The sequence below is a fragment of the Carboxydothermus pertinax genome (assembly GCF_001950255.1).
Taxonomy (GTDB): domain Bacteria; phylum Bacillota; class Z-2901; order Carboxydothermales; family Carboxydothermaceae; genus Carboxydothermus; species Carboxydothermus pertinax.
On sequence record NZ_BDJK01000006.1, the window covers coordinates 57,672 to 115,342 of the forward strand.

The 57,671-nt window shown below is 39.7% G+C and carries 55 protein-coding genes (1 of these 55 only partly in view); 39 read left to right on the forward strand and 16 right to left on the reverse strand.

Going from position 1 to position 57,671, the window contains the following annotated elements; genetic code table 11:
• Nucleotides 1-146: 146 nt before the first annotated feature.
• Both cpu_RS01680 and cpu_RS01685 read right to left on the reverse strand, forming a co-directional pair.
• The gene (locus cpu_RS01680) at nucleotides 147-2,819 is read right to left on the reverse strand and encodes an FAD-binding and (Fe-S)-binding domain-containing protein (protein ID WP_075858264.1); all 2,673 of its coding nucleotides are present in this window, start codon (nucleotides 2,817-2,819) and stop codon (nucleotides 147-149) included.
• A 162-nt stretch (nucleotides 2,820-2,981) separates the two neighbouring features.
• A complete protein-coding gene (locus cpu_RS01685; RefSeq protein ID WP_075858265.1) occupies nucleotides 2,982-3,563 on the reverse strand; it encodes a TetR/AcrR family transcriptional regulator in 582 nt (193 codons plus the stop codon).
• Between the two features lie 130 nt (nucleotides 3,564-3,693).
• Here cpu_RS01685 and cpu_RS01690 point away from each other — a divergent pair, with 130 nt between their 5' ends.
• Nucleotides 3,694-5,046, forward strand: coding sequence for an RsmB/NOP family class I SAM-dependent RNA methyltransferase (locus cpu_RS01690; RefSeq protein WP_075858266.1), 1,353 nt, complete (start codon nucleotides 3,694-3,696; stop codon nucleotides 5,044-5,046).
• Here cpu_RS01690 and cpu_RS01695 read toward each other — a convergent pair.
• Nucleotides 5,014-6,663, reverse strand: a complete 1,650-nt coding sequence (locus cpu_RS01695) for a diguanylate cyclase (protein WP_075858267.1) — start codon at nucleotides 6,661-6,663, stop codon at nucleotides 5,014-5,016. The genes cpu_RS01690 and cpu_RS01695 overlap by 33 nt on opposite strands.
• Nucleotides 6,664-6,858: 195 nt before the next feature.
• Between cpu_RS01695 and cpu_RS01700 the strand changes: the two genes are divergently transcribed.
• From cpu_RS01700 to cpu_RS01710, 3 genes are all read left to right on the forward strand, one after another.
• Nucleotides 6,859-7,371 (forward strand): adenine phosphoribosyltransferase, encoded by a 513-nt coding sequence (locus cpu_RS01700; protein ID WP_075858268.1) that lies wholly within the window; start codon nucleotides 6,859-6,861, stop codon nucleotides 7,369-7,371.
• Between the two features lie 91 nt (nucleotides 7,372-7,462).
• Nucleotides 7,463-8,401, forward strand: coding sequence for an NAD(P)H-dependent flavin oxidoreductase (locus cpu_RS01705; RefSeq protein ID WP_075858269.1), 939 nt, complete (start codon nucleotides 7,463-7,465; stop codon nucleotides 8,399-8,401).
• A gap of 74 nt (nucleotides 8,402-8,475) precedes the next feature.
• Entirely contained in the window at nucleotides 8,476-8,694 is a 219-nt protein-coding gene (locus cpu_RS01710; protein ID WP_075858270.1) for a hypothetical protein, read from the forward strand.
• Nucleotides 8,695-8,936: 242 nt separating this feature from the next.
• On the opposite strand, the gene cpu_RS01715 is transcribed toward cpu_RS01710, so the two are convergent.
• On the reverse strand, nucleotides 8,937-9,443 hold the full coding sequence (locus tag cpu_RS01715; protein WP_075858271.1) for a DUF6125 family protein: 507 nt from the start codon (nucleotides 9,441-9,443) through the stop codon (nucleotides 8,937-8,939).
• Between the two features lie 142 nt (nucleotides 9,444-9,585).
• On the opposite strand from cpu_RS01715, the gene cpu_RS01720 reads away from it, so the two are divergent.
• Nucleotides 9,586-11,526, forward strand: a complete 1,941-nt coding sequence (locus cpu_RS01720; protein ID WP_075858272.1) for a transporter substrate-binding domain-containing protein — start codon at nucleotides 9,586-9,588, stop codon at nucleotides 11,524-11,526.
• On the opposite strand, the gene cpu_RS01725 is transcribed toward cpu_RS01720, so the two are convergent.
• The 3 genes from cpu_RS01725 to cpu_RS01735 all read right to left on the reverse strand — a co-directional run bounded on the left by cpu_RS01725 (nucleotide 11,477) and on the right by cpu_RS01735 (nucleotide 15,091).
• The gene (locus cpu_RS01725; protein ID WP_075858273.1) at nucleotides 11,477-12,406 is read right to left on the reverse strand and encodes an ADP-ribosylglycohydrolase family protein; all 930 of its coding nucleotides are present in this window, start codon (nucleotides 12,404-12,406) and stop codon (nucleotides 11,477-11,479) included. The two genes, cpu_RS01720 and cpu_RS01725, sit on opposite strands and share 50 nt — an antisense overlap.
• Nucleotides 12,407-12,418: 12 nt before the next feature.
• Complete coding sequence (locus tag cpu_RS01730; RefSeq protein WP_075858274.1) at nucleotides 12,419-13,690, reverse strand: ArsB/NhaD family transporter; 1,272 nt, start codon at nucleotides 13,688-13,690, stop codon at nucleotides 12,419-12,421.
• A gap of 123 nt (nucleotides 13,691-13,813) precedes the next feature.
• Nucleotides 13,814-15,091: an ArsB/NhaD family transporter gene (locus tag cpu_RS01735; protein ID WP_088775879.1), complete on the reverse strand. Its 1,278-nt coding sequence runs from the start codon at nucleotides 15,089-15,091 to the stop codon at nucleotides 13,814-13,816.
• A 202-nt stretch (nucleotides 15,092-15,293) separates the two neighbouring features.
• On the opposite strand from cpu_RS01735, the gene cpu_RS01740 reads away from it, so the two are divergent.
• From cpu_RS01740 to cpu_RS01800, 12 genes are all read left to right on the forward strand, one after another.
• A complete protein-coding gene (locus cpu_RS01740; protein WP_075858276.1) occupies nucleotides 15,294-16,004 on the forward strand; it encodes an XdhC family protein in 711 nt (236 codons plus the stop codon).
• Nucleotide 16,005: 1 nt separating this feature from the next.
• Nucleotides 16,006-16,347, forward strand: a complete 342-nt coding sequence (locus tag cpu_RS01745; RefSeq protein WP_077177111.1) for an XdhC family protein — start codon at nucleotides 16,006-16,008, stop codon at nucleotides 16,345-16,347.
• A gap of 65 nt (nucleotides 16,348-16,412) precedes the next feature.
• Nucleotides 16,413-17,840: an acyl-CoA carboxylase subunit beta gene (locus tag cpu_RS01750; RefSeq protein ID WP_077177112.1), complete on the forward strand. Its 1,428-nt coding sequence runs from the start codon at nucleotides 16,413-16,415 to the stop codon at nucleotides 17,838-17,840.
• A 99-nt stretch (nucleotides 17,841-17,939) separates the two neighbouring features.
• Nucleotides 17,940-19,256 (forward strand): uracil permease, encoded by a 1,317-nt coding sequence (gene uraA / locus cpu_RS01755; RefSeq protein WP_075858277.1) that lies wholly within the window; start codon nucleotides 17,940-17,942, stop codon nucleotides 19,254-19,256.
• Between the two features lie 80 nt (nucleotides 19,257-19,336).
• Entirely contained in the window at nucleotides 19,337-20,134 is a 798-nt protein-coding gene (gene cdaA / locus cpu_RS01760) for a diadenylate cyclase CdaA (protein ID WP_075858278.1), read from the forward strand.
• Nucleotides 20,135-20,137: 3 nt separating this feature from the next.
• Nucleotides 20,138-20,503, forward strand: coding sequence for a CdaR family protein (locus cpu_RS01765; RefSeq protein ID WP_075858279.1), 366 nt, complete (start codon nucleotides 20,138-20,140; stop codon nucleotides 20,501-20,503).
• A 45-nt stretch (nucleotides 20,504-20,548) separates the two neighbouring features.
• Nucleotides 20,549-22,147: an NAD(P)/FAD-dependent oxidoreductase gene (locus cpu_RS01770; RefSeq protein ID WP_075858280.1), complete on the forward strand. Its 1,599-nt coding sequence runs from the start codon at nucleotides 20,549-20,551 to the stop codon at nucleotides 22,145-22,147.
• 2 nt (nucleotides 22,148-22,149) lie between these two features.
• On the forward strand, nucleotides 22,150-23,481 hold the full coding sequence (gene glmM, locus cpu_RS01775; RefSeq protein ID WP_075858281.1) for a phosphoglucosamine mutase: 1,332 nt from the start codon (nucleotides 22,150-22,152) through the stop codon (nucleotides 23,479-23,481).
• A 455-nt stretch (nucleotides 23,482-23,936) separates the two neighbouring features.
• Entirely contained in the window at nucleotides 23,937-25,766 is a 1,830-nt protein-coding gene (gene glmS, locus cpu_RS01780) for a glutamine--fructose-6-phosphate transaminase (isomerizing) (protein WP_075858282.1), read from the forward strand.
• A 1,139-nt stretch (nucleotides 25,767-26,905) separates the two neighbouring features.
• The gene (locus tag cpu_RS01790; protein ID WP_075858283.1) at nucleotides 26,906-27,901 is read left to right on the forward strand and encodes a DUF2971 domain-containing protein; all 996 of its coding nucleotides are present in this window, start codon (nucleotides 26,906-26,908) and stop codon (nucleotides 27,899-27,901) included.
• A gap of 110 nt (nucleotides 27,902-28,011) precedes the next feature.
• Complete coding sequence (locus tag cpu_RS01795; protein WP_075858284.1) at nucleotides 28,012-28,587, forward strand: hypothetical protein; 576 nt, start codon at nucleotides 28,012-28,014, stop codon at nucleotides 28,585-28,587.
• 235 nt (nucleotides 28,588-28,822) lie between these two features.
• On the forward strand, nucleotides 28,823-29,656 hold the full coding sequence (locus cpu_RS01800; protein WP_075858285.1) for a hypothetical protein: 834 nt from the start codon (nucleotides 28,823-28,825) through the stop codon (nucleotides 29,654-29,656).
• On the opposite strand, the gene cpu_RS13750 is transcribed toward cpu_RS01800, so the two are convergent.
• Nucleotides 29,639-29,848, reverse strand: a complete 210-nt coding sequence (locus cpu_RS13750; protein WP_075858286.1) for a hypothetical protein — start codon at nucleotides 29,846-29,848, stop codon at nucleotides 29,639-29,641. The genes cpu_RS01800 and cpu_RS13750 overlap by 18 nt on opposite strands.
• Nucleotides 29,849-30,273: 425 nt before the next feature.
• Nucleotides 30,274-30,963 (reverse strand): hypothetical protein, encoded by a 690-nt coding sequence (locus cpu_RS01815; protein WP_088775880.1) that lies wholly within the window; start codon nucleotides 30,961-30,963, stop codon nucleotides 30,274-30,276.
• A 255-nt stretch (nucleotides 30,964-31,218) separates the two neighbouring features.
• On the opposite strand from cpu_RS01815, the gene cpu_RS01820 reads away from it, so the two are divergent.
• From cpu_RS01820 to cpu_RS01840, 5 genes are all read left to right on the forward strand, one after another.
• Entirely contained in the window at nucleotides 31,219-31,509 is a 291-nt protein-coding gene (locus cpu_RS01820; RefSeq protein WP_077177113.1) for an SHOCT domain-containing protein, read from the forward strand.
• 51 nt (nucleotides 31,510-31,560) lie between these two features.
• Complete coding sequence (locus tag cpu_RS01825) at nucleotides 31,561-31,752, forward strand: SHOCT domain-containing protein (protein WP_075858288.1); 192 nt, start codon at nucleotides 31,561-31,563, stop codon at nucleotides 31,750-31,752.
• 443 nt (nucleotides 31,753-32,195) lie between these two features.
• Nucleotides 32,196-32,618 (forward strand): MarR family winged helix-turn-helix transcriptional regulator, encoded by a 423-nt coding sequence (locus cpu_RS01830; protein ID WP_075858289.1) that lies wholly within the window; start codon nucleotides 32,196-32,198, stop codon nucleotides 32,616-32,618.
• A gap of 207 nt (nucleotides 32,619-32,825) precedes the next feature.
• Nucleotides 32,826-33,404, forward strand: a complete 579-nt coding sequence (locus cpu_RS01835) for an NAD(P)H-dependent oxidoreductase (RefSeq protein ID WP_075858290.1) — start codon at nucleotides 32,826-32,828, stop codon at nucleotides 33,402-33,404.
• Between the two features lie 158 nt (nucleotides 33,405-33,562).
• A complete protein-coding gene (locus tag cpu_RS01840; RefSeq protein ID WP_075858291.1) occupies nucleotides 33,563-34,144 on the forward strand; it encodes an HDIG domain-containing metalloprotein in 582 nt (193 codons plus the stop codon).
• Between the two features lie 205 nt (nucleotides 34,145-34,349).
• Here cpu_RS01840 and cpu_RS01845 read toward each other — a convergent pair whose 3' ends face one another.
• Together cpu_RS01845 and cpu_RS01850 are read right to left on the reverse strand one after the other, a co-directional pair.
• Nucleotides 34,350-35,231, reverse strand: a complete 882-nt coding sequence (locus tag cpu_RS01845) for a hypothetical protein (RefSeq protein ID WP_200800620.1) — start codon at nucleotides 35,229-35,231, stop codon at nucleotides 34,350-34,352.
• A gap of 11 nt (nucleotides 35,232-35,242) precedes the next feature.
• Nucleotides 35,243-36,514 carry a multiheme c-type cytochrome gene (locus cpu_RS01850; protein WP_075858292.1) on the reverse strand — a complete coding sequence of 424 codons (1,272 nt, stop codon included), beginning with the start codon at nucleotides 36,512-36,514 and terminating at the stop codon, nucleotides 35,243-35,245.
• Nucleotides 36,515-36,863: 349 nt separating this feature from the next.
• Here cpu_RS01850 and cpu_RS01855 point away from each other — a divergent pair, with 349 nt between their 5' ends.
• Entirely contained in the window at nucleotides 36,864-37,436 is a 573-nt protein-coding gene (locus tag cpu_RS01855; protein ID WP_075858293.1) for a TetR/AcrR family transcriptional regulator, read from the forward strand.
• A 27-nt stretch (nucleotides 37,437-37,463) separates the two neighbouring features.
• On the forward strand, nucleotides 37,464-37,970 hold the full coding sequence (locus cpu_RS01860; RefSeq protein ID WP_077177114.1) for a TipAS antibiotic-recognition domain-containing protein: 507 nt from the start codon (nucleotides 37,464-37,466) through the stop codon (nucleotides 37,968-37,970).
• 200 nt (nucleotides 37,971-38,170) lie between these two features.
• Here the strand turns inward: cpu_RS01860 and cpu_RS01865 are convergent, their stop codons facing one another.
• Nucleotides 38,171-38,758, reverse strand: a complete 588-nt coding sequence (locus tag cpu_RS01865) for a DUF421 domain-containing protein (protein WP_234970166.1) — start codon at nucleotides 38,756-38,758, stop codon at nucleotides 38,171-38,173.
• Nucleotides 38,759-38,809: 51 nt separating this feature from the next.
• Between cpu_RS01865 and cpu_RS01870 the strand changes: the two genes are divergently transcribed.
• On the forward strand, nucleotides 38,810-39,493 hold the full coding sequence (locus cpu_RS01870; protein WP_075858294.1) for a class I SAM-dependent methyltransferase: 684 nt from the start codon (nucleotides 38,810-38,812) through the stop codon (nucleotides 39,491-39,493).
• 129 nt (nucleotides 39,494-39,622) lie between these two features.
• Here the strand turns inward: cpu_RS01870 and cpu_RS01880 are convergent, their stop codons facing one another.
• Nucleotides 39,623-40,393, reverse strand: coding sequence for an ImmA/IrrE family metallo-endopeptidase (locus cpu_RS01880; RefSeq protein ID WP_075858295.1), 771 nt, complete (start codon nucleotides 40,391-40,393; stop codon nucleotides 39,623-39,625).
• Nucleotides 40,394-40,398: 5 nt separating this feature from the next.
• Nucleotides 40,399-40,743: a helix-turn-helix domain-containing protein gene (locus tag cpu_RS01885; RefSeq protein WP_075858296.1), complete on the reverse strand. Its 345-nt coding sequence runs from the start codon at nucleotides 40,741-40,743 to the stop codon at nucleotides 40,399-40,401.
• A gap of 217 nt (nucleotides 40,744-40,960) precedes the next feature.
• Here cpu_RS01885 and cpu_RS01890 point away from each other — a divergent pair, with 217 nt between their 5' ends.
• From cpu_RS01890 to cpu_RS01945, 13 genes are all read left to right on the forward strand, one after another.
• Complete coding sequence (locus tag cpu_RS01890; RefSeq protein ID WP_075858297.1) at nucleotides 40,961-42,505, forward strand: class I SAM-dependent DNA methyltransferase; 1,545 nt, start codon at nucleotides 40,961-40,963, stop codon at nucleotides 42,503-42,505.
• The gene (locus cpu_RS01895) at nucleotides 42,495-43,703 is read left to right on the forward strand and encodes a restriction endonuclease subunit S (RefSeq protein ID WP_077177115.1); all 1,209 of its coding nucleotides are present in this window, start codon (nucleotides 42,495-42,497) and stop codon (nucleotides 43,701-43,703) included. The genes cpu_RS01890 and cpu_RS01895 overlap by 11 nt, the downstream gene beginning before the upstream one ends.
• Before the next feature lie 41 nt (nucleotides 43,704-43,744).
• Nucleotides 43,745-46,846, forward strand: coding sequence for a type I restriction endonuclease subunit R (locus tag cpu_RS01900; protein WP_075858298.1), 3,102 nt, complete (start codon nucleotides 43,745-43,747; stop codon nucleotides 46,844-46,846).
• A 34-nt stretch (nucleotides 46,847-46,880) separates the two neighbouring features.
• Nucleotides 46,881-47,036: a hypothetical protein gene (locus cpu_RS13575; RefSeq protein WP_159433963.1), complete on the forward strand. Its 156-nt coding sequence runs from the start codon at nucleotides 46,881-46,883 to the stop codon at nucleotides 47,034-47,036.
• A gap of 276 nt (nucleotides 47,037-47,312) precedes the next feature.
• On the forward strand, nucleotides 47,313-48,110 hold the full coding sequence (locus cpu_RS01905; protein ID WP_075858299.1) for an ATP-binding protein: 798 nt from the start codon (nucleotides 47,313-47,315) through the stop codon (nucleotides 48,108-48,110).
• Between the two features lie 71 nt (nucleotides 48,111-48,181).
• On the forward strand, nucleotides 48,182-52,006 hold the full coding sequence (locus cpu_RS01910; RefSeq protein ID WP_075858300.1) for a proton-conducting transporter transmembrane domain-containing protein: 3,825 nt from the start codon (nucleotides 48,182-48,184) through the stop codon (nucleotides 52,004-52,006).
• A gap of 2 nt (nucleotides 52,007-52,008) precedes the next feature.
• Nucleotides 52,009-52,974 carry a respiratory chain complex I subunit 1 family protein gene (locus tag cpu_RS01915; RefSeq protein WP_075858301.1) on the forward strand — a complete coding sequence of 322 codons (966 nt, stop codon included), beginning with the start codon at nucleotides 52,009-52,011 and terminating at the stop codon, nucleotides 52,972-52,974.
• Nucleotides 52,975-52,986: 12 nt separating this feature from the next.
• Nucleotides 52,987-53,418, forward strand: coding sequence for an NADH-quinone oxidoreductase subunit B family protein (locus tag cpu_RS01920; protein WP_075858302.1), 432 nt, complete (start codon nucleotides 52,987-52,989; stop codon nucleotides 53,416-53,418).
• Nucleotides 53,419-53,431: 13 nt separating this feature from the next.
• Complete coding sequence (locus tag cpu_RS01925) at nucleotides 53,432-53,929, forward strand: 4Fe-4S dicluster domain-containing protein (protein ID WP_075858303.1); 498 nt, start codon at nucleotides 53,432-53,434, stop codon at nucleotides 53,927-53,929.
• 17 nt (nucleotides 53,930-53,946) lie between these two features.
• Nucleotides 53,947-54,489: an NADH-quinone oxidoreductase subunit C gene (locus cpu_RS01930; RefSeq protein ID WP_075858304.1), complete on the forward strand. Its 543-nt coding sequence runs from the start codon at nucleotides 53,947-53,949 to the stop codon at nucleotides 54,487-54,489.
• Nucleotides 54,486-55,568, forward strand: coding sequence for a hydrogenase large subunit (locus tag cpu_RS01935; RefSeq protein WP_075858305.1), 1,083 nt, complete (start codon nucleotides 54,486-54,488; stop codon nucleotides 55,566-55,568). Before cpu_RS01930 ends, cpu_RS01935 begins: the two co-directional genes overlap by 4 nt.
• Before the next feature lie 21 nt (nucleotides 55,569-55,589).
• Entirely contained in the window at nucleotides 55,590-55,934 is a 345-nt protein-coding gene (gene hypA / locus cpu_RS01940) for a hydrogenase maturation nickel metallochaperone HypA (protein ID WP_075858306.1), read from the forward strand.
• Nucleotides 55,935-56,000: 66 nt separating this feature from the next.
• Nucleotides 56,001-56,564: a 4Fe-4S dicluster domain-containing protein gene (locus cpu_RS01945; RefSeq protein ID WP_075858307.1), complete on the forward strand. Its 564-nt coding sequence runs from the start codon at nucleotides 56,001-56,003 to the stop codon at nucleotides 56,562-56,564.
• A gap of 109 nt (nucleotides 56,565-56,673) precedes the next feature.
• On the opposite strand, the gene cpu_RS01950 is transcribed toward cpu_RS01945, so the two are convergent.
• Complete coding sequence (locus cpu_RS01950) at nucleotides 56,674-57,069, reverse strand: helix-turn-helix domain-containing protein (protein WP_075858308.1); 396 nt, start codon at nucleotides 57,067-57,069, stop codon at nucleotides 56,674-56,676.
• 149 nt (nucleotides 57,070-57,218) lie between these two features.
• On the opposite strand from cpu_RS01950, the gene cpu_RS01955 reads away from it, so the two are divergent.
• Nucleotides 57,219-57,365, forward strand: a complete 147-nt coding sequence (locus tag cpu_RS01955) for an aspartyl-phosphate phosphatase Spo0E family protein (RefSeq protein ID WP_075858309.1) — start codon at nucleotides 57,219-57,221, stop codon at nucleotides 57,363-57,365.
• A 76-nt stretch (nucleotides 57,366-57,441) separates the two neighbouring features.
• On the opposite strand, the gene cpu_RS01960 is transcribed toward cpu_RS01955, so the two are convergent.
• Nucleotides 57,442-57,671, reverse strand: partial view of a hypothetical protein gene (locus tag cpu_RS01960; RefSeq protein WP_075858310.1) — the 3' end only. 316 nt of this gene lie beyond the right edge of the window; 230 of the gene's 546 nt are visible here — the last part of the coding sequence; its start codon lies off the right edge, out of view; it ends in the stop codon at nucleotides 57,442-57,444.

Consider the following 57,671-nt stretch of genomic DNA (forward strand, 5'->3'; position numbering starts at 1 on the left):
CCGGCATGGGGAGAGACTCATAGGTGAAAGTCCCGAATGGCAGTCGTTAGCTTAAAGCAAGGGGGTCCACTGTGAGAAGGAATCTATCGGTGGCCGGTGGATACGTACGGTGGGGTGAGAGGAGGGGGGGTAATTACCCCCTCCTACTATTTTTTTAACATTACACAAGAAGGCGCTAAGAGTTTAACAGCAGCTTCCATATAGTTTTTAATTGGCTCGGTTGGGTCAAAAATATCATTTATTCCAAGAGCCATGCAAACCAGGTCGGTTATATCTTTTTGCTGAACTTTAGCGTTTAAAGCGTTGGCAGTATAATTCATTTGCGAACCACAGCCGGCACAGTTGGTAACGATATAATCAGCCTGAGTTTCTTCCGCCTCATTAATCCGCTTTTGCCCTGAATAAGCAACGGTTGGCATGGAGTGAAACGATGCTACCAAACCGCAGCAGAGTCCTTTTTCCCGGTTATGCTGCATTTCCACTAATTCTACTCCTGGCAATGCTTTTAACACCTTTCTCGGCTCATCGTAAATGTTAAACCAGCGTCCGACATGGCAGGAATCGTGGTAGGTTACCTTAACATTAAGGGGTTCTGTGAATTTTAGTTTTCCTTGTTCAATGAGACGGCTTAAAAATACGGTGACATGTTCGGTTTCGATATCCCAGTTAATCCCCAGATGGTGGGCCATTTCCGGGTAGTTTTCGTTAAAGGTAGCAAAACAACCAGGACAGGAGAGAATTAACTTTTTAATGCCCCGAGCTTTAAAGTTTTTGTAGTTTTCCCGGACTTTTTCGGCAAACTGTTCTTGATAACCGCCGAGAACGTGATACAAACCGCAGCAACCTTCCGCTTCTCCCAGATACACAAAGGGTACTCCCGCTTTGTTCATTATCCGGGCAATGTTTTGCGGCATATTTTTCATTATGATACTTGCCCAGCAGCCCGGCCAGTAGGCAATTTCGCCCTCCTCCACATATTCAATATCCGGAAGCATCCAGTTTTTAGCCTCTTTTGGTACTCCCCAGAAGTTTCCAGTATTAATTACATTATCTTTAACTAAATCCAATCCGGTATTTACATACCCTTTTTCGTTAACCACCGGTCTTAAACCAATCCAACGTTCGGCGTTGGGTAAATTGGTTTGACATACCACGTCGCACTTTTTGCAGGTAGTACACAGTATTAGAGAACTTACCAGTTCTTCATTTAGTTCTATTTCTCCTCTGACATACTGGTTTAGCAAATACCATTTACCTCTTGGGGAATTGGACTCCCAGGGATCGGGCATAAAGACGGTACAATTGGTTCGGCAAAAACCGCACTGGGCGCAAATATAACTTTCTTCCACCATTTCTGCCGGTAACCCCTTAATGGCTTTACCGTGGTCATTTTCTTCCTTGCTGCCACCTAACAGTTTACCGAGACCGCCTAAAAGAGATTTACTGAAATTGGCGCTCTTCATAGCGGCGTTTAAAGCTTTCAAGGGAGAGTTTTTGTCCAGAGATGGGGGAAGAAGCTTGCCTGGGTTTAAAATTCCGCTTGGGTCGGTTTTTTGTTTAAAGCCTAAAATTTTTGTTACTAAATCTTTACCTAAAAACTCTTCCGCATAGTCGGTAAAATACATGCCAAGGGCAAATATGCGCCCCTGCATCTTAAAAGCCATATCGTTTACCACTAACGAGTTAGCATAAAGGAGAGGGAAATTAAGCTTGCGTTCATCGGCCAGAAGGAAGCCTAAAAAGGTAATTTGGTCTTTGGCGGCAAAAGTGCCTTCAAAAGCAAATTCGCCTTTAAACTTATTTTTTGTTTCGCTTAAAAAGCGCCAGGTTTGATTTTTTGGCAATAAAACTTCGGAAGCTACAATTGATGGACCAAGACGTTTCAAACGCATGGGATAAAAACGGTTGTTCCATTCCTCTTGAGCAATAGCGGATGGCATTAGTTGTCCGCCAAACCGGTTTAGGGTTGCAGTAAGACTATCTAAATCTTTCTGGGTTGGAGATAGCAGGACAAAATTAAGAAAATATTTATCTTCAGGAAGAATATAGTGATTTTGGGCTTTTTGCTGCAATTTGACAAATTCCGGAGACATTAAATTTACGGACCACAAGGGAAGATTTGCATTTTCTAAACTATCCATTAATGCACTTAAACTTTCAAGATTAGGAAAAGCTACCAGTACGGGGATTTCTTCCTTTTTGGGCATAATTTTTAGCGTAATTTCGTAAATTAAGCCGGTGATACCTTCTAATCCGTAAATTAATTTAAGCTCTTCGCCCGCAAAAGTTTTTTCCGTTCCATCCCCGAGAATAGCCTTAACCGCTACGATATTTTCTAAAAAACTTCCAAACATATAACTACCAATACCCGTACCGCCCTGGGCAACCCAGCCCCCAACGGTGGAACCGGGATAGCTGGTAGGATAGAGCCTTAAAGTGTAACCATAACGGTTTAAATATTCATCTAATTCTTGCCAAACAAGCCCTGGCTCAACGGTGACGGTTTGCTTTTCCGGGTCTAGGGAAATAATTTTTTTCATCCTGATAAAATCTACCACAATTCCACCTTTAGTAGGAACAGCTCCACCAAAGCCAGCAGTAGCAGCGCCCCGGGGAACAATAGGGGTTTTTGCCGTTTGCGCATATATTACTAACTGTTTAATTTCTTCTTTGTTTACAGGCTGAACTACAGCATCAGGCAGGGAGTTAAAAGTCTTTTTAACGGCACTCGGGATAACCCCCATGTCATGGCTGTAAAGAATTCTTTCGAGGTAATTATCCCGAAAACGTTCCTGAAAAACTTCCTTTAATTTTTCCATTTTTAAAACCTCCTGTAAAAATTATTTTGAGAAACTTGTAACAAAAAATTATAAGAATAGAAGAGCCTTTACCTTGTTTCACCTCCTTAAAAGAAAGAATATTCTTTCACTAATATTTATATAAAAAAGAAAATTCTTTCTGTTGCATTTAAAAAAATAAAATTACTTTTTTAAGGCATCAAAAATAAGTTGGGTAGTGGTATCGATGATACTGGACAAAGGCTGGGTGATAATACCGTCAGTTTTTAATTCTATTAAGCGCATGACGGGGCCGGAAATAAAAGCAGCTAAAAGTATCTGGTCTGCATCTTTAAAAGTACCTTCCTTTTGGCCAAACTCAACAATTTTTTTCACGGCTTCTAAGCCTTCAGCGGTGCAAATAGTAAAGTTGCAATCTAAAATTTCTTTGGGACGGGCGTGTAAAAGATAGTTCACGGTGATTAAATCTTCATCAGCCCAACTTAACATCAATTCTACAAAACCTCGAATCTTCCCCAATGCGGTCCTTTGGGAATCAACGTACAATTGATAACGGCTTAAAAAGCTTTCCACCGCATCTTCGTGAATGACGCGGGCCAATTCCTCTTTAGAAGAGAAGTGGTGATAAATTGCGCCAATACTTACGCCGGCATCCTTTACAATATCCGGGATACTGGTTCGGTGGTAACCTTTTTCAACAAAGAGTTTACGGGCAGACAGGTAAATTTTTTGCTTTATCTCTGTCTCTGGAGTTTTTTTTGCCAAATCCGCACCCCCACAGAAAGAACATTCTGTTTATATTCTGTTTATATTATATATCTTAATTTAAAATTTTGGCAAGAAGAAAATTTTTATGTTATTGTGTAAGTAGGAAAGATTTTGGAGGGCTTATACGATGCTGGAGAGATTTTATGCTAAATACGAAAAATTATTAGGCGAAGAAGGAAAAGAATTTAAAGAAGCTTTAAAAAGGCCCCCTTTTAGGGGATTAAGGATAAATCCCGGGAAGATTTGTGTTAAGGAATTATTTAACCGTTATGGTTTTTTAGAAAAAGTACCGTGGTGCAGTGAAGGCTTTTATCTTCCCGAAGGCTTGTTTTTAGGTCGTGACCCCTGGCATCTGGCGGGTGCTTTTTATCTCCAGGAACCTTCAGCGATGCTGCCGGTAGAAGTATTAGACCCCAAACCTGGGGAAGTGATCTTGGATTTAGCGGCAGCGCCGGGAGGAAAAGCCACGCAAATCTTAAGTAAATTAGGCGGGAAAGGGCTTTTAGTTGCTAATGAAATAAATCCCGGACGGGCTAAAATCCTTGTCGAAAATTTAGAACGCTGGGGGTATGGCAATTATATTGTAGTAAATGAAAAACCGAATCATTTGGAAGAAAAGTTTTTTGGTTATTTTGACCGGGTGCTGGTGGATGCGCCATGTTCCGGGGAAGGAATGTTTCGTAAAAATTCTGACGCCCTTAAAGAATGGTCCGAGGAACATGTCCTTGGTTGTAGTGCCCGGCAGGAAAAACTTTTAGCCACTGCAGCAAAGCTTTTAAAAGAAGGTGGGGTGCTGGTTTACTCCACTTGTACCTTTAATCCAGAAGAAAATGAAAAAGTAATTGTAGCTTTTTTGCGGCAAAATCCTAATTTCGTTCTGGATGAATTTAAGTTAACCGGGATATCTCCGGGAATCCCCGAGTGGGCAGATAACTTTCAGGAACTTAGAAAAACTTACCGGATTTGGCCTCACCGTCACAAGGGCGAAGGCCATTTTGTGGCTCGAATGGTTAAATTAGCTGGAAGTATCGCTGCCAGGGTTAAAACAAAATCAGGGAAAAATCGAGGAAAAAGAGAAAGTTTAAAGGAGTTTCAGGATTTCTGGCAGGAGTATTTAAACCTGCCGGTGCCAGAGGTCTTTGTAAAAGGTGAAAAAGTTTTTCTTTTACCGGAAGAATTTCCAGAATTAACGGGAGTCCGGGTAATAAAAGCGGGCTTACAAATAGGGGAAGTAAAAAAAGGACGGTTTTTACCGTCCCAGGAGCTTGCTTTTAGCATTCTTGGAAAAAATTTTAAACGGCAAATTGAAATGCCCCAAGCCCTTCGGGCAGCGTATTTAAGGGGGGAAAGTATTCCGGTTTCCTGGGAAGAAGGTTGGTATTTGGTAACATTAGATGGAGTTGGAATTGGGTTTGGTTATGTTAAAAAGGGCATTTTTAAAAATCAATTAGCAAAATATCTCAGAGGTTTGGCTTTGTAACTGTTTAATAGTCATAATAAATACCTCAACTAAATCCGGATCGAAATGGCTACCGCTACACCTTTTTATTTCCTCCAAAGCCTCCTGGTAATTAAAAGGTTCCCGGTAAGTACGGGTTGAGGTCATAGCGTCAAAACTATCGGCTAAAGTAATGATTCGTGCTAATAAAGGAATATCCCTTCCCGAAAGACCATCGGGGTAACCACTACCGTCATATTTTTCGTGGTGATGGTAGATAATAGGAATTAATGGCTTTAAAAAGGGTATTGGTTGTAAAATCTCAGCGCCGATCACTGGATGTTTTTGGACTGCTTTCCTTTCTATTAGGGTGAGCGTCCCGGGTTTATTAATGATTGCTTCATCAATCCAAATCTTACCCACATCATGTAAAAGAGCAGCCAAATAAACATTTTTTAAATCTTTCGGGCCAAGGGTAAGATTTTTGGCGATTTGATAAGATAAGATACTTACCTGGCGGGAATGCTCTAAAGTATAATGGTCTTTAAAATCAATGAGTGATAACAAAACTTTTAACGTCTTTAATAATGTTTTTTCTGCTGGGGTAAAATCAATTAAAATTTCATCTTCTAAGGAAACGTGATTTAAAAGGTTAAAACGGCTTCTTTTAATCTGATACATTGCCCGGTCGGCTAATTCCAGTGCCAGCTGCGGGGTGGGGGCAAGGCCTAAAGTTGAGGCGCCAACGGAAGCTTTTAAAAAGCCGCGAAAGCGGTTTTTACCAATAACAAAGGTGTGATGTTTTATTTTTTCGGAAATCCTTTGAGCAATTTTTAAAGCTGTTTGATAATCGGTAGCAGGGAGGAGAACAGCAAATTCATCGCCACCATAGCGAAAAACCAGATCGTTTTTTCTAACGGTATTTTTTATGATTTTGGCAGTGGTTTTAATGATTTGGTCACCGGCGTGATGGCCAAACATATCGTTAAATTTTTTAAAATTATCAAGGTCAATCATAATGACCGAAAGGGGAAGTTTAGTCGGATCTTCGGCACAGTTTAAAAGACATTCCTGTAAATAGCGATAATTATAAACACTGGTTAAGAAATCTTGATAGACCCCTTTTTCCAGACGGTAAAAGAGCTGTAGGTTTTCAATGACATAAGCTGTATGGTTGGCAAAAAAAGTTAGAAGTTCAAGGTCTTCTTCGGTGAAGAAATTTTTTTCTTGATGAAAGACAATGATTACCCCTAAAATTTTGGATTTTCCTAACATAGGGGCAGCAATACTACTTTTATGCCCGTAATAAGTAACTATTTCTTTATTGGTTAGAGGAGAAGTGGTTGTATCATTAATTAAGACAGGTATTCTTTCCTTAAAAACATAAAGGCTAAGCCCTTCATTTTCGGTTAAATTTTCAGGAATGGGTTTATTGGCGGAAGAATATTTGGATTTTAGATTAAATTCATATTTAGGGTTTTTTGGAATAACAATATTACAGCCTAAGGCCTGCCATAAATCTTTGAGGTAGAAACATACTTCTCTTAAGATATCTTCAGGGTTTTTGAATTTTGCAAGTAGTTGATGAAATTCATTTATTTTTTTGAGCGGATTATTAAGATTATTAACCCTAAGATACGCAGGTTTGGAATTTAACATATTGACCTCCTGATAGGCTTTCTATTCTTTATTTCTGCAATCAAGTGGGAAAATCCTTTTTTATATACAAAAAATGTGAAAATGTATACATTGATTTTTATTGAAAAAGTAAGAAAACTATCTTGTAAAACAATTAAAGATATCCTAATATACAAGAGGTGCTTTTTTTATCTTTATCTAGGCGGAGGTTTAAATATGGATTTGAAAAAACACATTTTCGACATACCTGATTTTCCAAGCCCGGGGATTATCTTTCGCGATATTACACCGCTCTTACAAAACCGGGAAACTTTTAGTTACACGGTGGACCTTTTAGCGGAAAAAATAAAAGATTTAAATCCCACCCATGTGGTAGCCATTGAGTCCCGGGGATTTATGTTTGGAGCACCTTTAGCCTATAAGCTTGGGCTTGGTTTTGTCCCAGTGCGTAAAGAAGGTAAGCTTCCCCGGGAGAGTATAAGTGCATCGTACGACTTAGAGTACGGTAGCAATACTTTAGAAATTCACACCGACGCTCTAAAACCTGGGGATAAGGTGGTAATTGTCGATGACGTTTTAGCCACCGGAGGGACCATGAAGGCGACGGTGGAGCTTTGCGAAAAACTAGGAGCTAAAGTAGAAGCCCTTTTGTTTGTGATAGAACTTTTAGCTTTAGAAGGTCGGGAAAAACTTGCTGGGAAAAAGGTTATCTCTCTTGTTCAATACTAAACCACGGCCCTTCCAGTAGCTGGAAGGGTCTTTATTATTTTCTTTAGGTGAAAATAATGTTATAATGACAGAAAAAGTGAGGTTAATTTAAATGAGCTTTCCTATTCTTAATTTTAAAGGTAAAACAACCCGTTATCCTATTATCCAAGGAGGTATGGCGGTAAAAATATCTACTGCCAGCCTTGCTTCCGCAGTTGCCAATGCTGGAGGAATTGGCTTAATTGCAGCTTCAGGTTTGACTTCGGAGGAATTGGTTGCTGAAATTAAAAGAGCCAGAAAGTTAACTTCCGGTATTATAGGCATTAACATCATGTTTGCGGTAACCCGTTTTAGGGAACTGGTTTTAACTGCCTTAAAGGAAGGAATCGATTTAGTTGTTACCGGTGCGGGGTTTTCCAGAGATGTTTTTTCCTTAGGTAGAGAATTTAATACCCCGGTGGTATCAATTGTTTCCTCAGCTAAACTTGCTAAAATTGCTGAAAGTTATGGGGCAGCGGCAGTGGTGGTGGAGGGAAAGGAAGCCGGCGGACACCTGGGGACGGATAAGTCAATATGGCAAATCCTCCCGGAAGTGGTGAAAGCGGTGAAAATACCGGTTATTGCCGCTGGGGGGATACTGACCAGGGTAGATATTAAAAAAGCTTTTAAAATTGGAGCAGCTGGCGTGCAAATGGCCACCCGTTTTGTTCTGACCCGTGAGTGTGAGGTTCATGAAAACTATAAAAATCTATATTTAAAAGCCAATAGGGAAGAAGTAGTGATAATTGAAAGCCCTGTTGGGCTTTTGGGGCGGGCTCTTAAAAACCGTTTTGTGGAAAGACTTTTTGCCGGGGAGGACTTAACGCCTAAGCGGTGTGAAAATTGTCTTAAAAAATGCCGGCGGAATTTTTGTATTATGGAAGCGCTAGAGCGAGCCCGTTTGGGGGATATGGAAAATGGCCTGGTGTTTTCTGGGGAAAGGGTCGGGGAAATTAAAGAAATAAAGAGTGTGCCGGAAATAATTAGGGAACTCTTTTTGGGGGTGGAGTAATGAACATTACAGTTTATGGAACTAGAAAAAGGGAATGTTCCAGCTGAGGGACTCTTCCAACTCAGGAAGAGTTGGTGAAGTTTTTAAAGCCAAGTTTAGAACGCCGCTTTGGTGGGAGGGTAAGTATTCGGTTTGTGGATATAGAAGGAGAGTTACCCAATGAGATAAGAGAAAAAATAAAGGAAAATCCCTTGCCCCTGGTATACTTTGAAGACAAGTTTAAATTTGCCGGTACGTTAAATTATTCGGTCCTGGCCAGACATTTAGCAGAAGTAGGGATAAAGGAAGAATAAAACCGGGCCTAAAAGGTGCCCGGTTTTACAGTAGGGGTATTTTTCATAACTTTTGTAAACTTTATATTAACTATGTTATAAAAATGTAAAAACATCGGATAAAATCTTGAAGTAATTATTCAAAATATTAAAATATAAAAACGGAGGTGACAATGTTATGAAAAAAGAGGCAGTAAAAGGTTTATTCTGGTATGAAACCTACGTTAAATTGATCACCGGTAACAAAAATAAGGAACGGAATACTAATCTTCAATCCAAAACTCCCAGGCGCAGTAAAAATCATCGGGATGTTCATCCGGCGGACAGGCCAGGCACCGGGTTTTAATCCGGGGATCGATAGTTTTCGCAAAGCCGGAATATTCGGTTATACCCACCGGTTTACAGGGAAAATCCGGAAGGTTTTTTCGCTTGCGCGCTTCTTGGACCCGACAGGTTTTCATCTTATAAATTAATTTATTTCCTTCCATTACCATTTCTTGCTGGTTTAAAAAGCCATACAGACGAAACCGAAGGGCTACTTTTAAAGCGTCAAGTCCCCCCTTTTCCGGAAGCTTTAAAAATTCTTTAATTCTTTTAGCCTCGATAACTGTAAACTGGGCCCAGGCAGCTTCATCGAGTTTTATGGCATTATCCATGCCAAAATGTTTTTCCACTTCTAAAAACCAGAGGCCGTCATGAGCAAGCCACCTCTTGGCAAAGTCCTCTAAAAGAAGTAGTGCCTGCTCTTTGGTTAAATCCTGCGGTTGCACAAAGCTCCCTCCTTTAAAAATAAAAAATATTCAAAAAATTTTTCTTTTTTAGTATTCGCTTTCTTTTTTTAAAATCCTTTTTTAAGGTTTAAAAGGATTTTTGTTAATCTTTGTCGAATAGGTTCCTTTTGAGGTGGAAAATTTGTCGAAAAAAATAATCTTATTAACCTTCTTCTTATTAGTTACCTTTTCCTCTTCGGCTTTAGCAACTACTAAGTATCTTGTGGTTGGTGACAGTGAATACCCGCCCCTTTGCTGTCTTGATAGTAATAAAAAACCTTCAGGTTTTGATGTAGACCTGATAGTTGCGGTAGCTCGGGAAGCGGGAATAGATATTGAAATCAAGTTAATGCCCTGGAGTGAAGCCAGGCGCATGGTGGAAAAAGGGCAGGCGGATATTCTTTTAGGGGTAAATTTTACTCGGGCTCGTGCCAAGCTTTATGATTTTACCGAACCGTATCTTGAAAACCGCCAGGTTATTTTTGTTCAGGAGGATAACTATTTTATAAACAATCTGGAGGATTTAAAAGGGCTTAAGGTGGGTATCCAAAAAGGAGATGTGGCTTTAGATTTAATTGGGGAAAATCCGGATATTTTAGTTGAATTATATGAAGATCAACAAGAAGCTCTTTTGGCTTTAAGTCAAAATAAAGTAACTGCAGTGATTGGTAATTACTACACTGGTTTGTATTGGCTTCATAAGTTAAACCTGGAAAATAAAATAAAAGTTGTTGGGGTACCTCTTTCTATTACGCAATATGGTTTGGGTGTTAAAAAAGGTACAAATCAAGAGCTTCTAAAAAAATTAAATGAAGCAATAATACGCTTAAGAGCAAAGGGAGAGCTTGATAATCTTAAAACCAAATGGTTTGGCGAATCTCCCTACGAAAAAAGGCTTTACTTTAATCGAATAAGAACTTACCTTTTTGCTGGGCTTTTTATTTTCACAATTTTATTGTTATTTATCTTGTGGTTAAACCGATTATTACAGCAAAAAGTAGAAAAAGCAACTTACGAATTAAATATGGCTTACCGGGAGCTTTCGGCACAAAAAGATTTAATGGATAAAATGTTAGAACACGAATTAAACGGAATTATTACCTTAGATGAGAATCGGATAATAAAGCGGATTAATAAAAGTGCTCTAAAAATTTTAGGAATCCAAGAAAGGGAGCTTGAAGGGCAGCATTTTTCTTTTTCCCCCCTTAAAGATTATTTTCCAGAGCCTTTTCTGGAACGGGCCTATCAGGGACAAACTTGCTCTCTTAATGAACATCGGGTTAACGTCGCCGGTCAGAGTAAATATTTAAGTATAAACTTTATTAGCATTCCTTCGATTGGTGCCGTTTTAATAAATTTTAGGGATATTACTGAGGAAAAACAGAGCTTTGACCTGATGGTGAACCGGGATAAACTAATAACCGTTGGACAGATGGTGGCCGGTTTTGTCCATGAAATAAAAAATCCCCTTTTCACCGTTTTAAATTACCTTGAACTTTTGCCGTTAAAAGCCGATGACCCAAAATATCGGGAAGAAGTGATAAATATTATAAAAAACGAATTAGGTAGTGTCCAAAATTTAATTAATGATTTATTAAATTATGCCCGACCACAAAACTCACAAAAGACAAATGTTTCTCTGGAAGATGTTATTCTTCCTCTTTTAAATCTTTTAGAACCGCAGTTTATAGCTAAAGGAATTACGGTAAACAAAGAAAATTTAAAATTAAAAGTTTTTGCCGATCCCGTACAGCTAAAGCACGTCTTTATGAACCTTCTTTTAAATGCTATTGATGCTATCCAGGGAAAGGGGGAAATTAAGCTTCGTGCCTTTGAACTTCCTGAGAAAATAAAAATTGAGGTGATTGATACCGGTATAGGTATCCCCCCTCAATACTTAAGTCAAATCTTTAATTTATTTTTTACTTCCAAAAAGGATGGAAACGGTATTGGCCTTGCTATTTGTCAAAAATTAATCCAGGAAAATAACGGCGATATTCTGGTAGATAGCTTTCCCGGTAGAGGAACAACTTTTACCATCTTTTTGCCCAAAGCTGGTGACCTAGATGTTCAAGCAGAGTAAACCGGGTAAGTTTGGTTAGTAATTCGCCAGGTAATTTTTCCCGGTTATAATAAGCCCCAGCCAGAGCTCCGGTGATGGCGGCGCGGCTGTCCGCGTCACCGCCTAGATTGGCGGATTTAATAATAATATCAAAAGGGTTATCTTCTGCAAGGAAAATATAAACCGAAGCCTCTACCGTATCGGTAACAAAACCACTGGTTTTTAAGTCACAGGCATTTAAATACGATAAGCGGTAAAACCGTTCCCTAGAAACTCTGGCCTTGGCCAGAGTTTCTCTTTTTAAATAAAAATCGGTTTTTTTCAATGCTTCTTCATAGGCTTTTAAGCGATTTGTATTAGACAAAAGTTCTTTAACAAAGAAGCCAGTAAATAAAGCTACATAATCGGTAACTGGATGGGGATGGGTAAGCCGAGAAAGCTTTAAGGAGTACTCGCGAAAAATTTCATCATTACTATAAAAAAGAGCTGCCGGGATTATTCGAGGTAGACTTCCGTTACCGCAAAGCCTTTCCCCTAACTTGGAAATAAGATAGCTTTCTATTTTATCCGGTATAAAGCCAAAAAGCTCATAAGCTTCTAAAGCAGTGCGGGTAGCCGTACCGTATAGCTCTGGTCTTTTTAATACTTCTTTTTGCAGAGCTTCAAACAGTATAGGATACGGATTTTCGGGATCCCTTAATATTGAAGTAGCGGTAATAATTAAAATATTGGTATCGTCGGACCCTTCTCCCGGGGGGAGGTTAAAAGGCCCACCGCCAGTTATATCCTGAAAGATGCCGTATTTGTTTTTAATTTCTTTTTCTTCCATATTTTCTAAAGTGACTCCTAAGGCATCTCCTAAGTAAAAGCCAAGAAGACAACCGGTATATTTTTCTTTCATAAAACCTCTCCCTTACTTAAAATAAAACCAAGTTAGATAAACCATGGAAATTATTATTGACAATAGCATCAGAGGAAAACCGTAAATAAAATATCTTGTGTAACTTATAGGAAAACCATCTTTTTCGGCGATACCAGCGACAATCACGTTGGCCGAGGCGCCAATAATGGTACCGTTGCCGCCAAGGCAAGCTCCTAAAGCTAAAGACCACCACAAGCTATTCATAACTTCCGGGGCAAAGGAAGCAAGTTCCCCCATGGTTTTTATAAGAGGTATCATGGTGGCAACAAAGGGAATATTGTCGATAAACGCTGAAGCAACAGCGGAAATCCACAGGATAAACATACCGGTTAGATATACATTGCCTTTAGTTAATTCTAAACCCAAGACAGCTATTTTATGAATAACTCCTGTTTTTTCTAAAGCACCAACCATAATAAAAAGTCCTAAAAAGAAAAAGATAGTAGGCCATTCAACCCCTAGTAATACATTTTCAATTTCTTTTCCGGAGATAGCTAAAAACACCATCGCCATAAAAAGAGCGATGCTAGCTGATTCCAGATGTAGTAACTGGTGCAGGCTAAAGCCGGCAATGGTAAGGGCCAGGATAATAAGGCTCTTTTTTAATAACAGGTAATCGGTAATCTTATCGACAGGGTCAATAGCTAAAAGATTTTCTTTTAATTTTTCTTCTACCGTAAAGCTTTTTCTAAATAATAAATAAAAAATTGCAGAAGTTACTGCCAGAATTAATAAAACTACAGGGGTAAGGTTAAATAAAAAATCTACAAAGCCAAGATGGGTTTGACTTCCTATCATGATATTGGGTGGATCACCTATTAACGTTGCGGTGCCACCAATATTACTCATTATGATTTGGCTTATTAAAAACGGGTAAGGAGAAATATTAAGCGCCCGGGTAATGGTTAAGGCTACCGGTACTATCAATAAAACCGTAGTAACATTATCTAAAAATGCTGATAAAAAGGCGGTTATTAGCGCTAAGACAATGAGTAATGCTATTGGGTTGGCCCGGGTGAGGCGCACGGCTTTTAGGGCTAAATACTCAAAGAAACCGGAGTGCTTGGTGAGGTCCACAATGATCATCATACCTAAAAGAAGACCTAAAGTATTCCAGTCGATATAATGGATAGCCTCTTCTTGGGTTAAGGTGCCGGTAATTAAAATCACGGTGCCGCCTAAAAGGGCAATTGCCGTGCGATTAATTTTCTCAGTAACGATAAAAAAGTAGCTTAGTAAAAAAACGACGATAGCAACAGTCATCTTACACCCCCGTAATATTTTTTTTAATATTAGCATAAACCAAAGAAAAGTATCAAATTTAATACAAAAGCCGCGCAACAGCGCGGCTATTAAGCCGAAGGATCCAAACTTGAAAAAAGCTTTTTAAAAATAAAACAAGAGAAGATAGCCCATGGAAATTATTATTGAAACTAGCATTAAAGGGAAGGCTATTTTCAGAAAACCAATAAACGAAATCGGATAACCGTTTTTCTCAGCTAAACCTGCCACAATTACGTTGGCGGACGCACCAATTACTGTACCGTTGCCGCCCAGGCAGGCTCCCAGTGATAAGGCCCACCACAACGGCTCTAAAGCCTGGGGTGTCATATGGGCAAGAGCTCCCATCTTCTGAATTAACGGAATCATCGTGGCTACAAACGGGATGTTATCAACAAACGCTGAGGCAATGGCGGAAAGCCAGAGAATTAACATCCCGGTTAAAGTGAAATTACCTCTGGTGGCTTCCAGGCTCCAACGGGCTACCCGGTCAATAACTCCTGTTTCCACAAGGCCCCCCACCACTATAAACAAGCCTAAGAAAAAGAAGATCGATGGCCATTCCACGGTCAGCAAAACTTCTTCCGGCTCGTCCCCGGTGATGGTTAATAAAAGAGCTGCTCCAAATAATGCAATAGTTGCCGATTCTAAACCTAAAACACCGTGTAATATAAAACCAAGGATGACCAAGCCTAAAACAAAAAGGCTTTTCTTTAAAAGGGCAAAATCTTTTATTTCATCTAATTCATTTAATTCCAGTAATTTCTTTTTTAATTCCCCGGGTACTTTAAATTCCTTATGATATATCAGGTAAAAAAGAAACATGGTTACGATGTGGATAACTATAATAACTGGTGTTAAATTTTTAAGAAAATCTAGGAAATCCAGATGGGTTTGGCTTCCAATCATAATATTGGGGGGGTCACCGATTAAAGTGGCGGTACCGCCGATGTTACTGGCTAACACCTGCGAAATAAGAAAGGGAATAGGATTTACTTTTAACCGGTCGGTAATGGTGAAGGTAACCGGGACAATTAACAATACGGTGGTAACGTTATCTAAAAATGCCGATAAAAAGGCGGTAACGGTAGCCAGGGCAATTAAAATATAAATCGGTTCCCCTTTAGCCCATTTAACCGCTTTTACCGCCAGGTACTGAAAGACTCCGGTTTTTCTGGTAATACCCACAATAATCATCATCCCAATCAGTAAGCCCAGGGTATTCCAGTCAATATGGTGAATAGCTTCCTTCTGGGTTACAATCCCCAGGACGATTAAAAGAGTACCCCCCAAAAGGGCTGCAATTGCCCGATGCAGCTTTTCCGAAATAATTAAAGCATAAGTTGCCAGAAATACCGCAAGGGCAATTAACGGCTGGTTCATTTTTGTCTCCCCCTTCAATATGTAAAGACCCTATTTGCCGTCATAAATACATCTTAAACTATAATAAATCCATTGTAAATGTTAGAGGAATTAAAAACATATTGTTTATAAAAAAGGTGTCTTTATTATCCTGATAATTTGGTTTAATATTAAAAAGAAAAGGTGTGATTGATGAAAAATATTTAAATGAGGAGTTAATATTATGTTGTATAAATTAATAGAAGAAAAGCTTTTAGAAGGAAAGAAAAGTTTTTTAATAACCCGTCTATTTTCCGAGGAAAAACTTCTTCTGGATGAAGCGGGAGAGGTACTGTTTGTCTCTGAGGAAAAGGCTTTGCTCCTTCAAAAATATTTCTCGCAAGATATAAAAGAGCCGATATATCTTAAAGAAGAGGGAATCTTTATCGAGCCAATTATTCCCCAAAGAAAGCTTCTTATCCTGGGAGCAGGACATATAGCTCGGCCGTTAGTTACTTTTGCCCGGGAGCTTGGTTTTACCATAACCCTCTACGATGATCGGCCGACTTTTGTTACCTCTCAAAATATACCCGGAGCAGATAACTATATTTGTGACAGTTTTGACCGGGTGTTAGATTATGTTATTCCAACGGAAAATCTGGCGGTAGTAGTGGTAACTCGAGGGCATCACCATGATCTTACCTGTGTGGAAAAATTTTTACCTTATAACCTTGCCTATCTTGGAATGATTGGAAGCCGTACCAAAGTAAAAGCGATATTTAAAGCATTAGTAGAAAAAGGCTATTCTGAAGAAGATGTAAAGAAGATTTACGCTCCTATCGGATTAGACCTTGGGGGAACCGAACCGGCAGAAGTAGCTTTGTCAATAATAGCCGAAATCCAAGCGGTTTATTACCGTAAAAATCAAAGACACCTAAAATCTGGGGTGAAATAAAATGGAAACCATGAGTCTTGAATTTCTTCAGGAAATAAATAAAGTGCTTATAAAAGAGCCGGGGGTATTAGCAACAATTATTGCTACCCGGGGTTCTACTCCCAGAAAACCAGGGGCTAAAATGCTGGTCCTGCGGGATGGTACGACCATAGGGTCTATTGGCGGTGGCTGCGTGGAAGCGGAAGTAAAAAAAGAAGCCCTTACTCTTTTTGATACTCCGGAAAAAAAATATGCCCTGGTAAAAAGCTATTTAACTGATTTTTTAGCCGGGGAAGACGGAATGATTTGCGGGGGAAGTCTGGAGGTTTATTTAGAGCTGTTAGTACCACCTGGGAGAGAATAATAAGGTATTTTTTTAATTTAAATAGACAGAAATTTCAATAAATATAAAAAAGAGGGGGAAAGAGTATGGAAAGGGATAAAGTTAAAATTTCAGCCCGGGAAAGGATAATAAATTTATTAGATAAAGATAGTTTTTTGGAAATTGGAGAACTAGCCAAACTAAGAACAAAAACTTCTAATTTGAAAGACATATCCGGAGATGGCATAATTACTGGTTTTGGTACCATTAGCGGAAAACCTGTGGTAGTGGCTTCTCAGGATTTTACTGTACTTGGTGGTACTGTAGGGGCTATACATGCCCAAAAGCTAAGTAGGGCTATAGAATTTGCAGCTGACAAAGGTTTTCCTTTTATTTTTTTCATTGAATCAGGAGGAGCACGGATACAAGAAGGGGTTGAAGCTTTAGAAGGTTTTAGTAAAATATTTGCCAAGATTATTAAAGCTTCAGGCATTATACCGCAGATTGCCATTGCCAGTGGGGCTTGCGCTGGGGGAGCAGCTTATTCTGGAGTCCTTGCGGATTTTTTAATTTTTGTAAAAGAGGCAACGATGTTTGTCAATGGACCTGCAGTTATAAGCGAACTAACCGGAGAAATAACGAACGTGCAAACTTTAGGTGGTGCAAAAGTACATACAACAAAAAGTGGAGTTGCGCATTTTTATGCAGAAGATCTTGCCAATGCAATAAAAATTACCAAAGATTTATTGGAGTTTCTTCCGGCAAATGCCTTTGAATTTCCAAGAACAGAACAGGGTGAAGGATTACGTAAAGTGCCGGAAATTGAAAAGATAATAAAGCAAAAGGATGGTATTTATGATATTAAAAAGGTAATCAACTCCATTGTTGATTATCATAAATTTTTGGAAGTTCAGCCTTTCTTTGCTGAAAATATCGTAGTAGGTTTTGGGCGGATTGGAGGTAACACTTTTGGAATAATTGCCAATCAACCTCTAGTTTTGGAAGGTTATCTGGACAGTAATGCTTCAATAAAAGCTTCTAGATTTATTCGTTTTTGTGATTCCTTCAACATACCGCTGTTAACTTTAGTTGATGTGCCTGGTTTTTTACCCGGGGTGGAGCAGGAAGAAAAAGGAATTTTGCGTCACGGCGCAAAGCTTTTATATGCTTATGGTGAAGCAACAGTACCTAAAATTACTGTAATTTTGGGAAAAGCTTATGGTGGAGGATATATAGCTATGTGCAGCAAAAACCTAGGAGCAGATGTAACCCTTGCCTTACCAACGGCTAAGATTGGAGTAATGGAAGCAAAAGCTGCAGCGAATATTTTATTTGCTGGACAAAAAGAAGCTAAAATGAAAGAAAAGGAGATTCTTAATTATTATGATAATCCCAACAATGCGGCGATCAAGGGAGTGGTGGATATTATTATTAAACCAGAAGATTTAAGAAATAAGATAATTTACGCTACAAAATTTTTAAATAACTTAAAAAACAAAACCAAGGTTAAAAAACATGGAAACCTACCGCTTTAATTTTACTAACTATTAAAACAAGAATTTGTCGCTTATTGTTGCAATATAAAGTAATATGGTAGAATAAAACAAATTAATATTTTTGGAAAGGGTGAAAGAATGGCAAGGCGCATTATTCAGGTGGAGGAGAAACTTCCTATACTGGAAACACTTCCTCTTAGCTTACAACACCTCATGGCAATGTTTGGTGCTACAGTTTTAGTACCTCTCTTATTTAAAATTGACCCGGCTATTGCTTTATTAATGAACGGTATTGGGACTTTGCTTTATTCTTTTATTACCCGTGGAGGAATTCCTGCTTATCTTGGCTCAAGTTTTGCTTTTATTGCTCCTACCTTGCTGATCATCTCCAAATGGGGTTTCCCTGCTGCCCAGTCAGGCTTTATGTTTTTTGGCCTGTTTTTTATTGTAGTTTCCGGTATTATTTACATAGCTGGTACAAAATGGATCGATGTTGTTTTACCCCCACCGGTTATGGGGGCAGTGGTAGCGGTAATTGGTCTTGAGTTAGCACCAGTAGCTGCGCAAATGGCAGGTATTGCACCTGATGGCCCAAACTGGGTGATGAATCCTAAAGTCGTCATGGTTTCCATGTTTACCCTGATAGTGGCAGTAGTTGGTTCGGTAGTTTTTCGTGGTTTTCTGCAGATTATTCCGGTTTTAATTGCCATAATAGCTGGATATTTTTTTGCTTGGACACAGGGGATGGTAGATTTTTCTTTAGTGGCCAAGGCTCCCTGGTTTAAGCTTCCTACCTTTAGCACTCCTGAATTTAATCTAAATGCCATACTTTTAATAGCACCGGCGGCACTGGTGGTATTGGCGGAACATATTGGTCATTTAATAGTTACAGGAAATATTATTGAACGGGATTTGGTAAATAAGCCTGGCCTTCATTTATCCCTTTTTGCCGACGGTGTCACAAACTTTATTTCTGGTTTTACCGGTTCACCTCCTAATACTACATATGGCGAAAACATTGGTGTTATGGCTATTACCCGGGTTTATTCGGTGTGGGTTATTCGAGGAGCAGCAATTTTAGCGATTATTTTATCGTTGGTTGGTAAGATTGCAGCGGCTATTCAAACTATTCCAACTCCGGTTATGGGGGGAATAAGTCTACTTTTATTTGGAGTAATTGCTGTTTCGGGGATTAGGATGCTAATAGAACAAATGGTTGACTACGGAAAAAACGTTAATTTAGTTTTATCGGCGGTAGTTTTTACGGTGGGAGTAAGTGGAGCAAAAATAACCATGGGTACAGTTGAGCTAAAAGGTATGGCATTAGCAGCGGTAGTAGGGATCATCTTAAGCTTAATTATTTACATATTAAATGCTGTTGGGTTGTTAAATGAGGAGCTTACTAATTCCGGAGATCTTGTCCGTAAAAAAGCATCGGAAACTAACCGGCATTAAATTTTTACTGCCGGTTTTCTTACTTTTTAAGAAGAAAAATGCTAAAATAACCTATATAGTAGAAAACAAGGGGAAGATCCATGGGCGTTAGCGAGATTATTCCATATTTTTTAACAACTATCTTAGATATTGCGATCGTCTCTTTTGTAATTTATAAGCTGTTAGTGTTAATCCGGGGAAGTAGAGCCGAATCCCTTTTAAAAGGGGTAGTTATCCTGCTTTTAGCTAATGCCTTAGCCAAAGCCTTAGGGCTTAATACGGTGAGCTGGCTCTTAAAACAGTCGATGACCTTTTTAGCGGTAGCCTTACCGATTGTTTTTCAACCGGAATTAAGGCGGGCTTTAGAGCAGCTCGGCCGGGGTTCTCTTTTTAAAACTACCCTTACCGAAACCGATGAAAAACAGCTCCGCCAGACTATAGAAATATTGACCAATGCCGCTTTAAAGCTTTCTGAACAAAAAATAGGGGCGTTGGTGGTAGTGGAGCGTAATACCGGATTAAATGAGTACATAGAAACGGGAGTAAAAATAGATGCCGAGTTGTCGGCGGAGCTCTTAACCAATATTTTTATCCCCAAATCTCCTTTACATGATGGAGCGGTAATTATAAGAGAAGGAAGAATAGCGGCAGCAGCCTGTTTTTTACCGCTATCTAGTAATGATTTTCCCTTAAAAAATCTTGGTACTCGCCACCGAGCAGGGCTTGGGCTTAGTGAAGAGACTGACGCGGTGGTGCTGATAGTCTCCGAAGAGACAGGAGTTATTTCCCTGGCGGTGGAGGGGAAACTTTACCGGTACTTAAGCCGGGAGGAACTATCCCGAAAACTTGTGGAAAATCTTCTTTTTTACCGGGAAAGCGGGAAAAATTGGGGGTTATAAGCGTTGCGGGAAAACCTTATCTTAAAAATAACCTCGGTGTTTTTAGCTATTCTCCTGTGGTTTTATGTTTCCAATGAAAAAAGTACCTTTATACCGGTGTACCGGAAGGTAGTAAAGGTGACACCAGTGATTACCGGAAAACCGGCGCCCGGCTACCAGATTACAAGAACGGAGATTACTCCACCTACTGTTAGGGTTTCGGGCTGGTTTCCCCAGGGGGCTTTAAGGGATACTGTGTTGACCGAAGAAATAAATATTAATGCTGCCAGAAAAAGCAGAAAGGTAACGATACCACTTGTGCGGGAAGATGGGATTTATTACAGTACTGATAAGGTAGAGGTTTTTATTGAAATTGACAAGAAAAAATAAAATAACTATAATTTCATTGATATTTTTATCCCAAAGGTGGCAGCAATGCTATTTAAAATCAGTAACTTAAGGCTTAAAATTGAAGACGCAGAAAATAGGCTGAAAGCAGAAATAAGTCGCAAATATGGTCTAAAGGAAGGGCAAATAAATTCCCTTAAAATTATTAAGAAAGCCCTAGATGCTCGCAAAAAAGAGCGGCTTTTTTTTGTGTATACGGTTTTGGTAGACATTGCGGTATCAGAAGCAAAAGCCAAAAAACTTTTAGAAGACCAGTATGTTTCTTTACCGGAACCGGAGGCGGAAGATTTTCATAATTTAAATATATCTTTAGACCAGCGGGTGGTAGTGGTAGGAGCAGGACCGGCCGGACTTTTTGCTGCTCTTGCTTTAGTGAAGGCGGGATTACCGGTTTTGCTTTTAGAGAGGGGAAAGCCGGTACCGGAACGGGTAGAAGATGTAAAAGAGTTTTGGGAAAAGGGTAAACTAAACACCGAGTCCAATGTTCAGTTTGGCGAAGGAGGAGCCGGTACTTTTTCCGACGGGAAGCTTACCACTCGCACTCATGACCGCCGGATAGCATTAGTTTATAAATGGCTTATAGCTGCTGGAGCTCCGGAAGAAATTGCCTACCTTGCCAAACCTCACATTGGTACCGACCGCCTGCGGCAGGTGGTGGTAAATTTAAGAAAAGAGATACTAAAATTAGGGGGTATAGTGAGGTTTTCGGCAAAGGTTACGGGATTAATGGTGGAAAAGGGAAAAGTAGTGGGAGTTAAGATAAATGGGCGCGAAGAGTGCAGGGCTTCGGCGGTGGTATTGGCACTGGGACACTCGGCCCGGGATAGTTTTGAAATGTTATTAAAAACTGGAGTTACCTTGGAGCCTAAGCCCTTTGCGATAGGATTACGGATAGAACATCCTCAAGATATGATAAATAAAGCCCAGTACGGCCGTTATGCGGGCCATCCCAAACTGGGAGCTGCCGATTACCAGCTGGTATATAAAAATAATACCCTGGGGAGAGCTACTTTTAGCTTTTGCATGTGTCCAGGAGGCGTGGTGGTCGGTGCTTCTTCCGAAGAAGGTGGGGTGGTTACCAACGGCATGAGTTATTACCATCGGGACGGTCAATTCGCGAACAGCGCTCTTGCGGTATCGGTAAGTCCAGAAGATTATCCCGACGGTCCGTTAGGGGGAGTGAAGTTTCAGCGGCAAATTGAAGAAAAAGCCTATAAAATGGGCGGTGAAAACTACGGGGCACCGGCGCAAAGGGCTGTAGATTTTATTGAAGAAAGAATTAGTAGTTTTGAAGAAATAGCCAATGCTACTTATAAACCGGGGGTTAAAGCATCCGATTTAAATGAGCTCTTTCCCGAATATATAAACCAAATGCTTAAAGAGGGTTTAAAAGATTTTGACCGGAAAATTCCGGGGTTTATTGAAAGGGGTATCTTAACCGGACCGGAAACCAGGACCTCCTCAGCGGTGCGGATTACCCGGGATGAAAAAGGGATGGCCATAGGATTTTTGGGGTTATTTCCTGCCGGAGAAGGGGCCGGCTATGCCGGAGGTATAGTAAGTGCTGCGGTAGATGGAATAAGAACAGCGGAAAAGGTAATAGATTACCTAAAAAAGGGGGGCTAAGCATGGGAAGACTTTTTGGAACTGATGGCGTCCGGGGGGTGGCCAATAGTGATCTCACCCCGGAACTTGCCTATAAATTAGGGCGGGCTGCTGCCTATGTGTTAAAGGAAAAATATAACGGTCAGGGTATTGTAGTAGGGAAAGATACCCGCATTTCCGGAGATCTTTTAGAAGCGTCAATAACTGCCGGCATCTTATCGGTGGGTTTAGATGTTTTTAAAGTTGGGGTTATGCCTACTCCAGCGATTGCGTATTTAACCCGGGAATTAAAGGCTTTAGCCGGGACAGTAATCTCGGCCTCCCACAACCCCATGGAGGATAACGGCATTAAATTTTTCAGCGGTACCGGCTTTAAACTTCCCGATGAAGTGGAAGAGGAAATTGAAAAGTATGTATTAGGAGAAAAAGAAATTCCGTTTCGGCCTACCGGTGCCGGGATAGGACGGGTGCAGGAAATTCGTGACGCCAGTTTGCTTTATAAATCATTTGCCAAAGATACGGTAGAATTGCCTTTATCGGGTCTTAGGTTAGTGGTGGATTGTGCCAATGGCGCTGCTTCTTACGTTGCTCCCAAGATTTATGAAGAACTTGGGGCGGAGGTTATTCCTATTTTTAACACTCCCGATGGTACCAATATTAATGCTAACTGCGGTTCGACCCACCCGGAAGCTCTAATGCGAGCTGTGGTGGAGGAAGGTGCTCATCTGGGTCTTGCCCATGACGGTGATGCTGACCGGGTGCTGGCGGTGGATGAAAAGGGAAATCTGGTTGATGGCGACCAGATTATGTTGATTATTGGTAAGTACTTAAAGAAAAAGGGCTTATTAAAAAATAACCGCATTGTGGTAACGGTAATGAGCAATTTGGGGTTGAAAAAAGCTTTTGCCCTGGAGGGTATTGAGGTTTTAGAGACAAAAGTTGGCGACAGGTATGTTTTAGAAGAGATGCTTAGAAGCGGGGCGGTAATTGGTGGCGAACAGTCGGGCCACATTATCCTTTTAGACCATAACACCACCGGAGACGGCATCATTACCGCTCTTCAGCTCATGCAGGTTCTGGTAGATGAAGGGAAAAAGCTGTCCGAACTTGCTGCCCAGATGCCCAAATTCCCGCAGGTCTTAAAAAACGTGCGGGTTTTGGATAAAGAAAAAATAATGGCTTCACCGGCACTTAAAGACGCCATTGCCCTTGGTGAGAAAAAGCTTGGGGAAGGAAGGATTTTGGTAAGGCCTTCCGGAACCGAGCCTTTAATCCGGGTTATGGCGGAAGGGCCGAAGCATAACCTTACCGAGGAGGTGGTGGATGAGATTATAGCGGTTATCAAAAAATTATAGGCAAGTTATTGCCTTAAAGCGCCGGGACCCCTTTTGGGGTTGACGAGGAGGAGGTTTATCGAGGTTATCGGCGGATGCCTCCCGGCTTTTTCGCGGCCGTGAAAGGCGTCGGACAAAACCGAAGAGCAATCTTCGGGACAAAGGGCGCCGGGCGAATTGAAGTTAGAGGTTGGAAGTTGAAGGTTGGAATAAATCTTTTTTCAAGCTTCTCACATCCAACTTCCTACCTTTCTAGTTTAGGGCGGCTTTAGCCCGCAAAACCGTAGGTGTGCTTTAAGCTGCCAGATTAAGGAGGTCGGCTAAGGCCAAACCTACAAATAACGCCGGCTGGAGTCGGTCTCACAAAGAAAATACTTCACACTTCCCACTATTCAAAGTGGGTAGGCATCTTATTGCTTTTTTGCCTTTTGAAAATACTAAAAATAATAAACTATTTTTGATTGGAGGAAACGAACATGTGCGGAATTGTTGGCTATATAGGACCTAATCCTGCAGCACCAATTTTAATAAATGGTCTTAAAAAATTAGAATATAGAGGGTATGATTCGGCAGGGATTGCCGTAATTGAGGATAACGAAATAAGAATAACCAAATCCGTAGGCAAAATTGCCAACTTAGAAGAAAAACTTGCTGGGGTGGTTTTAAATGCCGCCGCGGGCATCGGCCACACCCGCTGGGCAACTCACGGCAAACCGTCCGACGAAAACGCCCATCCCCACTATGACTGCACGGGCAAGTTTGCGGTGGTGCATAACGGCATCATTGAAAACTACCTGGAATTAAAAGAAGAGCTGATAGCCGAAGGCCATACTTTCCGTTCGGAAACCGATACTGAAGTTTTAGCGCACCTTTTAGAGAAGTATTATGATGGCGACCTTTTAGAGGCAGTTATAAAGCTTCAAAAACGCCTTCACGGCTCGTATGCAGTAGCTTTTCTTGCCGCCAATGAGCCGGGGAGGATTGTAGCGGTAAGAAAAGATAGTCCCTTGGTAGTGGGGTTAGGCGAAGGCGAGAATTTCCTTGCCTCAGACATTCCGGCTATCTTAGCCCACACCCGGAAGACCTATATTTTAGAAGATGGGGAAATAGCTGAACTTACCGCTAATACGGTAAAAATTTACGACATGGATGGTAATCCTGTAGCTAAAGAAATCTATGAAGTAACCTGGAACGCCGAAGAAGCAGAAAAAGGCGGCTATGCCCACTTTATGCAAAAAGAAATCTTTGAGCAGCCCAAAGCTCTACGGGATACCTTGGCGGGCCGGCTAGACCTTGAAAGCCTCGAGGTTAAACTTCCCGAAATTGAAGCTAATCTTTCCTATTATCAAAATTTAAACCGCATCTTTATTTCCGCCTGCGGTACTGCTTACCATGCAGGACTGGTAGGAAAATATCTTTTAGAAAAATTGGTCCGGATACCGGTGGAAATTGACGTAGCTTCCGAATTTCGCTACCGGGACCCGTTAATAAAGGAAGGCGATCTTTTAATAGTCATCAGCCAGTCCGGCGAGACTGCCGACACCTTAGCGGCTCTAAGGGAGGCCAAGAAACGGGGGGCCCGGGTACTGGCCGTCACCAACGTGGTGGGAAGCTCGGTTTCCCGGGAGGCCGACGATGTTATCTACACCTGGGCGGGCCCGGAAATTGCCGTAGCTTCCACTAAAGCTTACACCACCCAGCTTTTGGTGATGTACCTTTTAGCTCTTTATCTTGGCCGGGCCAAAGGAAGTATCGAGGAAAAGCTCTATAAAGAAATGGTCCAGGGGCTGAAAGAAATTCCACAAAAAGTCCAGGAAGTTCTTGATGCCGAAGCTAAAGTTATCGAATTCGCTAAAAAACACTTAACTAAAGAAGATGCTTTCTTTATCGGCCGGGGCCTTGACTTTGCCGTAAGTTTGGAAGGCCAGCTAAAACTAAAAGAAATCTCCTACATCCACGCCGAAGCCTACGCCGCTGGTGAATTAAAACACGGAACTTTAGCTTTAATCGTCAAAGACGTACCAGTAATAGCTTTAGCAACCCAGGAAGCTTTGTTTGAAAAAATGCTTTCTAACATAAAAGAAGTAAACGCCCGGGAAGCTACCATCCTCGGCATCGCCTTTGAAGGTAAAAAGGAACTTGCTAAAGTAACCGACGACCAGATCTATCTTCCCCGGGTACCGGAGTTACTGGCCCCAATTTTAGCGGTAGTGCCCCTGCAGCTTTTAGCCTACCACATGTCGGTCTTACGGGGTAACGATGTCGACAAACCGCGAAACCTGGCTAAGAGCGTGACGGTGGAGTAAGTTTTAACTAAACCACCTTTTGGTGTATTTTTCATTTATTCCTCCTACTCATGCGAAAAAAGTGGTTCCGTTGAATGAGTGTTAAGGGAAAAGGATTAAGGCTTAAGTTCATAATGAACCGCAAAGGGATAAGTGGAAAGTCTTTAAGAACGTTGATTTAATGCCACTTATCCCTTTTTTTCTTGAACGATGATCCTACCCATTTGGAACAACTTTTTTCACAAAAATTGGAGGAGTATTTGGGAAATTATCGGGAAAATAATACTGCGTCACAGAAAAACTTTATTACCTACCATAAAGTCCCATGTAGATTTTACACAGGGTGGAGGGGAATGGAAAGGGTTTTTTTAAATAAACATGAAAAACATTTGGATAAACTATTCCTCACAAAGCAATAGCTCGATTCGGTGAAGAAAAGTAGGAGGGACTTTCAGTTAAGAAGAATAAAGTTGGCTATTCATGAGTTGAAAAGACAGGGAGAATTCCAAAGCTATGGAATGTGATGAGAAAAGCGGGGATAAGAAAGGAATTTTGCCAAGATATGAAGAATTATATAATTGAAGTTATTAAGAATGTAAATGTTGATAATGGATAACTATATCCATTTCAGGAACATTGCCTAAATCATTCTATGTTAGTACTACATTTTTACCAAAAATTGGAATTTAACATGGTATCTTTATTTAGCTGAAGAGGCAAAAAAATAAAACAGGAAATCCCGGAATATGATTTAAATACATTTTTTAGGAGGCATAAAACTTGGATAAAGAACAGCTGCAGGAAATTTTATTATAAGACGAATATTACTGGGGAACTGAACCAACTGAATTAGCAGAAAAAACGACAATTTTTAAAGTGATTTTTCCTTAATAAGTTACACTCATGGTTTAGTTTATCAGAAAGCACCTGATTGGGTATTAGTTCTTTACTCTAATTAGTGAAAAGATACCTTTTCGGAAAAGTTAAAAAACACCCTTTTATTACGGCTCTGTTAAAGATGATGTTTTTTCATCCACTTTTATTAGGCTAGCGGGCAGACAATTTTAATAATATTTTGGAAACTTACACGTTTATACTACTGAACGTCATGGTAAACTGTTCATTGTATTTATCTGCTTAAAAAGGTGGTTTCATATATAATGTGGATTAAAGAATTCTTAAGGCTGCTTTTTCCACTAAATCCTGATGAAATGCGTATTGAAGAGGCAATACAATTAAAACACAGACATATACCTAATGCATTATATCGTTACCGAAGTCTTAGCGAATATAGTCTTGATAATCTTAAAAATGAACGTGAAAGGCTGTCATATCCCTCAGAATTCAATGATCCGTTTGACGCAAGCATAAAGATTAATTACGCATTATTAAGTAAGGAACTTTTTCTCCATAGAAATATGCAAAAAATACTTATAGAATTACAAAATAAACTTGGAATATCCCTTAGCGATCAGGCAATTAGGGAAATTCGTAATTCAGAAGATCCGTTTTATTCTTTTTCAAAACATGTAGCAAGATTTGATGAAACCCTTCATGGTAAGGAAGAGGATTTTGCAAGATCTTTATCTGAAATTACCTTAGAACAAATTAAATCCATTTTTGCTCAGTTTCGAAGTAGCTTCCAAACAGGATATTTAGTGATGTGTTTAAGTGAAGTGAAGGATAGTATTCTCATGTGGAGTCATTATTCTGAGAACCATACTGGCTTTTGTATAGAATATAACTTTAAAGAATTGGGTCCACTTAATCCACAGAGTAGAATGCTTTTCCCAATTAATTACACTGATGATTTATTCGACGCAACGCAATATATATTGCAACCATTAATTAGGAGAGACCACTCATTTAATAACCTCTTCGGGATTTACCCAACGATAACAAAGTCAACACATTGGGCATATGAAAAAGAATGGCGAATAGTCTTTCCATTGGGTCCAAATGCTTCAGAAGAACAGCGTTTTATTAAATTACCTAAACCTAAAGCTTTATATATAGGTGCCAAAGCAAGTGCTGAAAATATTGGGAGGCTAAAAGAAATAGCAATCATAAAGAAGATTCCTCTTTTTCAAATGATGCTTTCAGAAACATCCTATGTTTTAGTACAAAAAATGTTGTATCATCCAAACCAACAATAAATTAAATAATCATTCTAGCCTTTAGCAGAACTAGAAAATCTTAAAAGATAATATCATACTACTATTTGGAGAAAAGTTCTTATTTTAATACCAATAAGGAGGATATTTTTATGGATATACCTAAAGCAATGCAAGGGTTAAACTTTGTAAAACCACCAAGGGAGTTTGTTGATTTTGCAAAAAGATATGGGGTTGAAAATGTTGTATTTGTCGATGATGAAAGATGTGAAAGGTCGTTAAGGTTTAATAATAATATCTTTATAAAAATTACAGGCCATTGGGACGTTTATATTTTATTTCCGATTCAAGCCAAGACATTTAGTGAAGTGATAACATTACGATTTTTGCATGAGGTAGGCCATGTTTACCATAAACATCGTGGTTCTTTGAATGATACTGAAAAATTAAATATAACATATACCAGTGATCCTTGGAGAGACACTTTTACAGGAGATGAGGGAGAGGCATGGTTTTTTGCATTTAAAATAAGAAAATATAATAGGGATGATTATAAAAAGTTAGTAATTTCATGTGAAAAATTCTTAGAGGTTTATAATTATAATAGTGAAATCTATTGGGGGAATATTGCTGAAGAGGAATGGAAAAGGATAAATAATTGTCCTCTCCCTCAAGATATTAGTAGTTACTGTCCAAAGTGGCTTATTGAAAAATATAATAAAATTTAATGAAGTGTATAAGCTTTACATAGCTAATAGTTTTATTTTTAAAACAAGAGGCCTTATTAGTATAAAGAGAAATTCCTACAATAACACGACTATATTGTCATTTTTTAGGTGCATTTAGGGAATTTTAGGACAAATTTTTAGATGTATAAGAAGAAGCAGGAGAACTTACAGTAATTTACAATGGCAGGGGGATCAAGAGTCAACAAAAGAAATTTGATTATATGAGGTGCAGGGTATGCTTACAATTGAAGAATACATTGCTAAAAGAAAAAAAGAAGATAAGCTAATTGAATTCGATGTTGAGAAAAGAATTGACAATATAAAGCTATGTGTGGATTATATCTTTGAATATTTTAATAATTACTTAGATATTACTGAGGTTGAGAATCAAACAATTCTCAATAATGAAAGACTTGATGCTTTTCGGAAGCAATTACGTGATTATGATAAAGATATTCAAGATTGGCTTGTAAATATATACGATGAATATGGGAAATACATGCATAGAATTATAGGCAAAATTCTTGATGAAAACGACATATTTTTGCTCTATAGTACTGAGAGTGAATTTAGAAGCGCTTCATATGATTGTTATTCTAAATTGATAAAAAAATATCCATTTTTAAAAGATCAAACTGAAATGTTATTCCTATTTATTAAGGATTATCATAGAGTCAAAAGTATTTCAGCGATGAAATACAATGAACTCCCTTTTTTCACTCAATCAATAAGTGACTGGATTGAGAAGACTCAAGCAAAATATAATGTAAGTATTCCAGCTTTTGCATATACTTATGTTTTTAAATTTTCTAAGGACTATAAGAAATGGCCTGCAACGCATAAAAAGAAATCTGATAATCCTTATTTTCCTTATGATTATGACTACAAACAGAAAAAGAATCTATTTAATTTAGATTCATTATATACAAGGGTGTCCAATAAAGCTTTTATTAGAGGTCATAAGCAAGAGTTGGAATTAATTATGATGTACTATTGGATGCATGATATAGAAACTGACGATGAATACTGGAATGAATATTTAGAAAAGGCACTAACGATTATTAAGTAATTTACATTGACTCATATAAAGATTAGCATTTCGATTATTATGAAGCACAATTAAAAGTTGTTCCTTTGAAGAAAATGCAAAGGTGTTTGAGAAAGGGTTTTTTTTAATTAACAGCTCCCCTAAAACGGGAGCTGGAATAATAGTTGCCAGGGCTGCAAATTTCGGAAGTGTCCCAAGAACTACTAAAATCAATCAGCACACTCCTCGTTTTTTGCAATTTTTTTACGATGAACACAGCTGTTCAGGGGGACAAAAACAACAGCCACATCTTGCTTAACAGTCTGCCAACTTCCAGAAAATAGGTTGTTACCGTCAAATATCTGTTTGCCATCCTTGTGGTCGCGGTCGTACCAATGGTATATAATCTGGGAAAGAAACATAACTTCTGGGGTATCGTGGATTTGAACCAATCCTCCCCTACCTACCTTCTGTTTGTTCTGTTGTCCGGTTTAACCTTAATCATCTTGCTGAGTTCATGGTCCTTGTCGGTCCTCTTTATGAGAGAAAGGAATTTTGAGCAAATCGAGGGTTAAGGGAAAAAGTATAAAGAATAGTAAAGGGATAAGTGCGAAACCCTGAAAATGAAGGACTTACGCTACTTATCCCTTTTTTTCGGCCTACTCATTTTCTTCCATGCTCAAAAATTGCCCATGCCACGAGTGATACCAGATACTTCCGTTAACACCGTTGACACTTAACATGCCAGTAATTTTTCCATCTTTTTTAGTGTGTAATGTATAATACCCGTAAAATTCATGGGGTTCTACTGCTTTGACGCCGGGTAAGTTTTTGTCCAGGTACTGCTGGGCAAGCTGCAAGGCTTGTTCAGCGGTGATACGATTTTTTAAAGTTGTCCTGTTATAAGCCCAACCCATCATTCGCCCCATATGACCATATTTAGTGTTCCACATCATATTAGGTCCCATTTCAGGAGAGACTGCTCCTGTAATTTTATCCACTATTAACTCCATGGCGTATTTTTTGCTGTCTATTTCCTGGATTTCTGCATAAAAGTGGTTATCAAACTCCATGATTTCTGCCAGTTTTAAGTTCGGATTTCCGATAGCTTCCAGGTATTTTTTTAAAATAGTTTTTGCAGTATTCATATCAACTGTACTACTTACTGATGATTGACCAGAGTTACTGGAATTGTAATTGTAACCACCCATCATTCCGTTAAAACCACCGCCCATCATCCAGCCCAAATAACCAGGGCTAGTGGAAGATGCAGCGTAAGCAATAACTCCTGTTATGATAATTATAGCGATCAATAACAATGGAAACTTCATTCCAGTTTTTTTCAACATAATAAATTCCTCCTTTAATCCTTAATGGTTGGCCGGGATACCTGACCCTGACCTTTATAAATATTATAGAGGACTTATGCTTATAATGTGTTTCGAAAAAGTCACAAAATAGTGCCGTTTTTGTAAACTTAAATTTGTTGATGTACATAATTCATATGAAAAAATAAAAAACGGAAATATGATTAAATTGCCATAATCATGCAACACTTTAGAAACAATATTGCTTTATAATGGGCTTAAAAGGAGGCGATAGCAATGATGTGGAGATTTTTTTCAGGTTACGGTAATGGGTATGGCAATGGCAATGGATTTGGATATTTCCCAGGTGATTTTCTTATAAATCTATTAATCCTAATGGTAGTTCTAGTTGTAGTTATAGTTATAGCAGTAGTTATCTTAAAACGATTAGCCGTAAATAATCATAGCAGTTCTTTAACCCTTTCCAGCCGGCGGTCAACAGCAGAAGAAATATTAAAGGAACGATATGCCCGAGGTGAAATAAATAGAGAAGAATATTTAAAAGCATTAGAAGATCTCAAGAAATAAGGGGAAGGTTTAGTTCGGCTAAGTTTGTTGATTAGATGGGAGGTGTAAATAATGATGTTTTTTATTATTCTTTTTGGAGCTGTTATAGTTTACTTTATTTATAAGAACCTAGCCGGCAATGATATTCTTAGTAAAGTTGTTCCCGGGAAAACCCCTGAAGAACTTTTAAAAGAAAGATATGCCAGGGGCGAAATTTCTAAAGAAACCTATAAAGAAATGCTAAACGATTTGCGCAATAAATAATATAAGATGTAAAAAAATCGGCCCACTCTAATTTATTCGGCCGATTTTTCTTTTTGGAATGAAATGGAAAATATTGCCCAAATGAAAAAAGAATAGCTTTTAAGAAGGTGAGATACATTGAATATAATACCCATTGATGAAACCTTGAGAAAAGAAGTTTTTAATTTTTTTTATCGAGTGCTGGGGTGTGCCGATAATGGTATCTAAAGGAAAAGTGCATTATGTAGATAAACTTCCGGGTTTTGCGGCAATTGAACAGGGAAATGTAATGGTCTAATAACTTATCATATAGAAAACGGGGAATGTGACGCTTGACAGTTTAAGAGAAAATCAGGGGATAGGCAGTAAACAAACACATGCCATTGACGTTAGTTTGTTATCAAACTATAATGTGAGTAGGTAAAATAAAGTTTTTATCTAAATTGACAGCATATGAGGTGGACATGGACACGAATAATGTTATTTCATTAATATCGTCAATCCGAGAAAAAGCCAATAGGTTTATCATGCGTGAATTAAACAACAGGGGTATAAAAGGAATTGTAACATCTCATGGAGATATCCTGGTTGCTCTTTTTAAAAATAATGTCCTTACGATGAAAGAAATAGCGGAAAAAATTGATAGAGATAAATCTACCGTAACCGCTTTAGTGGACAAGCTTGTGGATTTTGGATATGTAAAAAAGGAAAGAGACCCTGCCGATAGCAGAGTAATTTTAGTAAGTTTAACAGATTTGGGAAAACAACTACAGCCTGATTTTGAGGATATATCCAGGAAATTGATTGACGTAGCGTTCAGAGGGATTTCACCGGAGGAAAGGGAAGCGCTGGTTAAAATTTTAATAAAAATCAAAGAAAACTTTTAATTTTTTTAGCCAAATAGTTTGATATAAAAGTATTTTAAACGGGAGAATTGGCGAAATGGAATAAGCTTAAAGTTAAAAAGGGATAATGAATAATAAACGAAATTAGATGAGAATAAGGAGCGTAAAAATTTTTAAAAAAATAATTTGACATCAAACATTTTTAGTATTTTGATGTCAGTTAAATAAAATCATAAGGAGGGAATTTTAATGAAACATTTAGTAGTTTTTGCCCATCCAAATCCAAAGAGTTTTGGAAAAGGGATCGTAGATGTTATTGTAAAAGCCTCAAAAGAAAAGGGGATGGATGTAAGGGTTAGGGATCTTTATCAAATTGGTTTTGATCCTGTTTTAAAGCCATCAGATTTTGAGGCCATTCACAGCGGAAAAGTGCCGGAAGATATTGCAGAAGAGCAAGAGCATATCAAGTGGGCGGATGTGATTACTTTTGTTTACCCTGTTTGGTGGACCGGACTTCCTGCTATGCTAAAAGGTTATGTTGACAGAGTGTTTTCATATGGATTTGCCTACCAGTATGTAGATGGAAACCCCGTCGGTTTGTTAGAAGGGAAAAAAGCGCTTTTATTCTGCACAACAGGTGCTTCAAATGAAATATATGAACAAATCGGGATGCACAATTCGATGAAACAAACCACAGATCAGGGTATATTTGGTTTTACGGGGATCGAAGTAATCGACCATGTTTTCTTTGGAGCAGTTCCCACTGTTGATGAAGAAACTCGCCGGGGCTACTTAAAGGAAGTAGAAAGAATCATTAAAGAGCTATAATTTTTTAAAAGGGAAGTATCAAGAAAAGATAATCATCTTGATACTTCTCTTTTTATATTTTTAATGGACTTGACAATTTTTATCGTTGTGCCTAAAATCTAAAAACATAGGATGAACTTGCTAAATATTACTAATGAACGGAAGAAGGGGTTTGGGCGATGAAAAAAGTTATACCTAATAGGGATGAGGCGTTTGAACTTTTAAAAGAGTATAATCAAAATGAAAGTCTAATCCGGCATGCCCTGGCGGTCGAAGCGGTTATGTTGCACTTTGCCGAACTATTTGGCGAAGAAGATAAGGAAAAATGGGGAATTATCGGATTAGTTCATGACCTTGATTATGAAATGTATCCCGATGAACATTGTAAGAAAGTAAGAGAAATATTGACCGAAAGAAACTGGCCGGAAGATTACATTCGGGCAATAGAAAGCCATGGCTGGAAACTTTGTACTGATGTGGAACCGGTGGAGAGAATGGAAAAAGTGTTATATACAATTGACGAATTAACGGGATTGATTACCGCTACTGCTCTTATGCGGCCAAGTAAAAGCATCCTGGATCTCGAGGTAAAATCGGTCAAGAAAAAATGGAAACAAAAGGGTTTTGCCGCAGGAGTAAATAGAGAGGTTATTGAAGAGGGAGCAAAAATGCTGGGGATGGAATTGGATAAAGTAATGGAAGAAACTATTAAAGGTATGCGGAAAGTAGCAGATGTTATTGGGCTAAAAGGTGAAGTGTAATAAATAATCCGAACTAAATTAGCCTGTTTTACTTTACTGTGCGAAACTGTTCAAAGTCATCAAGGCTTTCTCTGGTTTAATTATAAGCCTGGCCAAGAGCGTGACGGTGGAGTAGAAAGAAAAAAACCGCTTTCTTGGTATGAATTAACATGCCAAGAAGCGGTTTTTAATTTAATAAAAAAAGGGGTGACAGCGGAGATAAAGGTTATCTTATTGGAAGAAGCTCTTCCTTTGATTTTTTTAAAATTTCTTTTTGCCATTCAAGCATTGGTTCGACTGGTTCAGGAATTATGCTAAGCCCGCCAAGGAGGGCAAGGTTACAAAACAGTAACGGCCCAAGGAGCGGGTTTCTGTAGAGAAACCTCGCAAAAACTATTCCCTGTGTCCCTGCCAAATCACCGAGAACATGAAAGACAAAGCCAAGCAAGCCAGCAAAAAGGTTTAGAGCCAAAACCGCCAAGAAGAAATACTCTTCTCCCCTGTCCGGTGAGCGTTTGGCAAGCCACAAACAGGAAAATATTGCCATTATCCCTGTTATTAAGGGAATAATCGTATAAACCGGTTCAAAATTGAGGCGGGCATGATCAAAGAATGCCGCCAAAACTGCACCCAAAAAACCATATCCCACCAATGTCAGCAACTTTGAGCGCCTTTCCAAACCTACAGTTCCCTCGCTTACCAGTGCGAACAGGGATACTCCAGCAAAAGCTATGGGTGCGGCAACAGGTGATCCATCTACTACTATTTTGTAAAGAGGTTCCCAATGCGAACTGGCATTTCCTGTGAGATGAAAGAACGTTCCGATAACTCCAACAGCGACCCCAAGCCACATACTGACCTTAAAAATTCGCTTGGACCAGAGTTTGTCCAGGAAAAACAACCTGCCCAACGTGGCTAATACCGCCAGAGGGCAATAGATTAACGGAATTATTTCCCAGCGGAAGAAATTATTCTGGGAATGGGCCATGGCTACATCGACCCCTAAAAGCGAAAAGTTTAAGGCCATTATGCTGAGCAAAAGTTTAGTTTTTAAATTTTTTCTAGAAAAGATTAACATGGGAGTTCTTAGATTTTTTATCTTAAGCATATTATCCTCCCCTAATGCTTCTTTTCCAGTTCTTTTGCTTCAGCTTCCATTTCTACTAGAGCCTTTTTCTGTTCATAAATACCATGCCAGTTCACAAAATCCGCTCCACCCATCACAGCTCCAAAGCGAGCCCTGCGTCCTTCATGATGCCACAATTCAAAGTACAAAAACTCGAGCGGCGTCTTCAGTGGGCCTTGGCCAATCAGCCCAGCTTGACGGAGACTATCTAAAAGTGCTTTCCCCTTTTCAACATTTTCATTGGACAAGGCAATAACCTTTTCAGCACCTGTCATCTGCTCTTCGACAAAGTTCTGCGTATGACAGTTCAAACAAATGGCCTTCATTGTTTCGCGGTTTTGTTCCCCATTCTGACGCACTTTAGCGAGTTCCGGTGCGAGATACCATTTCAGGCGTTCCCCCACATTGTGAGTGCCTTGGACATTGCCAAACGCGGACATATGGCAAGTGGCACAGGTCGGAGCCGGGAAATCTTTCACTGTCAATGTACCGGCTGGGGCTTCCATATTGAACTTTTCTTTATTTGCTTGATAGAAAGTGCCATGAGCTGATTCATTGTAAATTTCAATCTGCGGATGATCCGGACCTAAATGGCATTGCCCGCACGTTTCAGGTTTACGGGCTTGGGCTATATCAAAATTATGGCGGAGATGGCATTTGGTACAATCCCCAAAGCTGCCGTCTTCATTTTTTTTCCCAATACCATGGCAGACCTGACAGGATTGGCTGGCCGCGTCCTTTCCAATTAAAGTGTAAATAACGTTTGGTTTACCTTTATTAAGAGGCTGTCCTGTAGCATCTAGCAGATGGTATTTTGCTAGCTCCTCTTGACTGAAACCTTTAGCACCTGTCACAGCGTACCATGATCTAGCAGCATGATTGCTCGCTGTAAACTCTTTAACCTCTTTTTCATGGCACTGGGCACAGTTGTTTGGGGTCGGTTTGGCAACGATAGCCACTTGATAATGTTCCTTCGTTAGCTTCTCCTGACCTTCTACCGGTTTGTGGCAATCGAGACACTGTACTCCGCGTCCGGCATGTTTGCTGTCAAAAAACTGATGAACAATACCAGGTGTCTTTTTCTCGTGACAATCTAGACAAGACTTATTTTTGCCCTGGACAACAGTGACGGCGCTCAATGTTGGAAGGGATGCCTTTACGCCTTTGGGCCCGATTACATAACGATAGGACAGGAGAAGCATGATTACCCCTACTATTGTGCCTAATCCCACAATGGCAACCATACGCCTAGTTGATGGTTGCATTTTAACATCTCTCCTCCCTAATGTAATTCATGGTTGAGCAGAAGCACAGGTGTTTGAGAGTACAAACACCACCTCCTTCCATTAAAAGCCAAACAATCCCAATAACATTTCCATTATAACGGGAAGAAACGAGCCCAAACTGTGATTCCAGTCACATTTTGTTGTATACAAGCTTGGGTTTTTGTAAAAAATTCCCTTGGTTTAAAGATGGATGTCATTTGAAATATCTGTCTTTTTTATGTGTCTTTACATTAAAAAATCTTGCTTTTTAAAAAGTAAATAATTATACTTATATATGTATGTAAGTACTTACTTAAATAATTAAAATAAAAAAGGGAGGTGTGCCTGCTTGAATCATTCAATCCAAAAAAGAATGAAGAAAGAAGAACGTGAACAACAAATTCTCGAAGCAGCTAGAAACGTATTTATTGAAAAGGGCTACAGAGGAGCAACGACGGTTGAAATTGCCCAAAGAGCAGGAATCTCAGAAGTTACTCTATTTCGTTATTTTTCATCCAAACAGGATATTTTTATGAAATCAATTGAACCGATTTTAACGGAAACGCTTCAAGAGGTGATTCAAACTTCAAATAGGCTTAGTTCAAAAGAACGAATCAAGCAGCTTTTACAAGATCGGATTACGTTGATATCCAAACATCATCGACTGATTAAAATGGTGTTAATGGAGGATCAGATTGATGATGAATTACCATCCGTTCACCTTATAAGCAAAATGATAAGGCTATTGAAACAAGCCATTTCCGAAATACAGGTGCAAAAGGAGAAGGAAGAAGTAATTTTGCGTTTAGTTATGGGAATGATATTAACTTTTTTGTTTATGCCGGAGAACGATAAGCAAAAAGTGAATCAAATTATTGCCCAAATGGTGGATTCAATCTGTATAGAAAATTGTAAGGAATAGACAAACATATAAATTGGGGTGAAGAAGATGAAACGAATCTTTGAATGGTTAGGTATTCGCATGGAAAAACGACCGATGAGAATTGCTGCCAAGGAAGGGAGGATTACGATGAGTGATTGGGAGAAGTTTGAAGGCTTTAAAAAAGAATTATTGGAGGAAAATGAAAGAAAGTACGGTAAAGAAATCCGGGAAAAGTACGGGGAGGAAGCGGTTGCCCGCTCCTATGAAAAATTTAAAAATATGACACCTGAGCAATATGAGGAACTAACTAAACTTGGAAATGATATTTTAGAAAACCTAAAAGAGGCTCTTTTGACAGGTGATCCGGCAGGGGAACTTGCCCAGAAAACCGCGGCTCTCCATCATCGGTGGCTTACCTTTTTTTGGGACAGCTACAGCAAAGAAGCCCATGCCGGGTTAGCCGATATGTATGTTGCCGATGAGCGGTTTAAAGCGTACTACGATAAAGTAGCGCCGGGAGCGGCCGAATTTATGCGGGATGCTATTTATGTTTATACCGGGATGAAAAAATAGGGGGCCTAACGCCTCCTATTTTTATCAAGAACTCGCTTTTTATCAAAATCAGACATATTTATTTTTCAGTCCTTGCAGGTAATCTTCATAAAACTTTTTCAAGGTAATTCCATAATTGCCATAAGTAATTCTTCAAAAAGTGAAGGAATATTTCTAAAAAGTATGGCAAAATCTATATCACTGTTTTCGTTCTCAAGTTGTTAAACATCGCTTTTGGAGATAACCTTATGAGCTTTACGTTTTTTTGAGGTTTTTCGTCTAAATTCATTGGAGAGAACACTAATGCTGCCATCAATTTCTAAAACGGCTAAGTCGACATCTTCTACCGAAGAAACCCCGTGTTCGCGGATGGCTTCATGGATTTCTTCTAAAGAGATCTTGGCTTTTGCCATATTTTCTTTAATTACTTTACCCTGATAAATTAACATTATTGCTTCTCCCTGGATCATTTTGCTAATCTTAGGGAACCGATAAGTCAAATATTTAACAAGGTAGTTTATTAAAAAGAGGGAGGCGGCAGCAACAAGGCCTCCGGATAAAGTTGTATCATTGCCAACCATGGCATTTTGCACTGCGTTTCCGATTAACATTATAAAAACCAGGTCGAATATTGAAAGCTGGGCTAATTCTTGCTTTCCAAAAAGCCGAATTAGAAGGACAATAAAGAGGTAAACGATTACCGAACTAAAAATTATTTGCCCATAGGGATGAAAAACCAAAAGATCACTTCCCAACCGTTGCCTTAAAATTCTTAGACTAATTATAATGGAAAAAAGAAAAAAGCTCAAATTTTCTCCACAAAGAAAATGATCTTAAAATACTTTTAGGAGGCGTTAGATTTGGACAAAGATAAGCTGCAGGAAATTTACCTCAAGGAAGAATATTACTGGAGGACCGAGCCAAACGAATTATCAAGAAAAGTATTAAAGTATATCCCGGAAGACCAGAGAAAAGAGAGAAAATTAGTCGACATAGGTGCCGGGGAAGGGCGGGATAGCGTCTTTTTTGCTAAAGAAGGTTTTGAGGTTTTGGCGGTGGATATATCCCCGGCGGGTCTTATGAAAGCCGAAAAACTTGCAAGTAAGGAAAAAGTAGCGATAAAGACTTTAGACGCGGACATAAACGACCTGATAATGCCGAAAGAAGTAGATATTATTTATTCTATCGGTACGCTGCAGTATCTACATCCTCAAAATAGAAACCGTCAATTTCAGCATCTAAAAGAAAAGACCAGAGATGGAGGACTACATATCTTATTTGCCTTTATTGAGCATCCGGAAGTAGAGATAGCCCCCGACTGGGGTAAAAACGAATATTTATACGGCCGGGAAGAACTCCAAAGCTATGACAAAGAGTGGGACATCCTTGACACCTATGAATATATTTTTGACTGCAGTTCCAGCAGTATTCCGCACCGCCACGCTGCCCGGGTCATAATAGCCAAATATGGATCTGTTACACCAATATCTTTGATTAAAAAGTTTTTTTTCGTTATTTCCCTATCAATATTTTCAAAAACATAGGGAAATTTTGTTTTTTTCATTTTGCTTAATTCTTCAAAAACTACTTCTGGGATAATAACTTGTCCGGGGAAAAGGGCCTTAATAATGTCCAAACGATTAATCCAGGAAAAAGAGGAAATACAATCATTATCAAATACTATTGGCATCTTTAAATGCATTTTCAGTACCTTCTAAATCTTCATTTTCCCCGAACAGAATATCCCCATAGCCACCATCTAAAAGCAGTTCTTCGTATTTTCCATAGGTAATTTTGCCGGTTTCTAAAAGAGTCCGGGCAAGTTCTGCATATTCTGAATAAATTTGTGTCCCTTTATCTTCGGTATTACGATATAGTTCAGTATTATATCCAAGTAAGGCTGCATTTTTAATTATGTTTTTTTCCATGGCTTCAACTTGCTTACTGGTTATAGCTCCAATTTCTCTTAAACGGAGAAGCATTAACTTATGACTTACCTGAAAATAGTTTTCTAAAAATATTACATCATTTAGTGTAAGGGACCTTCCCTTAGTTCTTTTTTGTATCATATAACCAAGAGCTTCATCAGGAACCAGGAGTTGAGCGGCAAATAAATTTGCGTCCCTTTCATTTTGGTACTCGTCATCAAATTTATTAATAGGACAAACTTTTGCCGACATCCCCTTATCATATTTAAGATGATAATATTCATGTGCAGCAGTAAAATATTGATGACCAAGGCTTCTACTGGCATTTATTACGATAAGCCCTGTATTTTTATAACGCATAAAAAAGCCAGAGATATTACCTCTTATTTTGGTTATTATTAGAGAGATGTTTTCAATATCTCTTAATACTCTAAAGATATCTACCCTATCATATGGTCCAATTCCAAGTATTTTTCTGGTTTCAGCTGCTTCGAACTTGATTTTATCATAATTCATTTAATTTACCTCCCCAGGAGAGATTTCATCTCATGTAAGTTACGTAGAAAAGTCTTGGCAAAAGATACGATTTTAAGGTCTTCTTCGATGAAATCACCAGCTCTAAAAGCTATTTGGATATCTGGTTCATTTATCTCTTCATTTCCGAGAAAATATTCAACCGAATATCCGTACAAATTGGCCAGTTTTTGCAGCAGGGAAATATTTATTTCCCTTGCTCCATTTTCAAAATAGGATAACTGCACTTTATTTATTCCTAAAACTTTGGCAACTTGTTCTTGGGTTAAACCGTTTTTATTTCTTGCTTCTTGCAACTTTTTACCAATATTTTTAAATATTGAATTATCCATATCATCACCACCTTAACAAATGTGTTAACTTTACAATATATTTTATCATTATTATAACATATAAGTTACAAGTTTAACCATAAGCTTAGAAATATTTTTTTTATTTCCAGTATATTTATCCAAAACTCTTTTGGGCTTATTTTGCAGGATTTGAGAAAATTTTGGCGAAATTTAACAAAGTTAAAGATTGCAAAATTAATGACGGAGTGAACATTAAATGGGGCAAAACAACGACGGTGTACTGGAATTTGCATCGGTATTGTGGGCAACTGCCGATAGACTTCGCAATAATATGGAGCCTTCCGAATATAAGCATATTGTTTTGGGCCTTATCTTTTTAAAATATATTTCTGATGCCTTTAAAGAGCGGCAGGAAGAGTTACAAACTTTAGTCAAAGACCCTGGTAATCCTGATTATTATTGCGTAAGTGAAGAAGAAGCCCAGTATATTCTTGAAGATAAGGATGAGTATCTGGCTGCCAACGCGTTTTATGTTCCACCGCAGGCGCGCTATGAATACTTAATGGCCAATGCCCAGCGGAGTGATATTGGCAAACTAATTGATGAAGCGATGGATTTAATTGAAAAAGAAAACCCCAAATATTTACGGGGGGTATTACCAAAGGTATATACCAGAGCTCCTCTTGATCCTCACACCCTTGGTGAAATTGTAAATTTAATCGGGAGTATTGGTTTTAAGAAAAACGAAGAAAGGGATATTTTAGGCAGGGTTTATGAATATTTTTTAACCCAGTTTGCCAAACAAGAGGGCAAAGGCGGCGGTCAGTTTTTTACTCCGGAATGTGTGGTAAAGCTTTTAGTGGAAATGATTGAACCGCTGCACGGCAGGGTTTTTGACCCCTGCTGCGGCTCTGGCGGTATGTTTGTCCAGAGTATGCGGTTTGTGGAGGCCCATGCGGGAAAAAAGGGGGACATTTCTGTCTATGGTCAGGAATCCAACCCCACTACTTACCGTCTTTGCAAGATGAACCTGGCAATTCGCGGGATTGAAGCGGACATCCGACTTGGAAATTCTTATATTGATGACCAGTTTAAAGATTTAAGGGCTGATTATATCTTAGCCAATCCTCCCTTTAACGACAGTGCCTGGGGGGCGAACCGGGTGGCGGACGATGTTCGCTGGAAATATGGTCTACCCCCGGATTCCAATGCCAATTATGCCTGGATTCAGCACTTTATCTATCACCTTGCCCCCAATGGAGTTGCGGGTTTTGTCCTGGCCAACGGTTCTATGACTACCAGTAATAGTGCGGAATATGAGATAAGAAAAAGAATTATTGAAGAAAACCTTGTAGATTGTATGGTGGCTTTACCTCCACAGCTCTTTTATACCACCGGAATTCCTGCCTGTTTGTGGTTTATTAGAAAAGGCAGAAAAACCAGAGAAATCCTTTTTATAGATGCCCGGAAAATGGGGATCATGGTGGATAGGACCCATAGAGAACTTACCTGTAAGGAAATAAAGAAAATTGCTCAAACCTATCACAGCTGGCGCAATAAAAAAGGATATGAAGATGTTAAGGGCTTTTGTGCTTCGGTGCCGGTAGAAATTATTGCTCAGAATGATTACGTCCTTGCTCCCGGAAGGTATGTAGGGGTAGAAGATACCGCCGATGATGGCATACCTTTTGAGGAAAAAATGGCGGAACTTGTGGAAAAACTTTATCGGCAAATGAAAGAAGCTAAAAGACTTGATGAGATTATAAAAGCAAATCTGGAGGAGTTGGGATATGGGGAGTAAAGATGTAGCCTTTAATTTGTCAGAAAATAATTTGCCTGAGGGTTGGGGTATAAGGAAACTTTCTGAAATAGCTGAAATAAATTCTACATGCCTAAAAAAAGGTGACAAAATAGGTAAAATTCAATATGTCGATATATCTTCAGTTGGTGAGAGACGAATTTTAAAAAAGGTAGAATATAGTTTTGAAAATGCTCCAAGTAGAGCAAGAAGGAAAGTGGAAGATGGTGATACGATAATTTCAACGGTAAGACCTAACTTAAAAGCATATGCCTATATAAAAAATCCACCGAAAAACTTGATTGTTTCAACTGGATTTGCGGTAGTTAGACCTAAAGAAGATTATAAAAAATACTATTATTATTACTTAACGTCAGACCAATATATTAATTATTTAGTTTTAAACACTAGGGGTTCTGCTTATCCTGCGGTTAATGTTAAGACTATTGAAGAATCTAATGTGATATTTCCGACTTCTTTAGAGGCAAAAAAAATTGGAGAGATTCTTTCAGCATTTGACGATAAAATAGAACTCAACAACGAAATGAATAAAACGCTGGAAGAAATAGCTAAGACTATTTTTAAACGCTGGTTCATTGATTTTGAGTTTCCCAACGAAAAGGGTAAGCCGTATAAATCCAGCGGGGGAGAGTTTGTAGAGAGTGAATTGGGACCGATACCGAAAGGTTGGAGGGTTGGGAAGTTAGGAGAAATTATTGAAATTACCAGTGGGAAAAGACCAGTTTCTCGAAAAGAATATAGGGATATAGTGCACAAAATTCCATTAGTTGGTGCAAGTTCAATAATGGGTTATGTAAAAGAAATATTATATAATGAACCAGTTATTATAATTGGGAGAGTAGGTACATTAGGGGTAGTACAAAGATTTAATGAACCGATATGGGCATCAGATAATACGCTTGTAATTAAAAGTAACTATCATGAATATGTATACCAATTACTAAAATTATTAGATTATAACTCACTTAATCGTGGTTCGACTCAACCATTATTGACACAAAATGATATAAAAAATTTACCGGTAATAATAGCCGAAAAAAATGTTATTCTGGAATTTGAAAAAGTAAGTAATAGCATTTATAGAAGAGTTAATTTTAACAAAAAAATGAATGATATCTTATCCCAGCTTCGCGATACCCTGCTTCCCAAACTTATTTCCGGCGAAATCAGGGTGGTTTAGGTTTAAATCCTTTAAAAGTTTCCCTAAAGGGTGAATTGTCCATGAACCTTAATCAAAATTTTGAGAGTGTGGTGGAGGAAGCGGCAATAAATTGGTTTTGCGATATAGGCTACGAATACCTGCCTGGCAGCGAAATTCCTGTAGAGGACAGGGAAGATTTCCGGGAGGTTATCTTAAAAAACAGGCTTTACAATGCTCTTATAAAAATAAATCCTGGCCTGCCGCTTAGTTGTATTGAAGATGCTATCCGCCAGCTCAAAAACTTCCAATATCCCAGGATTGAGCTAAATAACAGGGAAATCCATAAAATTTACCGAAACGGTGCGATTGTTACAAGGCGCAGAAGTGACGGCGAAGAAGTGGGAGAGATAGTAAAAATCTTTGATTACGAAAATCCGGAAAACAACGATTTTCTTGTCTGCAATCAGGTAAAAATCAAGGGTACCGGAGTAAGAATCCCTGATATAGTGGTTTATATTAACGGCCTGCCGGTAGGAGTATTTGAGCTTAAAAACCCTTTGGATGAAACGGCAACGATTGAGGGAGCGTACCGACAGCTTGAGCTGTACAAGAGGGATATCCCTGACCTTTTTGCCTATAATGAAATCTGTGCTGTCTCCGATGGGACCGAAGCCAAAGCAGGGACCCTTACGGCCTCCTGGGAAAGATTTGCTGCCTGGAAATCAATTGACGGAGTCCAAAAGATTGAGGGAATGCCCGCCCTTGAAGTATTAATAAAAGGGATGTTTGCTAAAAACAGGGTGTTAGACCTCATCAGGAACTTTATTACTTTTACCATGGCTAAGGACGAAGTAGTAAAAATTATGGCGATGTATCACCAGTATTACGGGGTAAACAGGGCGGTAGAAGAAACTATTCGAGCGGTATCTCCCACCGGTGACCGGAGGATTGGTACCTTCTGGCATACCCAGGGGAGCGGTAAGAGCCTTTCGATGGTGTTTTATACCGGAAAGATTATCGAGCTAAAAGAACTTCAAAATCCAACCGTTGTGGTAATTACCGACCGAAACGACCTTGATGACCAGCTATATAATACTTTTTGCAGTGCCAGTGATTTAATCCCCTATCCAAAGCAAATAGAGAGTGTGGAAGACTTGAAAGAGAAACTTTCCCAGGTTGCCGCAGGGGGTATCTTTTTTACCACTATTCAAAAGTTCCAAGCGGAAACGGATGAAAGTTTAGAAATTCGTGACCCCAAGCTAAAAAGAAGTATAAATAAAGGTAAAACCTATCCTTTGCTTTCGGACCGCAGTAATATTATTGTTATTGTTGATGAGGCCCACCGTTCGCACTACGAATTTATCGATGGATTTGCCAGAAATATCCGGCAAGCCTTTCCCAATGCCAGTTTCATAGGCTTTACCGGGACGCCCATTGACTTTGAGGACAAGTCTACCCTCCAGGTTTTTGGCGATTATATCAGCATTTATGATATGAAGCAGGCGGTAGAAGATAAAGCTATTGTGCCCATATATTACGAAGGACGGCTGGTAAAACTTCACTTGATAAACGAAGATATTGACCGGGAGTTTGAAGAAGTAACGGAAGGCGAGGAAGAGGAAGTAAAGAATAAATTAAAAACAAAGTGGGCGGCATTAGAAGCTCTGGTTGGAACTCAGGAAAGACTGGAAACTATAGCCAAAGATATTGTGGAGTATTTTGAGGAAAGGTGTAAAGTTTTAGAAGGCAAGGGCATGATCGTCTGCATGAGCCGCAGGATTTGCGTTGACCTCTATAACGAAATAATAAAATTAAGACCCCACTGGCATAGCGATGATTTGGATAAAGGCGTAATTAAAATAGTCATGTCCGGGAATGCATCAAAAGACCCCAAAGAGTTTTTACCACACCTGTACACTAAATCCCAGATCAAAGAAATCGAAAAAAGGATGAAAGACCCCAATGATCCGTTAAAGCTGGTTATTGTCAGGGATATGTGGCTTACGGGCTTTGATGTTCCCTGTTTACATACCATGTATATCGACAAGCCCATGAAAGGACATAACTTGATGCAGGCAATTGCCAGGGTCAACAGGGTTTTTCGGGACAAGCCTGCCGGATTAGTAGTGGATTATATCGGTATTGCCGATGATTTAAAACGGGCTTTGGCGAACTATACCCGGAGTACTGGCAAGGAAGCGGCGACTTTGCCGATTGACGAAGCTATAAGGATTATGCAGGAGAAATATGATATTGTTTGTTCCTATTTTCACGGTATTGACTTTTCTGACTGGGAAGAAAAAAGTGCTGGGGATAAGCTTTATCTTTTAAAACAGGCGATGGAACTTATTAACAAAGATGAAACCACCAAGAAAGATTTTCTGGAACAGTGCATGGCGTTAAGTAAGGCTTTTGCCCTTGTGGTACCGCGGAAAGAAGCGATGCATATTCGTTCGGAGGTAGCCTTTTTCCAGGCAGTAAGGAGCAATGTCGTTAAATACACACCGCCCAAGGGATTGTCAATTGAGGAACTGGATAGTGCGGTAAAGCAAATTATTTCTAAAGGGGTTGCAGCCAGCGACAAACCCATTGATATCTTTGATGCGGCGGGGCTTAAAAAGCCGGATTTATCGATTTTAAGTGAAGAGTTTTTGGATGAATTAATGGGTTATGAAAATAAAAACTTGCAGATTGAGGTTTTGCGAAAACTTTTAAATGACGAAATTAGGGCTAAAAGCCGGAAAAATCAGGTAAAATATTCCTCTTTTAAAGAGATGATTGAAAAAGTTTTAAACCAGTATCACAACCGGGCTATCACCTCGGCAGAGGTTATAAAACACCTTATTGATTTAGCCAGAGAAATGCGGCACATGGACCAGCGGGCCAAAGAAATGGACTTAACCGAAGAGGAAATTGCTTTTTATGATATTGTCAGTCAGGGAAGAGAGGCCATCTTAAAGGATGAAGATGCCAAAGAAATTGCCCGGGAAGTGGTGAGGATAATAAAGAGCAAAACCGAAGGACAGGTAGACTGGACGATAAAAGAAAATATCAAGGCGTCAATACGGGCGACGGTAAAACGGCTTTTACGCAGAAAAGGCTTTAAAGACCAGGAAGAATTGGATAATGTGGTTAAGCTCATTATTGAGCAGGCGGTTTATCTTTTTGAAGATGCTGCATAAATCGTCTAAAGTCCTTTTTGGAAGGTAGGATACCATGCCGCAAATATGCTACCGGGATGAAGTAATTACCTATCAGGTGATTCGGAAAAAGAAAAAGTTTGGAATTATTATATCGCCGGAAGGAGAAGTAGTGGTGACTGCCCCCTTCTCGGTTTCTGATAGCTTTATTGAAAAGGTCGTTAAACGATAAGGCCATTTCTACATAATAATCTTTTGGGATATTTTCCAGCATATTAAATTTTCTTCGGGAACAACGATTTTCGAAAAAGGCAATTCTCTATATCCAGTATACTTAGAAAAACCTGGTTTTTATGTTAAATCTGGGAGGGTAAAATTTATTCTGAAAACTGTCGGATAAACGACAGTTTTTTTTTTAACTCTTCGCTATAGTAAAAATAGCGTAAATTTTAGCTCGTAACAAAAATTTGTTCAAAAGATATTCTTTAGATGTCAGGAGTTGATGCAGATGTCTGAAAAAGGACTGAAAATTGCTGTTTCCGGTAAAGGCGGGGTAGGAAAAACTACCCTGGCTGCACTGCTCTGTCATATTTTTGCCCGGGAGGGTAAAAAAGTACTGGCTGTAGATGCCGACCCTGATGCCAATTTGGGCACAGCTTTAGGGTTTCCAGCGGAGGTCTTAGAAAAGTTAACGGCAATTTCCGAGGATAAAGAGCTTATCAAAGAGCGGACCGGTGCTAAACCGGGAACATCCGGTCAGTACTTTATCCTAAATCCCCGGGTTGATGATATCCCTGAAAAATATATGGTAGAGCACGCTGGCCTACGGTTGATGCAAATGGGTAAAGTGGCTAAAGGAGGCTCGGGGTGTGCCTGTCCGGAAAGTACCTTACTTAAACATCTTCTCCGTCACCTGGTTTTAACAGCTGAGGAAACTGTGGTTGTTGATATGGAAGCAGGTCTGGAACATTTAGGACGCGGAACGGCTGAAGGGGTAGATGCTTTCATAGTGGTAGTTGAACCGGGTAAGCGGAGTTTCCAAACCGCAAGAGCGATAGTAACTTTGGCTAAAGATTTAGGGGTTACTAAGATTTTTGCAGTGGCTAACAAAGTGCGTCCAGGAGATGAGGAAATAATTCGAAAAGAACTGAACTTTTTACCGGTTTTAGGCTTCATTCCTTACGATCCGACATTAATTTTAGCAGATTTATCAGGGGTAAGCGTATTTGAACAAGCTTCCGAAATCGTTGCCATAGGTTATAAAATTAAAAATCGTTTATTGGAAGAAGTGGAAAGGCAGAGCTGAGTGTTTGAATAAAATGGGTTTACTTAACGTGAAAAAATACACAATCACAATACAGAAAGGAGGAAAGAAATATGGATTTAGGTTTTTTACTTAATGGCCTCTCGCTGCAGGCTTTGTTTGGGGTAATGCTTCTTTTGGTTGGGGAACTGCTTGCCCTACTGCGGTGGAAAAACTTAATTCAATTACTAATTATTTCAAGCATTGCGGAAATAGGTTACGTACTTTTGGGATTGGGCACGGGTACCCATGTGGGGACTTCTGGAGCTCTCTTGCATTTGGAATATCAAATTGTAATGAGAGGATTAGTCTTTTTAGCTGCGGCGGCATTTATTTTTCGAGGTCATTCTGCAAGCGTGGAAAAGCTTCAAGGTATAGGTAGAAAAATGCCGGTTACGGCAACCTTGTTTGGTTTTGGATTGTTTTCTGTGATGGGTTTATCTCCCTTTAAAGGTTCTATTAGTAAATTTTTAATTATTTATGCTGCTATTGAGAGTGGGCATTGGTTGTCAGCGGCAATAGCTACCTTTGGCAGTATCATTGAGGCAGTGTATTTCCTTCAGGTCTTTCAAAAACTGTGCTTTGAAGATTCTGTCCAGGAAGGATCCGGTGCCGAAAAAGTCAGGGAAACTTCTCCGGGTTTAATGGCAGTTTTACTGGTTTTGGGTGTTCTTACCGCTTTAATGGGCTTAATTCCGGAACCTTTCATTCACGGTGCTGAACGTGCTGCCGCCGTATTGTTAGGGAGTACAGGTCCGGACCAATTACCTGTCTTTGAATCTCCCTGGTCTATCTTAGTTCTCGTTCCCTATGTGGGTGGATTTATCGTCTATCTTGCAGGCTGTTTTTCCCAGGCCTTACGTAATATCCTGGCGGTTGGTATTACCGGCACAACGGTTTATTTGACCTGGCTTGCCGGTGATTTTGATAGCTTATCTAAATTTTTCGCCTTGCTTATGGCCTTTATCGGTTTTTTAGTTACCCTTTACTCGGTGGGTTATTTTAAAGCTAAACCGTACGCAAACCGTTACTTCTTCTTTTTACTGTTAATGTTGGGTACTTTGCTCGGTTTAACCACCAGCAAGGAGCTGGGGAATTTTTATGTCTTCTGGGAATTAATGACCTGGACTTCTTACTTTTTGGTTATTCAAGAGCAAACTCAAAAAGCTCTGCGTGCCGGTTTTAAATATTTTATTATGTGTACCTCCGGAGCTTATATTATGCTTTTGGCAATTTTAACGTTGCATGTAAAACTTGGGTCTTTAGATCTGACGACAATTTCTGCAAATTTACAGGTTTTATCTCCCGGTCTTATGTTAGTGGTTTTGGGAATGTTTATTATTGGCTTTGGGGTCAAAGCAGGCTTGGTGCCGCTGCATAGCTGGTTGCCGGACGCTCACCCGGTGGCACCTTCGTCTATTTCAGCCCCAATGTCAGGGATTTTGACCAAAACCGGTATTTACGGACTTATCCGCATCCTTTTTGTGGTTTTTGGGGTAAGTTTACTGACTAAATTAGGTACTACCGGTCAATTTTCCACCATTGGGTTTATAATCTCCTTGCTTGGAGCGTTTACCCTTTTGTACGGCGAAATTATGGCCCTGCTACAGACCGATGTGAAGAAAATGCTGGCCTATTCAACGATGGCCCAGGTAGGGGAGATAGTAATTACTCTGGGAGTAGGGACTTATTTGAGTTTTATCGGTGCTCTTTACCATATTTTAAATCATGCTATTATGAAAAATCTGTTATTCCTGGCTGTGGGTGCTTTAATCTTGCGCGTAAAAAGTCAGGAGATAAATAAGCTTAAAGGTATCGGCCGGGTGATGCCGGTAACGTCTTTATGTTTTAGTATCGGGATCTTAGCCATAATGGGTTTGCCACCCTTCAACGGGTTTATCAGTAAATTTTTAATGCTGTACGCGCTGGTCCAATCCGGTCATCTGGCACTGGCAGGTTTAATTCTTTTAGGCAGTATCCTCGGTGGTTTTTATTACCTGAAAGTGGTTAGAATTATTTTCTTTGAAAAGTATGAGGGACCGGCCCGGCAGGAAGCCCCGATTACCATGTTGATACCAATTGTGATTTTAACGGGTTTATCCATTTTTAATGGCGTATATCCGCAAGCGGGTCTGGCTTTAATTAAGCCGGTGGCAGATTTAATTGCGGCTAAAGGACATATGGCCGTAACGGCTATTCCTAAAATTACTATCTCCTGGCCAATAGTTACGCTAATTCCGATGGTGGGGGCACTCTTTGCTTACTTTTTCGGAAGACGTTCAGCTAAAGTTAGCGGTTGGTTAGCAGTTGCAACTATGGTGGCAACGCTTGCCACAGTATTAGCGGTATCCACTGGCCTGGACATATTTTCCCGGAGTTTTGCTTTCCTCATCGCCTTTATTGGTGTTTTAAATTTACTTTATTCCCTGGGATATATGGAACATGAACATGCCCAAAATCGCTTTTACCTGTTCTTTACGTTAATGATTGGCGGCCTTTTGGGTGTAGCGGTAAGTAAGGATCTCTTCAATTTCTTTGCTTTCTGGGAAATCATGAGCAGCTGGACTCTGTACTTTGTGATTATTCATGAGGAAACCAGCGAGGCATTGCGGGAAGGGTTCAAGTACTTCATCTTTAATTATGTTGGAGCCAATTTGCTGCTTCTGGGACTACTTGTATTAACAGTTAACGCCGGCACCTTTGAAATGAGTGAGCTGGCCGGGCGGTTAAGTGCCCTGCCTACAGGTCTGGTGGCTCTTGGCTCAATCTTAATGTTGATTGGTTTTGCCATGAAAGCTGCGATGTTACCTTTCCGCATCGATTATCAAATGCATCCCCCTACCGCCCCAACACCGGTGAGCGGTTATATTTCTTCGGTGCTTTTAAAAAGTGCGCCTTTTGGGATGGTTAAATTATTTTATGTATTTGGAGGCGTTGCTCTTTTAAGCAAGCTGGGCCAGATAGGAGATATGCCAAGCCTCATGTACATCCTTGCCTGGGTGAGCGGCTTAACGATTTTAATGGCTGCGGCATTGGCTTTGCTGCAAAGTGGTATGAAACGCCTGCTTATTTATCATACGGTAAGTCAGATGGGTTATATCATCTTGGGAATAAGCCTGGGCTCTTCTTTAGGTCTGGCTGGAGGATTATTGCATTTAGTTAACCATATGCTGTTTAAGAACCTGCTTTTCTTGGTTGCCGGTGCCATTATGGTAAAAACCGGTATAGGGGATCTGGACAGGTTAGGAGGAATAGGCCGAAAAATGCCGGTAACTCTCAGTGTCTTTGCGATTGGGACATTCTCTATTGCCGGTATTCCGCCTTTTAATGGTTTTACCTCTAAATGGCTAATCTATGAAGCGGCCATGGAGAAAGGATATGTATTTTTAGCGTTATTATCTTTGTTAGCAAGTGTTTTGACCCTGGCTTCGTTCCTTAAGTTTTTACATTCTGCCTTTTTTGGACAAATGCCTAAGGAGTTGGAGAATGTAACTGAAGCACCCTGGACAATGCAAATTCCTATGGTGATTTTAGCTGTTTTATGTATGGTGTTTGGGATTTTCCCGGGGATACCACTTGCTACTATTGCTGCCATCGAGAGGTCGTTGGGGCTGACACCGGTTTCAGTTTCCCTTTTCGGGATTGATTCCGGCCTGGGTACCTGGAATGCCGGAATTATTGCGGTGTTTATGGCAATAGCCTTTATTGTGGGCCTTAGTATTTATTTTGTGGGCAATGGGAAAATCCGCTATACCAAAATCTATACCTGCGGTGTAACTACTTTAACTCCCGAAGAGGTACATGTTAATTCGCATAATCTCTATGAGTCCCCCAAAGGGTTAATTAATGGATGGATTAAGTTTTTACACCGGGTTGCCGGTTTGGGTAAGGGGGTGTGATTGTGACGGATATTGGTCATTTAATTTTTAATTTCCTGCTCTTTCCCGGTGGCCTGTTTGCTTTAGTCCTTGGTTTGCTTCTGATGGGAATTGACCGCAAAATTGTTGCCCGCGCCCAGAGACGGGTGGGGCCACCTCTTTACCAGCCCTTTATTGACCTGGCCAAATTAACCCTGAAGGAGGTGGTTGTGCCCGAGACGGCACACCTGCCGGCTTTCAGGTTAGCGCCGTTGTTAGGGTTTGCTGGGATGCTGGTAGCAGTAACCCTGATCCCTGTTGCGGGGGTCTATCCAGGTTTGAACTATGCGGGAGATTTGCTGGTTTTACTTTATTTGTTGTCCTTGCCGGCTATTGCCTTGATAGTCGGAGGTTCGGCCTCCAGTTCCCCCTTTGGGGCTATAGGTTCCTCGCGGGAGATGGTCATGATGATGGCTTATGAGTTGCCGTTACTGATAGTCCTGGTGACCGTTGCTTTAAAGGTTGGATTTGCAACCGGCGGTATTGCCACCTTTTCTTTAAGTAAAATTGTCCAGTACCAAGTGGAAAACGGAGCTTTACTGTTTGATTACACCATGTTACCGGCTCTCTTAGCTTTTCTGGTTTTTATCCCTGGTACTATAGGGGTTGTTCCCTTTGATATCCCTGAGGCGGAAACGGAAATTGTTGAAGGCCCTATTCTGGAGTATTCCGGGAGTTGGCTTGCGTTATTTAAGCTAACCAACGCCCTAAAAATGGTAGTGGTACTGGGTTTAGCCGTAGCACTATTTTTTCCAACGCCTTTGGGCGAAAATACCATGCTCAATCTCTTGTGGTATTTTCTAAAATGTTTAATCTTACTGGTTATTTCGATAACCATTATTCGCTCCAGCACGGGAAGGGTACGGATAGATCAGGCCTTTAAATTTTATCTCAAGTATCCCACAGTACTGGCATTAATCAGCTTGATTTTAACGTTAGTAAAAGGGTAGGGGGGTGTCCGGATGAGAAAGATTCTGCAAAAAATTGCGAAAAAATCACCGTGGTTATACCGCATAAATGCGGGATCCTGTAACGGCTGTGACGTGGAACTGGCGACCACAGCCTGTATCCCTCGTTATGACGTGGAACGCTTGGGTTGTAAATATTGTGGTAGCCCAAAACATGCGGATATAGTTTTAATTACTGGGCCTCTTACTGCCCGGGTTAAGGAAAAGGTTTTGCGCCTTTACGAGGAAATTCCTGAGCCAAAAGTGACGGTAGCCATCGGAGTATGTCCCATATCTGGAGGGGTATTTAGAGATAGTTATGCCATTACCGGCCCTATTGATAACTTTATTCCGGTAGATGTCAATGTACCGGGCTGTCCTCCCAGACCCCAGGCGATTATTGACGGGATTATCGAAGCTATCAAAATTTGGGAAACCAGGTTGTAAAGGGGAGTTACCCATGTCTTCGTTTTTAAAAATCGCCCTGCGTAATTTGTTCAAGAGTCCAACAACCGACCCATATCCCTTTGGTGAAACCTTTGTTCCTGAGGGACTGCGGGGAAAGGCCAAATATAATGCCGGGGCTTGTATTGCCTGCAGGATGTGTGAGCATGTGTGTGCCGGGGGAGCCATTCAAATCCGGGAAGTGGCCGATAAAAGTGGCCTTGAGTTCATCCTGTGGCATAATACCTGTACCTTCTGTGGCCTTTGCGAATATTACTGCCCTACCAAAGCCATTCGTTTAACGGAAGATTATCATACCGCTCACCGGCAAGAGGATAAATACAGATATGTGGAAAAAGGATTCATAAAATATGTAAATTGTGCCGGATGTGGTACACCTATGGTACCAATTTCTCCTGAATTATTGCAGCGAGCTTATGAGCACGTAAACAAGGAAATTGAAATGTTAAGGCATTTATGCCCTAAATGCCGCCAAAAACGAGCTCTCCGCTGAGGAAGGGAGGAAAGAAGATGGTACGGAATATTCAGGAGGAATTTACAGAAAAACTGACCCGGGCGTTGGGGGCAGAATTTTCTTTGCGGTGGGAGAGAAATTCTAAAGGAGTTGTTACTGGTTGGTGTAGGCTCCACGACCACCGCCATATTACCACTGTGGCTTTGATAGTGGCAAGTTTGGGAGGCCGGGTAATTACTATCACAGCTTATAAAACGAAAGATGACCAACAAAGGGATAGCCATGAGATTGCTTACCATTTTGACCTGGATGGCTGTACCTGTACGGTTACCATTGAAGTACCCGGAGATAGTGGTAAAGTTAATTCCATAACCCCGATTTTAAAAAGTGCCGATTGGACGGAACGCGAATTACAAGAATTATATGGTATTAAAGTAGTCGGCCATCCCAATCCAAAGAGATTATTCCTCGATGATACTATTGATGAGGGAATAATGAATGACTTTATCCCTTTATCAATTGCTATGCAGGGAGCTACCAGTAAAACTTTGTGGGAAAAGGTCTTAGCGGCTACTTCCCAGGAGGGAGAGGTTAAATGAGCACTTATACAATCCCCGTAGGTCCGCTACATGTGGCCCTGGAAGAGCCGATGTATTTCCGGGTTGAGGTAGAGGGAGAGACTATTGTAGGTCTGGAGTTAACGGCAGGGCATGTGCACCGGGGTATCGAGTATCTGGCAATGAAACGTAATATATATCAAAATTTAACTTTGCTTGAAAGGGTTTGTTCTTTGTGCTCCAATAACCATCCCTTTACCTACTGCATGGCCCTGGAGAAAATTGCCGGTATTCAAATTCCGGAAAGGGCCGAATATTTAAGGGTTATAGCTGATGAAATAAAAAGAATAGCTTCCCATTTGTTTAATATTGCTATGCTGGCTCATATCATTGGCTTTGACTCATTATTCATGCATGTTATGGAGTTACGGGAGATAGTCCAGGATATAAAAGAGACTATTTACGGGAATCGAATGGACCTGGCTGCTAACTGCATTGGCGGCGTAAGATATGACCTGTCAGAGGAAAAGATTAAATATCTGGCGAGACAGTTAGACAACCTGAAGAAGCCTTTAGAAGAAATTACCCGTATTTATATGAACAATAAATTTGTTCGGGCTCGGACTGAAGGGGTAGGGATATTACCTAAAGATGAAGCTCTCCGCTATGGGGTGGTTGGGCCTGTAGCCCGGGGGTCCGGTATAAATAATGATGTCCGGGTAAAGAGTCCGTATGCTGCTTACGACAAGCTCAAGGTTAATGTTCAGGTAGAAACTGGTTGTGATGTTAAAGCAAGAGCCCTGGTTAGACTGAGAGAAATTCAGGAAGCTATCAATATTATTCAACATTGTCTAAAAGAGATTCCGGACGGTCCAACGTGTATAGACTATTTGCCGGAAATTCCCGCAGGAGAGGCGGTAGCCAAGTCCGAGGCTCCGCGGGGAGAATTGATTTATTATCTACGCACCAATGGTTCAGATATTCCGGAACGCATTAAGTGGCGGGTACCAACTTATATGAACTGGGAAGCACTTAAGGTTATGATGCCGGGTAATAAAGTGGCTGACATTCCCCTCATTATTAATAGTATTGATCCCTGTATTTCCTGCACCGAAAGATAATATAAAAAAGGATGCGGTGCTATGCATGAAATGGCTATAGTGGATAGTCTTTTTCAGATTATCGATGCCAAAGTAAAAGAGCATCAAATAAAAAAAATTTTAAAAGTAAAGCTTAAGGTTGGCGAGATGACAGTGGTGGAACCTATGACCTTAACTGCGTGTTTTAAAGTTTATGCGCAAAATACCGTTGCCGAGGGTGCGGAGTTGGTTATCGAGCGAGTCCCACTGATGGGAAAATGTCGGGAGTGTAACAAGGTGTTCCGGGTTTATAACTATAACTTTAAATGTCCGCAATGTGGGACCGGATTTGTTGACATTGTTGCCGGAAAGGAATTGTATGTGGAGAATTTAGAAGTTGAAAAGTAAAGGGTGAATGTTAAAAGTTTTGTATTTTCAAAGGATAGACAGCAATTGAAAGGAGGTAATTTTAAAATGGTTAAAACTAAAGAAAATTTCTTTATTTATGCTGACCCACGAAAGTGTATGGGTTGCAAAAATTGTGAGTTAGCCTGTGCTTTGGCTCATGCCGACTGTGATTTGCATTCTGCGGTTGCCCAGGGTTTACATTTGCAACCAAGAAATTCGGTGGTCCAGGTTGAAGACATGGCTATGCCTATTCAGTGCAGGCAATGTGAAGATGCACCTTGTGCCCATGCCTGTCCTACCGGAGCAATATATCAAGAAGATAGGTATGTGAAAATTAATGAAAGTAATTGTATTGGCTGTAAAGTTTGTTCCATGGTGTGTCCATTTGGCGCTATTATTATAGTAAAAGATGAAAAAGATAAAGTTAATGGCAGAACTAAAAATGGTAAAGCAAGGAAATGTGATCTTTGTTTAAGCAGAAGGCAAGATAATCAAGAAGTAACTTGTGCTTGTGTTGCGGCATGTCCCACTAAAGCTATAACCCTGGTGGATTACGAAAGTTATCGCAAGAAACTTTTTGAAGAAAGAGGAAAAGAACTGGTAAGGGCTCATACCAGGACTAAGATCTAGAGTGGAAATTCCCTTTAATTCGAAAAACGGTAGCTACCGAAAAAAGAAAAAATTAAGGAGAAATAAAAATAAAAAAGTAGCGGGGATGAAACTAATTCCGCTACTTTTTTTATTTTATGTACGGTAAAATGGTTTTGGTAATTTTTGTAATTAATTTTAATTCTAATGAAGAACATTTATGTAATAAATTTACCAGCTCACTGTCAAATTTATCGGCAGGGGGTAAATAATTATATGATAGGGTATTTTCTTGAACTTTAGGTTGCTCATAAAGGTTTCTACCAGAAACAAGATATTCGATAGAGATATGTAAACAATTACATATTTTTATTAAAACAGAAAGACTCATTTGTCGTTCTCCCCGTTCTAATTGTCCTACATAATAATCGGAAAGTCCCAGGATTTCAGCGAAATCTTCCCGGGAAAGGTTTAATTTTTTTCTTTCCTCCCTTATTCTTTGCCCAATCGCTTTTAAATCTAAGTCATATTTAAACGAATTTTCCATTCTGCTCACTCCCGTTAGAAATAACTGTACCTGAAATTAGTTCAAAGATAAATTTGCTGTTAGCTTAAAAATAGTATTTGCAATAAGCCTAAAATAATGTAAAATAATGTATGAAATTTTATTTATAGGGAGTGAGAAGGGTGGGGAAAATGGATAAAATCGAAATTGCCAGAAATCTCTTAAATAATGCTGCAAAGATGAATATGAACAAGGAAATTATTTTAAAGATAAGCCAAAAAATCGACCACTACATAGTAGAACATTTTAGTAAAGGTGGGGGCCCAAAAAAGTTATAGGGGCAGGGTAAAATAGCATAAAAAAAGAGGCTTCTGGATTAACCAGGAGCCTCTTTGCTTTTAGGTGTTTGTTTTATTAATTAGTGGTGCTGGGGGTTGTATAGATGCAGTTACCTGCCTGTCCCCGGCCTTGGCCTCTAAATTGGCCTTTACCCTGACCTTTACCTCTTCCCATACCGTAGCCATTGCCACCTACGGTAGTTTTGTTGATGTTAGCTTTCACCTGTTCGGTCATTTGGGATTTGGCTAAATCCGCTTGAGCTTGAGTAATTTTCCCGTCTTTAACAAGCTGGTCTAATTGAGAAG

Bases quoted from the DNA above. Each gene is read 5' to 3' on its own strand.
- cpu_RS01800 (WP_075858285.1), top strand. From the start codon at position 28,823: ATGCTTACAATTGAAGAATACATTGCTAAAAGAAAAAAAGAAGATAAG.
- cpu_RS01740 (WP_075858276.1), top strand. From the start codon at position 15,294: ATGTTGTATAAATTAATAGAAGAAAAGCTTTTAGAAGGAAAGAAAAGT.
- cpu_RS01705 (WP_075858269.1), top strand. From the start codon at position 7,463: ATGAGCTTTCCTATTCTTAATTTTAAAGGTAAAACAACCCGTTATCCT.
- cpu_RS01680 (WP_075858264.1), bottom strand. From the start codon at position 2,819: ATGGAAAAATTAAAGGAAGTTTTTCAGGAACGTTTTCGGGATAATTAC.
- cpu_RS01815 (WP_088775880.1), bottom strand. From the start codon at position 30,963: ATGTTGAAAAAAACTGGAATGAAGTTTCCATTGTTATTGATCGCTATA.
- cpu_RS01830 (WP_075858289.1), top strand. From the start codon at position 32,196: ATGGACACGAATAATGTTATTTCATTAATATCGTCAATCCGAGAAAAA.
- cpu_RS01885 (WP_075858296.1), bottom strand. From the start codon at position 40,743: ATGGATAATTCAATATTTAAAAATATTGGTAAAAAGTTGCAAGAAGCA.
- cpu_RS01950 (WP_075858308.1), bottom strand. From the start codon at position 57,069: ATGGAAAATTCGTTTAAATATGACTTAGATTTAAAAGCGATTGGGCAA.
- cpu_RS01925 (WP_075858303.1), top strand. From the start codon at position 53,432: ATGTCTTCGTTTTTAAAAATCGCCCTGCGTAATTTGTTCAAGAGTCCA.
- cpu_RS01690 (WP_075858266.1), top strand. From the start codon at position 3,694: ATGCTGGAGAGATTTTATGCTAAATACGAAAAATTATTAGGCGAAGAA.
- cdaA (WP_075858278.1), top strand. From the start codon at position 19,337: ATGGGCGTTAGCGAGATTATTCCATATTTTTTAACAACTATCTTAGAT.
- cpu_RS01895 (WP_077177115.1), top strand. From the start codon at position 42,495: ATGGGGAGTAAAGATGTAGCCTTTAATTTGTCAGAAAATAATTTGCCT.
- cpu_RS01900 (WP_075858298.1), top strand. From the start codon at position 43,745: ATGAACCTTAATCAAAATTTTGAGAGTGTGGTGGAGGAAGCGGCAATA.
- cpu_RS01700 (WP_075858268.1), top strand. From the start codon at position 6,859: ATGGATTTGAAAAAACACATTTTCGACATACCTGATTTTCCAAGCCCG.
- cpu_RS01745 (WP_077177111.1), top strand. From the start codon at position 16,006: ATGGAAACCATGAGTCTTGAATTTCTTCAGGAAATAAATAAAGTGCTT.
- cpu_RS01795 (WP_075858284.1), top strand. From the start codon at position 28,012: ATGGATATACCTAAAGCAATGCAAGGGTTAAACTTTGTAAAACCACCA.
- cpu_RS01840 (WP_075858291.1), top strand. From the start codon at position 33,563: ATGAAAAAAGTTATACCTAATAGGGATGAGGCGTTTGAACTTTTAAAA.
- cpu_RS01790 (WP_075858283.1), top strand. From the start codon at position 26,906: ATGTGGATTAAAGAATTCTTAAGGCTGCTTTTTCCACTAAATCCTGAT.
- glmM (WP_075858281.1), top strand. From the start codon at position 22,150: ATGGGAAGACTTTTTGGAACTGATGGCGTCCGGGGGGTGGCCAATAGT.
- cpu_RS01770 (WP_075858280.1), top strand. From the start codon at position 20,549: ATGCTATTTAAAATCAGTAACTTAAGGCTTAAAATTGAAGACGCAGAA.
- cpu_RS01860 (WP_077177114.1), top strand. From the start codon at position 37,464: ATGAAACGAATCTTTGAATGGTTAGGTATTCGCATGGAAAAACGACCG.
- cpu_RS01890 (WP_075858297.1), top strand. From the start codon at position 40,961: ATGGGGCAAAACAACGACGGTGTACTGGAATTTGCATCGGTATTGTGG.
- uraA (WP_075858277.1), top strand. From the start codon at position 17,940: ATGGCAAGGCGCATTATTCAGGTGGAGGAGAAACTTCCTATACTGGAA.
- cpu_RS01880 (WP_075858295.1), bottom strand. From the start codon at position 40,393: ATGAATTATGATAAAATCAAGTTCGAAGCAGCTGAAACCAGAAAAATA.
- cpu_RS01730 (WP_075858274.1), bottom strand. From the start codon at position 13,690: ATGACTGTTGCTATCGTCGTTTTTTTACTAAGCTACTTTTTTATCGTT.
- cpu_RS01725 (WP_075858273.1), bottom strand. From the start codon at position 12,406: ATGAAAGAAAAATATACCGGTTGTCTTCTTGGCTTTTACTTAGGAGAT.
- cpu_RS01920 (WP_075858302.1), top strand. From the start codon at position 52,987: ATGAGAAAGATTCTGCAAAAAATTGCGAAAAAATCACCGTGGTTATAC.
- cpu_RS01955 (WP_075858309.1), top strand. From the start codon at position 57,219: ATGGATAAAATCGAAATTGCCAGAAATCTCTTAAATAATGCTGCAAAG.
- cpu_RS01910 (WP_075858300.1), top strand. From the start codon at position 48,182: ATGGATTTAGGTTTTTTACTTAATGGCCTCTCGCTGCAGGCTTTGTTT.
- glmS (WP_075858282.1), top strand. From the start codon at position 23,937: ATGTGCGGAATTGTTGGCTATATAGGACCTAATCCTGCAGCACCAATT.
- cpu_RS01850 (WP_075858292.1), bottom strand. From the start codon at position 36,514: ATGCAACCATCAACTAGGCGTATGGTTGCCATTGTGGGATTAGGCACA.
- cpu_RS01820 (WP_077177113.1), top strand. From the start codon at position 31,219: ATGATGTGGAGATTTTTTTCAGGTTACGGTAATGGGTATGGCAATGGC.
- cpu_RS01735 (WP_088775879.1), bottom strand. From the start codon at position 15,091: ATGAACCAGCCGTTAATTGCCCTTGCGGTATTTCTGGCAACTTATGCT.
- cpu_RS01695 (WP_075858267.1), bottom strand. From the start codon at position 6,663: ATGTTAAATTCCAAACCTGCGTATCTTAGGGTTAATAATCTTAATAAT.
- cpu_RS01845 (WP_200800620.1), bottom strand. From the start codon at position 35,231: ATGCTTAAGATAAAAAATCTAAGAACTCCCATGTTAATCTTTTCTAGA.
- cpu_RS01825 (WP_075858288.1), top strand. From the start codon at position 31,561: ATGATGTTTTTTATTATTCTTTTTGGAGCTGTTATAGTTTACTTTATT.
- hypA (WP_075858306.1), top strand. From the start codon at position 55,590: ATGCATGAAATGGCTATAGTGGATAGTCTTTTTCAGATTATCGATGCC.
- cpu_RS01945 (WP_075858307.1), top strand. From the start codon at position 56,001: ATGGTTAAAACTAAAGAAAATTTCTTTATTTATGCTGACCCACGAAAG.
- cpu_RS13575 (WP_159433963.1), top strand. From the start codon at position 46,881: ATGCCGCAAATATGCTACCGGGATGAAGTAATTACCTATCAGGTGATT.
- cpu_RS01905 (WP_075858299.1), top strand. From the start codon at position 47,313: ATGTCTGAAAAAGGACTGAAAATTGCTGTTTCCGGTAAAGGCGGGGTA.
- cpu_RS01835 (WP_075858290.1), top strand. From the start codon at position 32,826: ATGAAACATTTAGTAGTTTTTGCCCATCCAAATCCAAAGAGTTTTGGA.
- cpu_RS01930 (WP_075858304.1), top strand. From the start codon at position 53,947: ATGGTACGGAATATTCAGGAGGAATTTACAGAAAAACTGACCCGGGCG.
- cpu_RS01750 (WP_077177112.1), top strand. From the start codon at position 16,413: ATGGAAAGGGATAAAGTTAAAATTTCAGCCCGGGAAAGGATAATAAAT.
- cpu_RS01935 (WP_075858305.1), top strand. From the start codon at position 54,486: ATGAGCACTTATACAATCCCCGTAGGTCCGCTACATGTGGCCCTGGAA.